The following is a 56028-nucleotide window of genomic DNA, read 5'->3' on the forward strand; positions in this document are numbered from 1 at the left end:
GGCCGGTTGACCCCCATCGAATACGAAGCAATCATGACCACGCCAGCCAGTCAGGCTGCGTGACTACAACTGTCACCTACTCGTGCAGCAGACCCTTGTTCCGCGACAAGGCGGGCAGGGTGCTGTTGCTCGAGCCGTCCTACAAGCCGAACTGGGAGATTCCCGGCGGCGCGGTTGAAGCGGACGAGTCGCCGTGGGCGGCGGCAACCCGTGAACTCGCCGAAGAGGTGGGGTGGGAACGGCCGCTGGGCCAGCTGCTCGTGGTGGACTACGTGCGGCCACAGGACTCCCGCCCTGAGGGTGTGGTGTTCGTCTTCGACGGTGGTGTGCTGGACGAAACCGATCTGGTCGGCATGGTCTTCACGGACGGCGAGATCCTCTCCGCCGGCTTCCACAGCCTGGACGAAGCTCGCAGCAAGGTGAAGCCAATGATGGCCGACCGTCTGGCGGTCGCGTTGCAGGCCGCTGAGCAGAACGCGACAGCGTTGTGCGAACAGGGACAGCGAGTCGCGTAGTCAGGCTGATCAGGCCATCAGCGAGACCGGGTTCGGTTGATCTCGCGGCGCCGGAACCGCGTTCGTACCGTCCTTTGTGGTCGTGTGCTGCTTGCCCGCTGTCCGGTACAGGCTGTCGTGGATGCCGTCGGCATAGAGCAGCCCGCTCAGGTCCCGGCGCGTCTTTGCGGTCTGGCAGTCTGCACGGAAACCTGACGCCCCGAGCAGGAGCGCGAGTTCCGCGGTGGCGGAGTTGGCGGTGTCGATGCCATGAGCCTTCGTCGCCGCGCCCCACAGCTCCGCGTCAGCGTGTCCGCCTTCCGCCAGTTGAGCGGCCATGACGGCTCCCAGAAGTGCAGTCGCCAGCTGGACGTGGGTGCGGCCAAGGGTGATCAGCGCTGAGTCACGCAGCCTGCGCAAGTCGCCGGTGGCTATTCGCTCGGTAAGCCGGGCGCTCACGGTGTCGAAGACTGCGGCCGCGCCGCCGAGCGCGGTGGCGGTGACCAGCGGTCGATAGCTGGCGAAGTGCTCGCGCAGCAGAGCCATGCCGTCTCCGTGCAGGACGTCTTCTGGCCTGATCTTCACGGAGTGGAGGTTCAGGACGCCCCAGGTCCAGCCGGCGAGCCCGGTCGGCGGAATCGGCTCTCGGAGCAGGCCTGGCTCGCCCGCGTCGACTGCGGCCGCCCGCACAGGCGAGCTGATGTTCGCCACCGTCGGCGACGACCTGCCCACGGCCCGGTTCCTCGACTTGGACCGGCTGCGGACCTATCCCGTCGCGGAGAGCGAGGTCCGCTTCGAAATCGGCCTGGCCTGGCGCAGCCGCGACTCCGTCCACCGGGACACGCTCGACGCAGTCACCGCGCTGCTCCGCCCGGACGGCGATGACCCGCCCTTCATCGGCTGACCAGTGCTCGCTAAGCCGACCGATGAGCGACTCCTCGTCGACGTGGCCGGCGACTTCATCGACCGGCACGCCGACGTCGCCTGGCCGCCAGGCCCGTCACCTTGCGCCGACTCACCCGAGCCCGTCGGCCTGAGGCGGCCACGATCCCCAACGCCAGCGCGGCCGCCGAGAGCAGCATGAGTACAACCGCGGGCACGATCTCGGTGACCTCAGCAGGGTTGCGCAATCCAGCCGCAGGCCGCTCGCCGATTCAGTGTGTGAACGGGCCGAGCGCGACGAAGATCTTCCGTGAGGGTTCGAGAGTTTCCCAGCGGCCTCGGAAGCCTCGTGGCACGAAGAATGCTTCGCCGGCCTCGAAGACGCGGCGGCCACCTTGTTCGTCGGTGAGGGCTACGCGGCCGGCGAGCATGACGCACAGTTCGTCGTAGGGGTAGGCGGGCAGGTCGAGGGTGCCGGGCTCGCCTTCCCACGCGCCGCCGAACCAGCGGTTGCCGGTTTCGCTGCCGAAGCTGCGCCATTCGGTTTCCGACCAGGTCGGGCCGGCGTGTCCCGGTGGCCATTCGGGGTGGACCGGGGTGCCGGACCCGACGGTGATCGTCCGGATGTCGTCGACGTTCATGCCTTCGCTCCCGTGGTGGCGAATCGGCGCAGGACGTTGTGGGTGATGGTTTCGGTGAACTCGTCGCGGTGGATGAGGCCGTTGACCCATTCGCAGGTCCCGGCGTTGAAGACCGTGCCGAGCCCTCGGGAGAAGACGGCCATCATGGCCGCGCCGTAACGTTCGCCCTGCATCCGCTCGGGGACGGCGGTGCCGTACAACGCGTCGGTCAGGCTGATCACCTCGTCGGCCGGGGCGCCGAGGGGAACCATGCCCTGCCAGTCGTCGGTTTCCCCGATGACGGCCGGGGCCATCGCCAGGATGGCGAGGCCGTCCGGCGCGCCGTCGGTCCCGGTGGGGTGAGGAAGTCCATTGTGGACGGTGTAGTCCACGCCGTCGACCTCGAAGCCCACGACGCAGATCGGGGCCTGGCCGAAGACGTCGCCGTAACGCAGGTCGGTTCCGTCGAACACCCAGTGGCGGGGCCGGTAGACGGTGTAGCCGCCGCTGGAGCGTGGCGTCGTGGACCCGTAGCGGGTGTAGCCGCCGCCGACCGCGGTCAGGCCCATCGTCGCCGCGCCGGGACGGCCGACGGCCGGTGCGTCCCACAACGTCGTCGCCTGCTCCGGCTCGGCTTCGGCGAGAGGGTCGGCTCGCGGGTCCTTGTAGCAGACCTGGGTCGTGTCGTCGTCGTGCAGCCGGATCTGCCAGGCGAAGTTCGCTCCGAACCGCGCGACGTTCCCTCCGCCGTCGACGAACGCGTCCACCGTGTCGCGCATCCGGGCGGTCCAGTACTCGTCGTGGCCGACGAGGATCGCGCACCGGTAGCCGTCGAGGCAACGCGGGTCCTGGTGCAGGTCGTGCTGGGTCAGGTAGTCGAACGCGTAGCCGTTGCGCTCGGCCCAGACCACGAACGGACGCTCGTACGTTGCCCAGAACGCGTCCGCGTAGTGCCGTGAGTAGCCGTGCGCGTGTGCCCACTCGTAAGCGGGATGCCTTGGGACGTAGTCGATTCCGGGCGTGTCCGGATTGGCTGCACGAGGTGCGCCGGGCGGCTGCCGCAGCATGCCGCGGGCGACGGGACGGTGGATCGACAGTTCGGGCGAAGGCACGTCGACGTAGGGGTCGTCGCCCAACCCGCGGTAGTGATTCGCGCCGCCCCAGTCGTTGTAGGCGATCATCGTGCTGGTCGTCAGCACCAGAGCGAACGGCGTGCGCGGGACTGTCCCGCTTGGACCGACGACGACGAAGTGCTCGCGTTCGTACCGCCGACCGTCCACCTCGATCCCGACGACCAGCAGGTAAAGTCCGGACTGCCACTCGGGATCGACCTCGATCCGCAGCGCAACCGGCCAGCCGCACCCTCGCCGGTAGGCGTCCTCGGGCGTCGGGTGGGCCGCGCCGGCCAGGTCCTGCCGGTGCCAGACGACCTTCGGCGACGCACCGTCCCGGAGCACGGTCAGGTCGTAGCGTGCCGCGGTGGTGTGGACGTGCACGTCGATCACTTCGCCGGGCCGGTAGCCGAACTTGTCGGTGTAGCACCAGATCTCCGGTTCACCGGTTCCGGACGGGCGTTCCACCGCGAAGCCGGGGATCGACCAGGCGTAGCGGGCACGAAGTCCGGGACCGGTGACCGACGGCCCCGGCAGCGGGGGCAGGGGAAGCTGCGTCATCGATGGTTCTCCTCCGGGGTGCCGGTGTCCGTGCCGGTGTCCGTGCTGGCTTCCTGGGCCAGGCCGCGGCCGACCGCACGCAGCCACAGCGCACGGCCGCAGCCGGCGAGCAGGCCGGCGACCAGCGGGCTGAGCACGAGGAAGTTGCCCGTCGGGCCGAGGTTGGTCAGCAGGTTCATCCGGAGGATCACCAGCACGAGTACGGCGGCGAGCAGTACCGCAGCCAGCGCGGGGGCGACGAGCCGCTGCCACGCCGTTTCCCCGGTCCGCTTCCGGTGGAAGAAGCGGATCACGGCGATCGACGTGGCCGCTTCTAGTGCCAGCACGCCGACCAGGGCGGGGGTGTTGGTCCACGCCACGATCTGGCGGTACGGGTCCAGGCCGGCCAGCGCGAACCCGGCCAGCACACCGAGCACGACCACGGTGTGGACCACTCCGGCGGTGCTCGGTGTCTGACCCCGGTTGGTGCGCGCGAACGCCGCGGGGAGCACGCCGTCGCGCCCGAGCGAGAACAGGTACCGGCTGCCGGCGTTCTGCAGCGCGAGCACACCGGCGAAGAAGCTGGTGACGATCAGGACGTGCATCACGTCGGTCATCGCGGTGCCGACGTACTCGGTGTTGAGGCCGAAGACCAGGTCGGCGGGATCACCGGCGAGCAGCGACGCGAGGCGGTCCGGACCCGCTCCCATCAAGATCACCCACGAGACGAACGTGTAGAGCACCGCGAGAGTGGCCACCGCGACATAGGTGGCCCGGGAGACCGTCCGGCGAGGGTCCCTGGCCTCCTCGCTGTAGATCGCGGTCTGCTCGAACCCCAGGTACACGACGAAGGTGATGACGAACAGCGAACCCAGCCCCGGGGTGAGCAGGTTGGCCGGATCGAAGCTCCCGAACGACAGTCCCTCGTGACCGCCGCGGAGCAGGATCGCGGCCGACAGCACGAGCAGGACGGCGACCTCCGCGGTGAGCAGCACCGCCAGAACCCTCGCGCCGATGTCCACCTTCAGGTAGGACAGCACGGCCACGAGCAGCCCGAGAGCCAGCGCGCACACCTGCCACGGCGCTGACCACCCGAGTAAGTCGCGCAACGTCGTCGAGGCGAACAGCCCGGCCACCGCGACGAACCCGACCTGCCCCAGCGCGTAGGCGACGTAGGCCACGAGTGCGGCACCCGACCCGGTCACCGGCCCCAGGCCCCGCCGGATGTAGACGTAGAACGCCCCGCTGCCGGACAGGTGCCTGCTCATCGCGGTGAACCCGACCGCGAACACGGCGAACACGATCCCGGCGATCAGGAATCCCGCCGGTGCGACGACTCCCCCGACCAAGAACGCGATCGCCGCGAACCCGGCCATCACGGTCAGCGGCGCCGCCGCGGACAGCACGAAGAACACCAAGTCCCGCACACCGACGGCGTCGGTACGCAGGGTGGTTCCGATTTCCGGTGGCTCAGTCCCCATGACGGCCTCCTCGTTCTCGATCCGACGGGCTGTCCCGCGCGTCGTTCGGCACAGCGTGCACAAACGTTTAGGCAGAGTCAATACCAGTGGTGAAACGTTTGTGCGTTATGCTGCGGGCATGGCGAAGCCGACCTTGCGGGACGTCGCCACCGTCGCGGGTGTGTCGGTGGGCACGGTGTCCTACGCGCTCAACGGCAAAGGGCGCGTGGACCCGGACACCCGCGAGCGCATCCGCCGCATCGCCGCCGAGCTGGGGTATTCGGCCGACCCGGTCGCACGCGGCCTGCGCTCCGGCCGCACCGCGACGCTCGGCATGGCGCTCGGCACGGTCGTCGGGCAGCGCCGCGACGACATCCTGTCGTTCGAGTGGTACGGCCGGGTGACCACGGCCGCGGCCCAAGCCGCGTTTGAGGCCGAGCACGGGCTGCTGCTGGTGCCGGCGGTCCATGACGCGGGTCAGCTGCGACGGATGGCGTTCGACGGGTTGATCGTGGTCGAGCCGGGCGAAGGTGATCCGCGCCTGGCCGCGATCGCCGGCCTCGGCATCCCCGCCGTCGCCCTCGGCCGGGACTCGACGGGTCGCATCGCCCACCAGGTCGCCCCGGACACCGACGCCGTGGTGGCCGGGCTCCTGGACCACCTGGCCGCCCAAGGTGCGACCCGGATCGTGGCGCTGGCGCCGGACATGCCGTGGGAGTGGGCCGAACGCTCGATCATCGCCTACCGGCGCTGGTGCGCCACCCGCGGAGTCCAACCGGACGCGGTGCGGGTGCCACCGCCGGCGCAGCTGTCCGCCTGCACGATGTCGGAGTCGGCACGGACGGCCGCGCTCGCGGTCCTCCGGGACGATCCGCCGGACGCGATCCTCGCGCTGTGCCTGGGTTTCGGTGTCGGGGTCCTGGCCGCCGCACGTGAACTGGGACTACGAGTGCCGCACGACCTGTTGCTCGCTCAGGACAGCGACGAGCCCGCCCTGCACACCACCGACCCGCCGATCACCGCGGTCGACCTGTTCCCGGAGTCCCAAGCGCGCACCGCGGTCACCACGCTGCTCGAACTGCTCCGGGGCGCTCACCCCGCAAGCGAGCTGAACACCCCGACCGAACTGCGCGCCCGCGCCAGCAGCCAACAGAGGCACGGATAGCCGAGGGCAGGCCAACACGTGCCGCGGTACCGGCTTCGTCCCGGCGGCCAGTGGTGCGTCGGTGATGTCGGGCCCTGGGGCGATTGACCGGCGGCCTGCTGCACCGGGTCGTCAAGGGTCCGGTCGGGGTTGGTGTTCTTCCTGCTGTGCTGCTGGGTGTCCCTTCCCGTGGATACGATCAGCTCAAGTCGGATCGTGCCGAACGTGATTACCACGAGCGGCCCGGGAGACCTGTTCACCTTCGGCTGCGGAGCGATGAAAGCCGTGACCGAAGGCAGCCAGGACATCTCAGCACCGCTGCGCGACTGGCTCCGCCACGCCGACCCCAGCACACGACGCGAGAGCCAGGTGACCATCGACCGCTCCGCCCCTACCGCGGAAGCCGATGTCGGATCTCCTCAAGGGTTTCGGTGATCGCTTTCTTCAGCCGGTGAGGGGAAAACCCGCCTGGTTGGTGACCTGGCGGCGGACGGCGTTGAGACTGCGGACGAACGACAACTCGTCGACGTCCAGGCCGTCGTCGGCGTCCATGTCGTCGGCGGCCTCGAGCATCAGGTCACGCACCGCGTAGTGGGTCAGCAGCAGCGCCCAGATCTCCTGCCGCACCAGCTCCGGTGTTTTCGATCGCAGCAACCGATGGTGCGGCATCTGATGGGTCTCGACCTCGTCCAGCGTGAGCTCGAACTCCCAGCGCTGCCGATACAACGCCGCCAGCTCCGCCGACGGGGCCAGCTCGTGATCCATGATCGAGGTGATCAACCTGATCGTCTCGGCTTTGCCACCCCGGTTGGTGACCATGTATTCGACCACCCACACGGCAATCCGCGCCTCGTCGGGGACACTGCGCCGCCTGCCTCGCTTGAGGTCGGACTTCATGTTCTTGGGCAGCACCCGGCGCAGACGGGCCGCGTAGTCGTGGTAGATCACCCCGGCGAACACACCGGTGCTGGTGCCGCGCAACGACTTCGGGTCGATCCTGGCCGACTCGATCGCCCCCCACGAGGTCTCCAGGAGCAACCGCTGCTGCGGGTCCATCGCGACCGCCTCCCTGGGCCTGATGCCGAAGAAGGACGGCTCGAACCCGGCTGCGTCGTGGAGAAAGCCGCCGGACTGGGTATCACTGGCACCGCGCAGCTGCTCGAGGTCCCAGCCGCGATCGGCAGGGAAGCCGCCGATCACGTCACGCCCCCCGGCTACCAGTTCCCACAGCTGGTCGGGAGTTCTGACGCCGCCTGGAAACCGGCAGCTCATGCCGACGATCGCGACCGGCTCGTGGGAGCGGTGTTCGGCGTCGCGCAGTCGCGTACGGGTCTCCCGCAGATCCACGGGCACCGGCGGGGTCCAAGCCGTTCGCGGACCCCGCGGGGATCAGCAGATCGGGTTGGCGCAGCAGCTGTGGCCAGACGAGCCGCTGCGCGTGGCCCAGCGACGACATCCGCCAGCTGTAGCCGACGTGAGCGGTCCGCCTCAGCCGCTCGACAACCGAGTGGTGCGGTCCGCTCAATGCAGGCAAGCGAGCCGCCGCGGCCAGGGTCTCCCCGCAAGTCCGGAACCTCAGGCCAGCGGACTGAATCGATACGCTCAATTGACTATGTTGAATGTATTGATTACTGCGGTCTGTGCGTGGTCCTCTGTGCGCACGACAACGCAGTCCGAAGGCGAGGTGCGATGAAGCACACGTCCCCACCCGGCAGTCCCCCACCGGTCCTTGAAGTTCGCGAGGCCGGGGTGTCCTTCCGCGGTGTCCGCGCGCTGGACTCCGTGAGCCTCCAGGTCGCGGAAGGCCAGGTCACCGGTCTCATCGGACCCAACGGGGCCGGCAAGAGCACATTGCTCAACTGCATCAGCGGCCTTCACCGGCACGAGGGCGACGTGCTGCTGCACGGCAGGTCTATCGGCGGTATCGCCGCCTTCCGCCGGGCCCGTCTGGGCGTGGCCAGGACGTTTCAGACGCCGGCCCTGCTCGACCATCTGCCACCGCTGGACAACGTGATGCTCGGCGAACCCCGCCGGAGGCCGGAACGGCAGCTCAGGGCTCGCGCGGCTGAGCTGCTCGACGTGATGGGCGACGTTGCCGACCGTCCCGTGGGTGCGTTGTCGCACGGCGATCGGCGCCGTGTTGAGCTCGCGCGGTCTCTGATGTCGCGTCCGTGCCTGCTGTTGCTGGACGAGCCGGCCGCGGGCCTCGATCACGACGAGGCCGTGGAGCTGATCGGCGCGGTGTTGCGCGTCGGTGCGGAGTTCGGGATGTCGTGTGTGCTCGTCGAGCACGACGTCGAGCTCGTGAGCACCCTGGCGCAGGCTGTCGTCGTGCTCGACACGGGACGTGTGCTCTGCGTGGGCACGCCTGCCGAGGTCACGAACGACCCCCGTGTGGTGACCGCCTATCTCGGTCAGGAGGTGGGCGTGTGAGTGGCGTGCTGTCCGTCACCGGGCTGAGGGCACGGTACGGCGGAGTGGAAGTGGTGCACGGGATCGACTTCGACGTCCACGAAGGCGAGATCGTCGCTCTTGTCGGGCCCAACGGGGCCGGGAAGACCACTGTTCTGCGCGGCATCTCGCGAACCGTGAGGACGCAGGGCACGGTGACGCTGCTCGGCGTCGGTACCCACGGCAAGGACGCGGCATCGGTGGCCCGCCTTGGCGTCGGCCACGTGCCACAGGGTCGGGGTACGTTCGCCGACCTGACTGTCCTGCAGAACCTGCGGCTCGGTCTGCTGGCGCGTGGCCGGGCGCACCGCCGTCACGGCGACGCCGACCTGACCCGGATGATCGACATGTTCCCGGTGCTGGGCGAGTTCCTGTCCCGTCCGGCGGGTGCGCTGTCCGGTGGGCAGCAGCAGATGCTGGCGATCGCGCGGGCACTGCTGGCTCGCCCTCGCGTTCTCCTGATCGACGAACCCTCCCTGGGCCTGGCGCCGGTCACGACGTCGATGCTGTTCCGCACCCTTCGCGAGCTGCGTTCCGACTGGGGCGTCTCGGTGTTGCTGGCCGAGCAGAACGCCCGGCTGTCACTGTCCATTGCGGATCGTGCCGTGGTGCTCGCGGGTGGTCTCATCGTCCACACAGGACCGTCCGCAGAAGTGGCCGAGTCCGGCGAACTGCGGCGCGCGTACCTCGGTTCGGCCGCGGAGCAGGCGGTGACCCGATGACCGAGATCCTGCAACAGCTGGTCAACGGGTTGGCCGGCGGATGTGTCTACGCCGGACTCGCGCTGGCCGTGTCGGTGGTCTTCCAGGGCACTGGGCTGCTCAACTTCGCACAGGGCGAGATGGCCGTTGTCGCCGCCTACGCGGCATGGTCGCTGGCCGCGGCGGGATGGCCGCCGGTCGCGGCGATTCCGGTGGTGGTCGCCGGTTCGGCGGCGCTCGGGGCGGTGCTGGAACGCGTGCTGGTGCGGCCGGTCGAGGGCACGTCGCCGTTGGCGCTGATCACGGTGACCGCGGCGCTGCTGCTCGGGCTCAACGGGCTCGTCGCGGTGATCTGGGGTACGGACCCGCACTCGTGGGACAGCCCGTTCGGGGCCTCGGCCGTCCGGCTCGGTGACGTGGTGCTCACCGCTCAGCAGATCGGTTCGGTGGCCGTGGTGGCGGTGGTGATGGTCGCGGTCGGCTGCTTCTTCCGGTTCACCGGCCTGGGTCTGCGGATGAAGGCGGTGGCGATCAACCCCGGTTCGGCGGTGCTGCTGGGGATCCGGCCAGGACGGATGCTGGCGGTCGGCTGGGCGTTGGCCGGGGCGGTCGGCGGGGTTGCCGGGCTGATGACGGCACCGACGGTCGGACTGAGCCCGGAGATGATGCAGGGACCGCTGTTGATGGCGTTCGCCGCGGCCGCGCTGGGCGGCTTCGCCAGCCCGTTCGGTTCGGCGCTGGGTGGCGTCGTTCTCGGTGTGCTCACCACGATGGCCGCCCGGTACGTGCCCGCATTGGGCGGCGACCTGGCGCTGGTCGTGCCGTTCGGCGTGATCTTCCTCGTGCTGCTCGTCAAACCCAGTGGGCTGTTCGGCCGGGCGGCGGTGGTGCGCTCATGAGGAAATGGTTGCTGTGGGGTGTGGTGGCGGTCGCCGGCATCGCACTCCCGTACATCCTCGACGACTACCAGACCTTCCAGATCGCGCGCGTCACGACGACCGCGCTGCCCATCGCGAGTCTCGTGCTGCTCACGGGGTGGAGCGGGCAGGTCAGTGCCGGCCAGGGTGCGCTGTTCGGGCTGGGCGCCTACACCTGCGCGATCGCGATCGTGTCGGGTGGACTGCCGTGGCCGGTGGCGGTGCTCCTGGCGATGGTGGTCGGTCTGGCGGCCGGGTTGCTGCTCGGGTTGCCCGCGCTGCGGCTGAGTGGCATGAGCCTGGGTCTGATCACGCTGTCGCTGGCGGTGCTGTTCCCCTTGCTGCTCAGCAGGTTCAAGGACCTGACCGGTGGGCCGTTCGGCATCCAGACGCCCCCGGTGCGCACACCCGCAGGCATCCAGCTGTCCAGTGCGCAGTTCCTGTACCTGGTGACCTTTGTGGCGCTCGCTGCCGTGTTCGCGCTGCTGGCGTTGCTGTGCAGGGGCCGCACCGGCAGGGCGTTGGACGCGCTGCGACTGCAACCCGCCATGGCGCGCACGACAGGTGTCGACACGCGGCGGCTCTCGGTGCTCGTCGTCGGCATGTCCGGGGCGGTGGCCGCTCTCGGCGGTGCGCTCAACGCCCTGGTGCTGCAGTCGGTCGTGCCCGACGCGTACGCGTTCACCTTCTCGCTGGCACTGCTGACCGGCGCGGTGATCGGCGGCATCCGCTCGTGGGCCGGCGCGCTCGTCGGCGCTGTGTTCGTGGTCTACGTGCCGCAACTTGTCAGCGACACCGTCGGCGACACGCTCGCCGGGCACTGGACGCAGGTCGGCTACGCGCTGGTGCTCCTGCTGACCCTCTACTTCGCCCCGCAGGGGCTCGCGGGCCTCGGTTCCCGCATCACGACCAAGATCGGAGAACGCCGTGCTCACCAGAACTTCGCTCCGTAGAACAGTCGCGGTCGCCGCGGCCGCACTGCTCACGCTCGCCGCGTGCGGCCGGACCGACCAGCCGCAGGCGCCCGCCGCACAGGGCGACCTCGTCATCGGCGCCACGTTCGCCCAGTCCGGCCCACTGGCGGCCGTGGGCGCCGTCGGCAAAGGCGCGGCGGCCTACTTCGCCAAGGTCAACGACTCTGGCGGTATCAATGGGCGCAAGGTGAAGTTCACCAGCTACGACGACGCCTACGACCCCAGCCGGATGACCGCCAACGCGCGCCGTGCCGTGGAACAGGACAAGGCGCAGATCTTCCTGAGCTTCGGCGGGCCATCGCTGTCCGTGCGCCCGTACCTCAACCAGAACAAGGTGCTGCACGTCGCGTTCGCGGGTAACACACCGTTCTCCGACGTGGCGCAGTTCCCCTACACCCACGCGTGGTGGCCCGACATCGCCTGGGAAAGCGCAATCACCACGAAGTACGTCCTGGACAAGGTGCCGAACCCGAAGGTCGGCGTGCTCAGCCTCAACAACGACATCGCCGACAGCCAGGCTGCGGGCATCAAGAGCGGCGGCGGCGACCCCGCACTGGTGCTGAAGGTGCCGCCGAACCAGCAGGACAACTCCAGCCAGGTCGCCCAGCTTCAGGCGGCCGGCGTGAACGTGCTGATGCTGTCCCTCGGCGCCAACCAGATCGTGCCGACGCTGAAGTACATGCAGCAGATCGGCTACCACCCGGAGGTGTTCCTGTACTCCACGCCCGCCGCGCGCACGACCACCATCGAGCCGCTCACTCCTGCGGCCGCCACGGGCCTGCACACCACGCTGTGGCTGGTCGATCCCGCCGACCCCCGGTGGGCCGGCCAGCCCGACGTCGCCGCCTACAAGGCGGACATCGCCAAGTACGGTGGCGGCGCCGACCCGAACGACGCACTGGTGCTCAACGGCTACGCCGCTGCCGCCGCGCTGGTCGAGGTGGTAAAGACGGCCAAGGCCCAGGATCCCGACGGCTACAACGCCTCGTGGAACGCCGTCAAGGACCTCAAGGTCCCGGGCCTGCTGGAGGGCAGCACGCTGTCGGCCGGGCCGGGTGGCAGGCTGGTCTACCAGTACCAGGTGATGCGGTTCGACGGGACGAGCTGGCGCGACGCGGAACCGCTGCGCGACTCGTCGAAACTCGGCATCGCGAAATGACGCAGGAGGGAGTCGGACACACCATGGCAGACAAGGGCGGGCGGCCTCGAGGTCCGGACTGGGCGGGCATCGTCGTGGACGACAGGTCCAAAGTGGAACGCGTGGCCGACGCGCTCGCCGCCAAGATCGAGTCCGATTCCATGGCCCCTGGCTCCTTCCTCGGTACCAAGACACAGTTGCGGCAGCAGCTGAGCGTGAGTCCGGCCACCCTGGACATGGCGCTGCGCGTGCTGGTCGACCGCGGCCTGGTCACCGTCCGCCCCGGCGTGAAGGGCGGTGTCCGGGTCGCCGAACCGGACACGTCGGCCCTTCACCTCGGCCGCGCCCGGTGGCGGCTGACCGGTTCGGAGGTGGACGCGGAGCGGGCGGGCCAGGGCCTGGCGATCTACTTCGCCCTCCAGCCGCTGATCGTCGCCACGGCCGCGCACGCGCTCACCGACGTGGACCACACGAAACTGACCGACATCCGCGATCAGCTGCACGCGTCGGTGGGTGACCCGCAGGCCTACTTCACGGTCCACAGGACCGTGCACGACGCCCTGCTGGAGGCCACACACGACGAGGTGCTCATCTCGACCGTGCAGACGGCCACCGCCGTCGCGGACGCCGGAACCGGTGGTCCCGAACCGCCCCAGGGGGAGGACGTCGCGGCCTACACCGCCGAGCGGGTGGCCGTGCACGTCGACATCGTGGAGGCGGTGCTGCGTGGGGATGTCCGGGCGGCGTGGCTGCGGCTGCGCGACCACGGTGTCACTCAGCACGACATCGCCGCGGACTCGGCATTGCTGCCCCAGGGATTCCTCGACCTGCAGCGCTTCTGGCGCGAGGTCACCGGCTGATTCGAACGGAGCTTCCATGGCAGGCGGCGCATCGCGGCGCGAAGTGGCGGAGGACGTGTACGCCTACGTCCAGCACGACGGCAGCTGGTGGATCAACACGACCGGCTTCGTCGTCGGACCCGACGACGTCCTCGCGATCGACTCGTGCGCGACCGCGGTGCGCGCCCAGCGGCTGCGGCAGACGATCGCCGAGGTCACGACCGCGCCGGTGCGGCGACTCGTGAACACCCACCACCACGGCGACCACACCTTCGGCAACGCCGCGTTCCCCGGCGCCACGGTCTTCGCCCACCACAACTGCCGCGAAGCCGTGCTCGCCGACCAGGCCCGCCACGTCGCGCCGCACGTCTGGAACCCCGCACCGGACTGGGGAGAACTGCCGCTGCGGCCGCCGGACGTGACCTTCACCGACCGGCTCACCCTGCACGTCGCCGGCAAACACGTCGAAATCGTCCACATTGGACCACGGGCGCACACCACCGGCGACGTGGTGTGCTGGCTGCCGGGACAAGGTGTGCTGTTCGCGGGCGACCTGGCGTTCCACGGTGGCACACCGATGGTCCTGCAGGGTTCGCTGACCGGTTCGCTGGACGCGCTGCGGCAACTGCGGGCCTTCGGCGCCAGCACCGTGGTGCCGGGGCACGGCGAGCCGTGCGGGCCGGAGATCTTCGACCACCACGAGCGGTACTACCGGTTCGTGCTGGCCGCCGCCCGCGATGGCCTCGACCGCGGGCTGAGTCCGTTGCAGACGGCGGCGAACCTCGACCTGGGCGAGTTCGCCGACCTGCTCGACCCGGAACGGATCGTGCTGAACCTGCACCGCGCCTACGCCGACCTCACCGGGCACGGGGAAGTCGATCCGAAAGCGGCGTTCGCCGACGCGATCGCCTACAACGGCGGTCGTCCGCTGCATTGCACAGCCTGATCGAAAGGGCACGAGATGCGGTTCGTCACCTACAACAGCGCCGGTGCGGAGCGAGTGGGACTGGTGATCGACGACGAGGTGCACGCGTTGCCCGCGGGTCCGCGGCTGCTCGATCTGCTCGGTGACGACGGCGAGGCACTGTTCGACGCCGGCGAGCAGGCGAAGGTCGACCCGGCGGAGGTCGTGCCGCTCGCGGGCGTGCGGCTGCTGCCACCGGTGCCACAGCCGCCGAGCGTGCGCGACTTCATCGCCTTCGAGCAGCACGTGGACGGTGTGGGCAGGCTCGCCGGCAAGACGGGGATACCTCCCGTCTGGTACGAGCAGCCGCTGTTCTACTTCTCCAACCCGCACTCGATCATCGGCCCGCACGACGACGTCCCGATCCCACCCGGCTGCACCGACTTCGACTTCGAACTGGAGGTGGCCGCGGTCATCGGCCGAGCCGGGCGAGACCTCACACCGGACCAGGCCGAACGGCACATCGCGGGCTACACGATCCTCAACGACTGGTCGGCACGGGACCTCCAGTGGCACGAGATGACCTTCGGCTTGGGACCGGCGAAGGGCAAGGACTGCGCCAGCACCCTCGGCCCCGTGCTGGTCACCCCCGACGAACTGGCGCCCTACCGGTCCGGAACCTCCTACGACATCGGGATGCGCGTCAGCGTCAACGGGACACTGCTCGGCGAGGACCGGTTGCACAACATGCACTGGAGCTTCGGCGAGATGATCGCGCACGCCAGCCGCGGCACCTGGGTGCGTCCCGGCGACATCATCGGTTCCGGCACGTGCGGCAACGGCTGCCTGGCCGAGTTCCGCGGCCGCGGCAAGCCGTTGCCGTCGCTCCAACCGGGCGATGTCGTGGAGATGACCGTCGACCAACTGGGCGCCACGCATAGCCTCGTCGTCGGCAGGTGACCGCAGCTCCCGGCCAGGACATGCTCGGGCAGCGCAGAAGCACGCGGCGGGAGCAGGTGGCACGTCCGGATTCTGCGCCTGAGCAGCTTCAACAGCACAGGCCTGTGGGGTGTCAAAACACGGCCCGATAGGCCTGACCTGCGCATCAAGCAGCTGCATGTTCGTACTCGCTGATCAAGCCACCGAGCACTCGCCGACGACGTACGGACTGCAGCCCGGCTCTACGATCGCGAGAACGGAATCGAACGACGCCGTGGACCGGTCGGCCCTGTCACGAACTATGGCCGCATCAGGCAAACATTTTGCCCGTTTCACGACCGCGCGTAGGCGCTCTTCCTGAGAGCCCTGTGGGTGCCGAAAATTACGTCCAGGCAGGTCAAGGAGCATGACGATGCTTGTGGTGCCGCACCAGCGAGTGACCGTCATGTGCCGCGCTCGTTGTAGTGCCGCTCGTACTCCGCAGCGCTTGCCGCAGATGGGCCTGACTCCAGATCAGCGTACGATCCAACAGGTCGCCGCGAAATTTCCTGACCCAGTTCATAGAATTCGGCGGCGAAAGATTGAATCGCATCGACTGGCCCTCTATACTAGGTCCGAGCTATCCAATAGCGCATGAACACCCGAACTGCGCAAGCGTGCTACATACGGGAACTCAAGTCCCCCCTCGGACACTGGCTTTATCCCTACCAACTGGCCGGATGCTCGCATCGAGCATCCGGCCAGTTGCGTTGTAGACGATTTCTACATTGAGCGCCTCGTACAGTCTTTGCAGCTCGTCGGGGTCAGCTTGCCTGATTATCTTCTTCACGTCGCCGAGCGAATCAATCATGGCGTGGATCTCGGCGGCACTTCTCCCTACGCGTTTCGGCACCCAGCTCAGCTCGGCTTGAGCCTGTACCGCCCGGAAAGTCATCGCTGCAGCTCAAGCTGCATATCCGTACTCGTTGATCACCCCGCCGAGGATCCGCGTGCGGACGGGGGCGACAGCCAGAGAAGTCAAGATTGTGCACCGTTCCGGTGTGTTCGTGAACGTCTGGCGGTAGCTGGTCGCGGGCCTGATGAGGCCGGTGCTCGTTGTAGTGCTTTTGGTAGGCCGCAAGTACATGACGCGCGTGACCTTCTCCGACGATGAGAACGTGGTCGAGAATCGTCCGAGCACGGTGTCGACGTGGGAGAAGTCCGCCGCGATGATCCCCTCGGCCTGCGCAGTCAGAAACTCGCGCCACGTCGGGCCGCATCGCCGCGGCGCCGGATCGATGCCCGCGCGGTTCAAGATCTCCCAGACCGTCGAGGCGCCCAGGCGATGGCCAAGCCGAACCAGCTCGCCATGGATACGCCGATATCCCCACCGAGGATTCTCTCTAGCAAGTCGGAGCCCGAGCGCCTTGATCGCTGCTGCGGTTGAGGGACGCCCGGTTCGCCTGCGCGCGGTGTGATCCCACTTGTGGGCGATGAACCGGCGGTGCCAGCCGAGCAACGTGCCAGGGGTAACCGGGAAAGCCTCCTGCCAGCGGGAGCGATGTACCAGTCTCGACAGTGCGGCGAACCAGAACCGGTCCGCGGGCTCGTAACGAACCGGTCGGGCCAACTGCCGACGAAGCACAACGTTCTCCTGCCGGAGAACAAGAAGCTCCGCGTCCTTGGCCGCTTCACTGCGAAGTAGCACCGCCGGAACAGACAGCAACTTGCAAACCACCTAGTACCACAGCGAAACGATCACCCGAACATGCTCGCAGCCGGTACTAGCTCACCTCTCAGAGAAGCGATGAGTTTCCGGGCGGCACAGGCTGGCTATCGGCGGTGTTCGGCGTGCACGACCCCGGGCCGGTGCTGGACTTCGTCCCGATCATCTTGATGGGCGTGTTGTTCGGCCTGGCCATGGACTACCAGCTGTTCCTCGTGTCGGGAATGCGGCGAAGCGTACGTGCACGGCGTTCCGGCCCGTGCGGCGATCACCGTCGGCCTGCGGCACGTTCGTGGTGCGCATGCTGCTGGTGCCGGCGCTGATGCACCTGGCAGGGCGCGCGGCCTGGTGGCTGCCCCGCCGACTGGACCGGGTACTGCCCAACGTGGACGTGGAAGGCGCCGCCCTGGAGCACAGCCACCCGCTGCCGGGCGCCGACCCGAACGTGACGCCCGATCGTGAAACCGTGTCGGGACAACGCCTCACCAGGAGTCCACACAGGACTTAGAGGTCCTAACGCAATGACTGGTGGCGTTGAAGGCGTCGCCAGCAGATGATCGAGCAGGCGAGACTGAGGAAGGCTTCGGGGATGTCGTCGCGGATCTCCCAGCGGATGCGCAGGCGGCGGAACCAGTGCAGCAACGCCAGGGTCTGCTCGACAACCCATCGGTGCACGCCAAGTCCGGAGCCGTGTTCGACGCCGCGTCGGGCGATGAGCGGCCGGATGCCCTTGGCGCGGGCCTGTTTGCGGTACTTGTCGTGGTCGTAGGCGCGGTCGGCGTAGACCCGGTCAGGTCTGCGCCGAGGGCGGCCACGCCGGCCGCGTACCGACGGTACGGCGTCGAGCAGTGGGATCAGCTGGGTGACGTCATGACGGTTGGCACCGGTCAGCCTCACGGCCAAGGGCACGCCGCCGCCGTCGGTGATCAGGTGGTGCTTGGAGCCCGTCCGGGCGCGGTCGACCGGGCTCGGACCGGTTTTGGGCCGCCCTTCACCGCCCTGATCGACGAGGAATCCACCGCCGCCCTCGACCAGTCCAACGCCCCTGCCGACTGCAGCTTCGCCAGCAGCAGTTCGTGCAACCGCGGCCACACACCAGCCTCGGTCCAGTCCCGCAGCCGTCGCCAGCACGTCATGCCCGAGCCATAGCCCAGCTCCTGCGGCAAGAACTCCCACTGAATGCCCGTGTAGAGCACAAAGAGGATGCCGCACAACGCCTTGCGGTCATCGAGCCGCTTACGTCCCGGGTACCGGAAGCGCCGCTCGACCTTCGGCAGCAGCGGTTCGATCAACTCCCACAGCTCGTCTTCGACCTCCCAAGGCCGACGCCGGGCCACACCAACCTCCCGCCGGACACGAACCAACCCGACAAGGTCGAAGTATAGGCAAGATCATTCTGTTAGGAGCTCTTAGACCGGCGCGCCGCTCGTCGAGCCGCCTGCTCAGCTCGGTGAGCCCGGCACCGAGCCTGCCCGAGCCACCCAGGCACTCGAGACATGGCCCCTCCCTCAGAACTGAGTGTCGGGAATCTGCACTTCCATCCCGGCCATGTCGGCTGTCACAGGGATTTGGCAGGTGAGGCGGCTGTTGGAGGTGCGTGACGCCGGTACCCCCTCGAGGATCATCTCCTCGTTTTCGTCAGCTGGCGGGAGGAGGGGCAGGTACTTCTCGTCGATGTAGGCGTGACAGGTTCCACAGGAAGCGCAGCCGCCGCAGTCGCCGATGATGCCGGGCACGAGATGGTCGAGTGCCGCTTGCTTGAGGCTTTGGCCGACGACGGCCTCCACGCGGTGCGGTGTTCCGTCTGCCTCGATGAACCTGATCTCTGGCACGTCAGGCACGCCTTTCTGCGGTGGATTGGTGTCGCTTCACCAGTTCGGACAGCGGGAGGTCTTCGGAGGCGGCTTCATCCCCGGTCATGGCGGCCCGCGCCGTGACGAGTTGGCGGGCGACCGTGAAGTCCCGCGGCCGGTTGACCGCGTGCAGGCCGGTGATGATGCCGTTGCGCAGGTACACCACGCTGAAGGAGTTCGATGACGGGTCGCCGCGGACGACCTCGGTGTCGCCGGTCTGTGGCAAGCCGGCCATCTGGATCTTGTGGTCGTACTGATCGGACCAGAACCACGGCGCCGCAAAGCGCTCGGTCGGCTTTCCGCACAAGGTCCGGGCCGCGATTCTGGCTTGGTCAGTGGCGTTCTGAACGGATTCGAGGCGCACGCTGCGGCCGAGGAAACCGTGCCACTGTCGCGTGCAGTCGCCCGCGGCGACGATGTCGGGGTCCTCGGTCCGGGCCACGGCGTCGACCAGGACACCGTCGTCGACGGCCAGTCCCGCGGTGGCGGCGAGGGTGTCGTTCGGAGCGATCCCCACGCCAGTCAGGATCAGGTCGGCTCTGACCACGGTGTCGTCGCTGAGCTCTGCGAGGAGGGCTCCGTCGCGCTGGGCGACGCTGCGGACGGACACGCCTGTGCGCAGATCGACACCGTGATTGCGGTGCTCGCGTTCGACGAAGGCGGAGACGGCCGGTGGGCACGTCCGGGCCAGGACTCGCGGCTGGGCCTCCACAAGCGTCACCGCGATTCCCATATCGGTCGCGGCGGCGGCCGTCTCCAGGCCGATGAATCCGCCACCGACGATCAGCAGGGTGCCACCGGACTGCAGTTCCTGTCGCAGCGCGATCGCGTCGTCGAGGTGATGCAGAGTCCTGCCCGCGACGTGGCCGGAACCGAATCGGAGAGGACGCGGACTGCCACCGGTGGTGAGAGCCAGCTTGTCGTAGCGCAACATGCGCCCGTCCGCCAAGGCGACGGATCGTGTTCGGCGGTCGATCGCGACCGCCGCGGTGTCGAGTTCGACCTCGATGCCGGCGTTGGTGTAGGCGTCCAGGGCGCGGGTCCGCAGTGCCTCCTGCTCGACCTTGCCGCGCAGGAACGCTTTGGAGAGGGGCGGACGCTGGTAGGGCAGGTGGCGTTCGGCCCCGACGAGCAGGATCCGGTCGCTGAAACCGTTCTGCCGCAGTGCCACGGCCAGTTCCGAGCCGGCCTGTCCCGCACCGACGATGACGACGGTCTTCACCGGTGCACCCGTCGGATGGTGACCGGCAACGCCGTCAGCTGCCGCATCATGGTGTGGGCCGCCCATTCGTGATCGTCCCCGACCAGTGCGATATCGACATCGGGCGCGGTCAGCGCGGTCACGGCGATCTCGGTGAGCATCCGGGCCACGTTCCTGCCTGGGCACAGATGGGCACCGCCGCCGAAGGTCGCGCCGTGCTGGATCTGCCGGGTCAGCCGGTAGCTGTCGGGGTCGTCGAAGACCTCGGGATCGCGATTCGCCGAGGCCCACATCATGACGACCGGCGTGCCGGCGGGGACGGAGACGCCGTTGTACTCGACGTCCTGCAGCGTCAGTCGCTGACTGAGAATCAGCGGGGACTCCAGACGTGTGCCCTCGTAGAAGGCACTGGTGACCAACGCCGGGTCGGCACGGATCTGCTCCAGGGCCGTCCCGTCGCTCAGCATGCGGAAGACCACGTTCTCGATCGCCACACCGATCGTGTGGAAGCCGTCGAAGAAGTTCGAGGCCACCAACGAGCCGATGTCCTCCGGCTTGCCCTCCACGTCGATCGTGGTGAGTTCGGCCGCCATGTTGTCGAGAAGCGCGTTGCCTCCGTCCGACCACGCCTTCCGAACGGCTTCTCCGACCACGTCCATGTACGTCGCCGCTGCGGAGAACAGGCGCTGCGACTGCTCGGGCGTGCGGGTGAGCAGGAACGTCAGGCTCATCTCCTCCATGAGGTGCTGGACGTGTGCCGCCTGGTCCCTGCTCAGGCCGAGTTGCTCGGCCCAGAAGCGGGTGACGAACCGTCCCGCGAACTCCCGGGAGAAGTCGGTCTGGTCGCGCCCGGCGCATTCCTCGACGAGTTCCTGTGCGAGGCGTGCGGCGGCGGGAGCGAAACGGAGGATGTTCCGGGGCATCAGTGGCCGGACCAGGAGATTGCGATACGGCTGATGCAGCGGAGGGTTGGTGGTGAACACCTGGTTCCGCAGGAACCTGCCGTACCCTTCGGTCTGTTCGGGATCCGGTTTGGTCACAGGCCCGGAGCCGAGATCCGCTTCGGTGGCCATCCACAGGACGATGTCCGCGGGCACGTTGCCCAACGCCGGATTCGCCGCAAGCGTTCTGGCGTCTTTGTTGCGGAGCACGACGAGACTGTTCATCGGGCCCCGGAGAAAGTCGGTTCCTTCTCGGCCCCGCAACTCCCGTGCCGCTTCCACGAAGTCGCGTGAGAAATCGTCGAATGTGATGAAGTCCTCAATGGCGGGAAGGTCTGCCACCGAAGTCAGCTGTGTGGTTGACATGGGTTGACTACCACCTTTCGGTGATGAGCTGTGGACAGGGTCGGGTCAGTCGCCCAGGACTCGTCGCAGGTATGCGTTGCCGAAACGCCGATCCGGATCGAGGCGGTCACGCACTGCGGTGAACTCGCCGAAGCGTGGATACGCTGTCGCCAAATAGTCGGCGTCACGTGTGTGCAGCTTGCCCCAGTGCGGGCGACCGCCGTGCGCGGTGAAGATGCGCTCCGCCGCGGCGAAGTACTCGCGGAAGGGCATGCCCCGGTAGGTGTGGACGGCGATGTATCCGCTCTCACGGCCCGACGCCGTGGAGAGGGTGATGTCATCCGCGGGTGCCGTACGCACTTCCACAGGAAAGCTGATCCGCAGATTTGAACGGTCGACCACGGCCTTCAACTCGCGCAGGGCGTCGATCAGTGCCTCGCGTGGGAGGGCGTACTCCATCTCGATCATCTTCACGCGGCGGGGAGACGTGAAGACCTTGTACGGGATGTTCGTGTAGCTGCGGGCGGAAAGAGCACGGCTCGACACCCTCGCCATGGCCGGGACGGCGGCGGGCACGGCTTGCCCCAGCCAGTTGACTGCCTGGAAAACGCCGTTGGAGAGAAACTCGTCCTCGAACCAGCCTCTGAACCGGCCCATCGGGGCAAGCGGACCTGCGCTGCGGTTGTTGCGCATGGTGTTGCAGTTGTCGGTGTGCGGGAACCAGTAGAACTCGAAGTGCTCGTTGGCCGCGTGGAGTTCGTCGAAAGTCGCGGTGACCCTGTCGAACGTCATCGGTTCGTCGTGCGCGGTGAGAAGGAACAGCGGTTCCACGGCGAGCGTAATGGCACTGACGACCCCGAGCGCGCCCAGCCCGATGCGTGCGGCGGCGAACACGTCCGGGTTCTGCTTCTCGGAGCACGTGAGCAACGAGCCGTCCGCCGTCACCAGTTCAAGGCCGCGGATCTGGGCCGCGATCGAGGCCGAGCTGCGGCCTGTGCCGTGAGTGCCCGTACTGGTCGCGCCGGCGACGGTCTGCTCCATGATGTCGCCCATGTTGGTGAGTGACATGCCTTCCCGGGCCAGGGCGACGTTCAGGTCCCTGAGCCGTGTGCCCGCTTCCACGGTCACGGTTCCGGCCTCCCGGTCGACAGCGCGAACGCCAGTAAGACGGTCAGGCCGTATCAACACGCTCTCGGTCGCGGCAGCGGCGGTGAACGAGTGGCCGCTGCCGACGGGCTTCACCGGCAGGCCGTCCTCGGCCGCCTCACGCACAACGGCGCGGAGCTCATCGACCGAAGCGGGTGCGACCTCCCTCACCGGATGGGCGGTGACGTTCCCGGCCCAGTTCCGCCACACATTCCTGTTCGCGCGGTCCTTGCCCGCGTGCGCGCCGTAGCGGGTCGTTGCCAAGTCCTACTCCCTCCTCGGTGGGCTGGGCGGTGGTGCCCTTCGCGTAGCTAGCGGACGGACCGGACCTGGTAGGTGAGCACCGCTCCGATCGCGGCACCGACACCGACGGTGGCGAACAGGACGGGATAGCCCAGTCCCGAGGTGATGATCACGCTCGCGATCAGCGGGGCCAGCGCCGGCGGGACGAGCGCTCCGATGTTCATGATCCCGAGGTCCTTGGCGCGGCTTTCGGCATCGGGCAGTACCTGGGTGATCAGGGCTTGGTCGACTGCCATATAGGCGCCGAATCCACCGCCCATCAGCGCGGACGCCACGATGTCCATGGACAGGCTGGGAAACGCCGCGAGCAGGAACCCTGCCAGCGCCTGGAGCAGTGCGGCCAGGGCCACGAAGATCCGGCGCCGGCCCAGGCGGTCGGACAGCACGCCCGCTATCGCGGTGGCCACCAGGCCGGCGACGAGGTAGACGACGGTGATCAGCAGCAGGCTGGTCTCGGGGTCGGAGACCTGAAGGCCGTCGATGAGGAAGTACAGCGCGTAGCAGGTGCCCAGCGAGTTGGCGAGGTTGACCAGCAAGCGTGCGCCGAAAGCCCAGGCGAATTCGCGATTCTTCAACGACCGGCCGAGAGACGTGACCATTGTCCGCAGTCCCAGCACGTGTTGTGCTTGGTGTGCCACTTCTCGGTAGAAGAACACGAAGGGCAGGGCACACACGATCAGCAAGACCGCGATGAGCAGATAGGCCCGTGCGGCGGAGAGGCTGAAGGCTGCGACCATCGCGATGCCGACCACGACGCCGAGAGCCTGCGGGCCGTAGATGGCGCTGGAGATGAGGCCACGCTGGCGTTCGGGGACGCGGTCGGCGATCACGGCGGTCAGTCCGGCCGTGGCGGCGCTGAGCCCGAGCATGGTTGCCGACCAGGCGACGGTCACGCCGAGCACGGTGGTCTGCTCGCCGGTGATCACCACTCCCGCGGCGAACACCAGCGCACCACCGCCCAGCCACGCCCGTCGCCGTCCGAAGCGGTTGCGGGAACGGTCGCACAGCGCGCCGCACACCGGAAGGGCGATCAGGACGACCAAGCCGGACGCGGCGTTGACGAGGGCGAAGTCGGTGACCTTGTGCTCGGGGTCGATGAGCTGCAGCTGCTGCGGCAACAACAGTTGCAGGGGAACGAGGTTGGCCATCCAGTAGCCGAACCAGACCAGGCTGAACGCGGCCGTCCAGCGGCGGGAGACCGGCGCAGCGGGACCGTGGGAGGAGATCGCGACGGCGGAAGACGTGAACTCGGTGGACATGTGGCCTCTTCGGGGTGGGTTCGGTCAGAGGAAGGCGTGCCCTTCGCCGCGGTAGGTGGGAACCTGGTCGACGATCTGATGGCCCGACACCAGGTGCAGGACGTTGACGCGTTCGCACAGTTCGCCGGCTTTGGCGTGGCGCAACCACACCTGGTCGCCGAGCCGCATCCCGTGTGCCGCCTGGCCCAGCACCGGCGTCTGGACCTCCCCCGCTCCTTCGAGTCCGGTCAGCCGAAGGCCGCGTGGCCAGGTCGGGGTGGGCATCCGATCAGGGCCGATCGGGCCGGAGGCGACCCAGCCGCCACCGAGCAGAGTGGCGATCTTCGACGTGGGACGCCGCACGACGGGCAGGACGAAGAAGGCTGCCGGGCGGGGCTTGAAGCGGCGGTAGAAGTCGAACAGTCCCGGCCCGTAGAGGCCGGACCCGGCGCCGATCTCGGTGATGACGTGCTCGGCGGCGGTTTGTTCGATGGAGCCGGTGCCGCCGCCGTTGACGAACTCCAGCGGCGTGATGGCCTCGATGGCCGTGATCGCGGCGGCACGACGCTCGGCGAGTTCCCTCGCGGAGAGGCGCTGCATCGCCCGCAGCGCCGCGCGCTTGAGCGGGGAGCCGGGCTGGTTGTCGCCCATGCCGGCGATCTGACCTTCGTAGGACATGAGGCCGACCAACCGGAATCCTGGTCGCTGCGTGATCGTTCGCGCAAGCCTCGCTGCTTGGTGCGGTGTGTGTGTGTCGGGGAGCGGTAGGGACCCAGGTGGATGCGGCCGCCGAGCAGTTCCAGCGACGCGTCGAGGTCGATGCAGACGCGCAGATCGGGTCGGCGCGGTCCCACGGCGTCGTCGACGAAGTCCAGGTGGTCGATCGAGTCGATCATGAGGGTGATGCGGGCTGCGGCGCGTTCGTCCGCCGCGAGCTGACGGAGAGCGTCGCGGTCGGCGGTGGGATAGCCGATGACCACGTCCTCGTGGTCCTGGGCCAGGAACAGGGCTTCGGGCAACGTGAAGGCCAGAATGCCGTGATATCCGGGCCGTCGGGCGGCACGCTGGATGAGGTCGCGGCTGCGTACCGACTTGCTGGCCAGCCTGATGGTGGCGAGCCCGGCCGCCCGGCGCGCCAGGTCGGCGGCGTTGAGGTCGAACGCGTCGAGATCCACCACGGCGAACGGTGGATCCAGGTGCTCGGTGGCGCTGGCGAGCTGTGCCATCCGGACTTCACTCGACCCGGTGGTGATCAGAGATGTCATCGGCGGGGCGCTCATGGACTGATCCTTCGTGGTCATTCGGCACGTCCGGCCATTGTGGACAGTCCGACGCTTCCGTTGCGGATGAGCCTTTCCCGTTGCCGTCTTCCGCGCGCCTCGACGAGCGGCATGAGCCAGCGGATGAGCAGCGGAAGAGTGCCGGCGAGTCGCTGAACACGTCCCGCGAGCACGGGGAAAACCACTTCCACGGGCTTGGTGGCGATCGCGTCGACGACGACCTTGGCCACGGCCTGCGGTGTGGCCGCCTTCTCGGCGAAGGCGATCGCCGACGTCGGGTCGGCCAGTTCCTGGTCCAGCATCTTCGTGCGCGTGGACGGCGGATGGATGATCGTGAAGTCCAGCGGGCCGTGCCGTTCCTCGAGCGCCACCGCGTGGTGGAAAGCCCGGACGGCGTGTTTGGTGCCGCCGTAGGTGGCATATCCGGGCAGCGCCAGGAACGAGCTCATGCTGCAGATCGTGATGATGTGACCGCGGCCGCGCGCCGTCATCCGCGGCAGTGCCGCGCAGACGCCGGTCATGGTGCCGAGCAGGTTGACCTCGACGATGTCGCGGTGCTGCTTCAGGCTGAGATCGCGGGTGTTTCCGGTGTGGATGATCCCGGCGTTGTTGATCAGCACGTCCACCGGCCCGAACCTGGCCTCGGCGGCGTCGAACGCGGCACCCCAGCCGTCCGGGTCACGGATGTCGAGCGGAACGGCCGCCGCCCTGTCACCCAGGCGGCGGGCCGTGGCGTGCACGGCGTCGGCGTCGACGTCGGTGAGCAGCACGCGGTGCCCGCGCACGATCGCGGTTTCCGCGATCGCCGCTCCGATGCCGGTCGCGGCGCCGGTCACGAGCACGACGAGGTCGTTCTCGGGCTTCTTGCTCATGGGCTCAGACCCTCTTCCGGTCGTCGGGCCAGCGGGTTCACAGCGCAAAGACCTCGACTCGGCCCTGCCCCAACTTGGCGGCCTCGACGGGGTCGTCGGTCGGGACGGTGGCCGCGAACAACGTCCTGCCGTTCTCCCCCGCCACCAGACAGCTCAAGGTGTGCTGGCTGGTGACCACGCGGTCGACGACCTGGCCGCCCCGCGCCACCCGGACGCACTCGCCGCGCAACGCGTTCGCCACCCAGATGGTCTCGCCGTCGACGTGCCACGCGAGGCCGTCCGGGGCGATCGGCGAGGAGGAGCGTTTCGCGATGGCCGGGTGGTCGAGCAGCGCCGAGATCCTCCTGGTGATCCGGCCGAGCAGACCGGGGTCGTTGACCAGGCGCCACAGCAGCGGCGAGACCAGCGAGCCCCAGGGACGCCCGACGCCGAGCCTTCCGTCGGACTGCACAGGGAAGTCGGTGATGCGCAGGCCGAGCGTCTCGGCGGCGACCAGAGTCGTGCCGTCCGCGGTCAGCAGGAAGCCGTTGGGGAAGAGCAGCGGTTGCGAGAGCCCGAGCAGCTTCCCGTCCGGGGCGAAACACGCGATCGGTGCCGTGGGAGGGCCGGGCGGCGCGTAGAGCATCGAGTTCGGATGCTCGCGGTCGAACGTGTAGTAGTCGAAGCCGAAGTTCCCCACGTAGGCACGTCCGGCCGAGTCGACCAGCATGTCGTTCACCGGGCCTTCGGCGATGTGCCGCAGGTCCGCGTGCTCGACCAGTTCGCCGTCAGGCTCCCGGCGGTAGACGCAGCCACCGTTCATCGACACGACGAGCAGACGGCCGTCCGGCAGCCAGCCGAGCCCACCGGCGCCGCCGGGCACCTCGATGACCGTCTCCGGCTCTCCTCGCGTGTCCCAGCGGTGCACGGTGCCGTGCGCGAGGTCGGAGAACCACAGTGCCTCCTCGTGCCAGCGCAGGGACTCCGGCACACCGAATCCGGTCAAGACGATCTTCGCCGTCCGCTTCACACCGGCTCCTCCCTGGGTTGACGTGCGACGTTGTCCGTGATCCAAAGTTGGTCACTTGTATTGGACGCTTGACTTGTACGAGCGACCGTCTCATCCTGGGTGGACAGAAGTCAACGCCCGGCAGGAGATTTCGTGACCCAGCCTCGAACCCTCGGCACCGCCTCGGCTGCGGGCATCGCCGTGGACAACCCCGCCACGGGAGAAGTGATCGGCCAGGTCGCCGACAGCACTGCGGAACAGGTCGAGGCGGCGGTCGCGCGGGCCCGGCGAGCGCAGCCGGGCTGGGCACAGCTGACCCCCCGCGACCGCGCGAAGCTGTTCACCCGCGCCCGCCACTGGCTGCTGGACCACTGTCAGGAGGTCGTGGACTCGATCGTGGCGGAGAACGGCAAACCGGCAGAGGACGCGATCGTCGAGGTCGTCTACTGCGTCAGCGCCTTCGCCTACTGGGCCAAGCAGGGACCGCGCCTGCTCGCCACGACGAAGGTGCGGTCGCTGTCCCCGTTCGTCCTGGGCCGCGGCATGTTCACCCGCCGGGTGCCACGCGGGGTCGTCGGCGTCATCGGGCCGTGGAACAACCCGCTGATCAACTCGTTCGGCGACGCCATTCCCGCGCTGGCCGCCGGCAACGCGGTCGTGCTGAAGCCCTCCGAGTACACGCCACTGACTGCGCTCCTCATGGTCAGGATGGTCCGCGAGTGCGGCTGGCCGGAGGACGTCTTCCAGGTCGTCACCGGCGCCGGCACCACCGGCCAGGCCCTGGTGGACACCGCCGACTTCGTCATGTTCACCGGCTCCACGAAGACCGGTCGCGCGGTCGCGGCACGGGCGGGTGAGCGGCTGATCCCGTGCTCACTGGAGCTCGGCGGCAAGGACGCCCTGATCGTCCTGGCGGATGCCGACATCGAACGGGCCGTCAACGTCGCACTGCACGGTGCCCTCGTCAACGGCGGTCAGATGTGCACCTCAGTCGAGCGCGTCTACGTCGAGGAGGCCGTGTACGACGACTTCGTGTCACGGCTCGAGAAGCGGTTCGGCGAACTGACGCAGACGCGACCGGCCGGTCTGGGCAGCACCGACGTGGGCGCCATGACCTTCCCGCCGCAACTGTCCACAGTGGCCGAACACGTCGAGGACGCGACCGACCGCGGCGCCCGGGTTCTGGCCGGAGGAAACCCCGGCCCGTGGCCTGGCCGGTTCTTCGAACCGACGCTGCTGGTCGACGTCGACCACACGATGACGTGCATGCGCGAGGAGACCTTCGGCCCCACGCTGCCCGTGATGAAGGTGGCGGACGCGGCTGAGGCGGTGCGGCTGACCAATGACAGCCAGTACGGCCTGCAGGCCGCCATCGTCAGTTCGAACACCGCGCGGGCGCGCCGGCTCGCCGAACAGCTCGAGGTCGGCTGCGTCACGATCAACGACGTCCAGACCAACTACATGGCGCTGGGCCTGCCCATGGGCGGCTGGAAGGAATCAGGACTCGGCAGCCGGCACGGCGCCGAAGGAATCCTCAAGTACACCAAGCCCCAGGCCATCTTCGTGAACCGGTTCCCGATGCGCCGCGACCTGAACATGCTCCCGTTCGATCCGTCGTCCTACCGCTTCCTCCTGCGTCTGGTGAACGCGTTGTACGGCAAGCGATGGCCCTTCGGAAAGAACTAGGCACCACTCCCCCGCAAGACACACGAGAGGCAGGCGTTCATGCCCGCGACCCCGACCACCGTCCAGCACGACTCGGTCGGCGCGATGCCAGAAGGCGTCGAGCTGCCGCTACCACCGCAGAACCTGAGCATCGACGAAGAACGCCAGATCCGCAAACAGGAACTCGCCGCGGCCTTCCGCCTGTTCGCCCGCTTCGGCTTCTCCGAGGGCGTCGCCGGACACATCACCGCCCGCGACCCCGAGAACCCCTCAGCCTTCTGGGTCAACCCGTTCGGCATGTCCTTCAGCCAGATCCGGGTCTCCGACCTCATCCTCGTCGACCACGACGGCACGTTGCTGGAGGGCAGGCGCCCGGTCAACAACGCCGCCTTCTGCATCCACTCGGAGGTCCACCGCGCCCGTCCCGACGTCGTCGCGGCCGCGCACACCCATTCCCTGCACGGCAAGGCGTTCTCCAGCCTGGGCATTCCCCTGGACCCCATCACCCAGGACGCCTGCGCGTTCTACGAGGACCACGGCCTCTACACCGACTACCGCGGCGTGGTCAACGACACCGAGGAGGGGCGCCGGATCGGCGTCGCGCTCGCCGACGGCAAGGCCGTCGTACTGCGCAACCACGGACTGCTCACCGTCGGAGCCTCCGTAGCCGAGGCCGCCTGGTACTTCATCACCATGGAGCGTTCCTGCCAGGCCCAGCTGCTGGCCATGGCCGCCGGGAAGCCCACGCTCATCGACCCCGACACGGCGCGGATGGTGCGCGACCAGATCTCCGGCCCGCTGGCGGGCTGGTTCCAGTTCCGCCCGCTGTGGGACCAGATCACGCGCCAGGAGCCCGACCTGTTCGACTGATTCAGTCCTTTGTGGATGCCTGTGCGGTGCTGAGGGACACGAGGTGCTCGCCGACGAGAGCGAGCACCTCGCGGCTCTGTTCGCTGTCGTGGTCGGTCAGCCACGTCATCGCGAGCCCGTCCAGCACGGAGTTCAGGTAACGGGCGAGCACCGGAACGGGAACCGTCCACTGTGCACCGGTCTTCTCGGCGGACTCCCTCAGCAGTTCCTCGTGCACCTCGAGGTAGTGCCGGTACTGCTGACGCGCCAGCTTCTCCATCCCCGCCTGCCGCAGGGCGTAGTGGGCGAGCTCGTACCCGACCAGATGCATGCCGGGATCCGACTCCACCCCCTCCCAGTAGGCGCGCAGACTCTCGACGACCATCGAACTCAGGTCGGCCTCGTCGGCGAACGCCCGCCGCGCGGCGGCACCGATGCGGTCGGTGATGCGGGTGATCACCTCGTCCAGCAGATGCTCACGCGAGTCGAAGCAGTAGTGGAAGACCCCCAGCGTCATGCCCGCCTCGCCGACGACCGCACGCGTCGTGGTCTTGACGACCCCGTCACGCATCATCACCCGGATCGCCGCCTCGATCAGCTCTTCTCGCCGATCCTTCAACGTCATGCGAGCCATGTGGCCGCCCCACCTCCCGATCACCCAGCTCCTGGATCACCAAGTTAGCACGGTGTCTTGGACGGTTGACCAGAACCGAGACCCCGGTCGCACATGTGGCGGAAGGCGCGAACAGCCGGATGCAGGCGTGCGGCTCAGCCGAACCAGGAGCCGTGAGCTGATGAACGAGCTGATCGACGATCCACCGCTCCCCCGACCTGTGCGCGTTCCGCTCGGGGTCGGCACCCTGCGATCCCACCGCCCATGCACAGGATTCGAATACCGACCACCATCAACAAGCCGATAGCCGTACGGCGGCCGACCACCCAGGAAACGACCCTGCAACCGCGTCTGAGACCGCATCGCCGCCAGCACCCGCTGCCGTGCCCTCGCCACCTCACGCCGCGCCTGCGCACCCAGCAACACGATCAACGCCTCATGCACAGGACTACCGAGCTCGACCGGACCACCCGCCTCCGGCAGCCACACCGCAACATCGAGCGCATTCAGCTTTGAGACGACCTCACGGAACTGATAACCGTGGAACGCTCGCTCGTACTCGCCCACCAAGGTCGAACACCTGTCCACCACTCGACCTTGTTCACCGGGCGGCCAGCGTGAAGGCGAGCAGCGCGGTCGAGGTGAAGTCGATCGCGACCTCGGCGCTCGCCCACGCGCCGGCGTGGTCCAGGAACCGCGACCCGTTCCCGTCGAACTCGGCGTAGGGGTTGCCGCCGTCCGCCGGGCAGGCGCGCAGCGTGGGGAACGTGTTCAGCTGTTCGAAGTGCTTCGCCGCGTTGGGACCGTTGACCACGGCTCCGACCGGGACCTCACCGGTCAGGTTCGCCACCTGGTGCGAAGCGCAGCGCAACGACGTCGTACCGGCGCCGATGACGAACGAGACACCCCACGGGTTGGCGCCCAGCACCCAGTTGCGTTGCTGGGTAAGGAACTCGTCGTAGGTGGTGTCCCCGGTGAGCTTCTTGTTGTGCAAGGCACTGATCATCAGGCCGAACGTGTGCGGCACGGAATCGAACTCCACATAGGACACTCCGGCCCGGAACAGGTCCCGGTCAGCGATCGCCGCCGCGTCACGCAGCGGCCTGCGGATGTCCTCGATGAGCTGCTGACGTTGCGGACCGTCGACCAACCCGGCCAGGTCGGCGTGGGCCATCGTGCTCACGTCCGAGAGGCCCGCTGAGCCGCGGCTGTCGGACTCCACGTAGCGCGACGCCCACTGCTGCGCCTCGGCGGTCCAGTCCGGTGCACGCGAGTCGCCCAGTGCGCGGGCGGCGAGCGCGAGCTCCGTCGCGCCGAGCTCCAGGTCGTCCAGCCACGAGCTCTCCGGGTAGTACTGCGGCGGGTAGGCCGTGACGAGTGCGCCGGGGCTGTGGTCCGCGCGGTCGTAGATCTCCGACGCGACGCGCAGGTGTTCGAGCGCCCTTGCTCGATCCTGTTGCGCGTTCACCTGTGCGGACAAGGCGAAGGCGGCGGTGACGCGGCCGGCCAGGTTCGGGCTGATCGGTTCGCCCGGTTTGTTTGCAGGGAACACCGGCCGGTGCTTGATGTGGTGGTCGGGCGTGCCGGGCGGCACGTCCAGCTCGTCGTCGGCTTCCGGCAGCCGCCAGACGTCGTGGTCGGTGCGCACGTCGTCGTTGCCGACACCGATGCCGACCTGCGCGTGCAGGACGTCGCCGGTCCACATCTTCGCCAGCCAGTCGACGCCGTGACGCGCTTCCGCGGCCAGTTCCGGGGTGCCGGTCCCGTCGCGTTGCGCCAGCAGGAGCTGGACGGTGGCGTAGGAGGTGGTGTGGGTGAACTTCAGGAAGTCACCGGCGTCGAACCAGCCGCCCTCGACGTCGATCGGCCCGCCCGTGCGGGTCAGCGCCGGGTCGAGCAGCTTGTAGGCCTCCATGTCGATGCGAGGTGGGTCGTAGACCTGGGCGGCCCGGTCGGCGAGGTGAGAGGCTTTCCGCCGCAACAGGCTGCCGTCGACGTTCGCGCCATCACGCTGCGATCGGAAGAACCGCACGTTGGCGGCCGCCAGCCCGCCGAACAGGTCGCGGGCGTCGGCCACGCGGAACTCGGGCGAGGTGCCGGTGACGGTGCCGCTGACCTCGATCCGGTACCGGCCCGGTGCGGTGAGCCCGGACAGGTCCAGCACGCTCACGGCGCGGTACTTGCGGTTCCACGAGCGCATGGCCGCACCGGCCTTGCCGCTCATCGCCGTCCGCCCCGACTCGTCGACCACGCGGAACTGCGCACCGGTGGTGGACCTCTGCGCCATGAGGTAGGCGTGTTTCGTCTCCTCCGCCGCATAGCCGACCTGGTCGACCCGGATCACGACCGATCCGGTGTCGCTGCTCGCCGCGGGTGCGCACGCGCCGACACCGAGAAGTAACACCAACGCGATCTTGGGAAGTCTCATGGCCAGAGGGTGGGGCCTCGGTCATGAGGAAATCATGAGGAAGGCAGCCGGAGCTCGGCCCGCACACCGCCGCGCTCCCCGTCGGCCAGCACTGCCGAGCCGCCGTGCAGCCCAGCTACCCAGCGCACGATCGCGAGCCCGATCCCGTTCCCCGTCCCGGAGCGGGACCGGCCGAGCCCAGGTCCACCGTCCACAACGGACACCACGCCGTCGCGCACCGACACCACGACCTCGCCGCCGCCGTGACGCAGCGCGTTGTCGACGAGGTTACGGACGGCCTGGGCCAGCAGTTCCGGATCACCGTGCACGACAACGGGTTCGGCCATGACCGTGACGCCGCCGGCCTGAAGCTCGTCGACGACCTGCTCCACCAGTTGATCGAGCCGCAACGGGGTGCGCTCGATCTCCTGCGTGCCGCCCCTGACCCGTGCGCGGGTGAGCAGGCCCGTGACGAGATGGCCCAGTCGGTCGACGAGCCGCCGCACCTCGGCCGGGTCGCGGGAGTCCGCCACCAACCGCAGGGTCGCGAGCGGCGTGCGCAGCTCGTGGGCAGCCTCAGCCAGGAACTGCTCCTGTTCCGCGAGGGTGCGCACCGCCGGCCGCATGCTGAGCTTCGACAACAGGTGTCCGGCCGCCGCGGCGACGAGGACCAGCGCCGAGCAGCCGATCCACAGCCACCGCACGAGCACCGCGTGCCCCTCGCCGGGAGGCCCCGCGCTGACGAGCACCACCGCCCCGATCCGGCTCTCGTCCCACACCGGCGCGGCGGCGACCCGGTCGCCAGGACCGCCGGCCAGCACAACGTCCTCAGTGGACACAACTCGGTCCGTCGTCGCCGGGTCCGCCACCGGTTTGCGGCCCCGTTCGTAGCGAACTTCCCAGCCGCGTTCGACGCGCGCCACGACCTGGACACCCGCGGCCTCCCGCGTCAGGTAGTCCTCCTCCAGCGGTTCGAGGTGCAGCGCGCCGTTCTGGAAGTAGACCGCCCTGGACAGCCCGGTCGCCTGCCGGTTGATCTCGGCGTCGGCCGCGTCCTCGCGCGAGCGCTGGTCGATCACCCCGGCCAGGATCGCGAGCACCGCGAGGCAGACCGCGGTGGTGAGCGTGAACAACGCGGTCAGCTGCCAGCGCAACCGCCGCAGCCGCCTCACCCGGCCGGCCCGAGGACGAACCCGACGCCGCGCGCGGTGCCGATCAGCGGTGGTTCGCCGAGCTTGCGGCGCAACTGGGCCACGACCACGTCGACCACGTTGGACATCGGCTCGGCCATCTCGTCCCAGCAGTGCTCGATGAACTCCGACCGCGACACGACGTGCCCGGCCCTGGTCAGCAGCAACTCCAGCACGGCGAACTCCTTGCTGGTCAAGGACAGCAGCACACCGTCGCGGCGCACGCGCCGCCGCGGCAGGTCCATCTCCACCCCGAGCACCCGCAGCACGGTCTCCCGCGGCGGTTCCGCCCGCCGGCACAACGCCCCGACCCGCACCACCAACTCCTCCATCGCGAACGGCTTGCCGAGGTAGTCGTCCGCCCCGTCCGCGAACCCGGCGATCCGCTCCGGCACCGCGTCCAGCGCGGTCAGCACAAGCACCGGCGTCCGCACCTGCCGCGACCGCCACCCGCGCAACAGGCCGAGCCCGTCACCGTCCGGCAGACCCCGGTCCAGCACCACGCAGTCATAGCTGTAGACCGACTGTTTGAGATCCGCCTCCGCCACATCGGTCGCCCAATCCACGGCGAACCCGCCGGCACGCAGCCCGGCGACCACCGCCTGCCCCAGCTCGTGATCGTCCTCGACGAGCAGCACCAGCACGAGCCGCGACAGTACACATCGGAACGGGACCGCGCTGAAGCTCCAAGCCACGACGATGTCGCCTGAGGACGGATTTCGCGCAGACGTGCAGCTTTGCTCCAGCTCAGGTGCTGCACGATCTCGCAACCTAGCTCAAGGCCCACCAACAACGCCGTATACGAGTTGGGTGCCGTGGTACCTCGCGGTCACCCATCTTCGTTCTACTGCGCTGGGCGGCGGCGAACGCGTCTGGGTCGGTGACCGCAGACCTTGCATACCCAGACGCCGCCCTCGGGCGCCGGTGCCGTTACGTCCTGGCAGACGCCGCACCATTCGTAGATTCGACTGCTCATGTTGCCGTGTGGGGTGCCAAAACACGGCCGAACTTGTCTGACCTGCGCTTAATCAAGGCCGCTACGGGTTCGTGCTCATTGATCAGCTGCGCCAGCTCAACGGTGTCGCGGCCGACCCCTTGGAGCCGGGTGAGATAGGCAGCTTTGACGCCCGCAAACGCCGCGGTCCGGTTGTTGTCGCCGTCATCCAGACCGGCCACGACCATCCTCAGCATTTGTAATACGGTCTCAAGAGGATCTTCGTAGACGCTGCCGAGACTCAGGCCGGCACACCGCAACATCGGCCCGATCGACGCCTACCCAACCGACATTCATAATTCGCATCGGAAAACCCGCGTCGACCTGACGCGAGCGGATCAGCTTCCATCAAAAGATTTACGCGAATTACCTGGATTGGCCCTCTAATTTGGCGGCGACTATCCATAGCCGCATGAACACGCGAATGTCGCACACTTGCCACGGGTATGGGCTCATGCCCCCTTCGGACATCGAAGTTGATCAAGCGGGTGAGGACTAAACCATCCCCACCGCTTCTCCGTTCAGGCATCTGCTGCCGAGGACGCGGACGCGCGATTCGAGCACAGGATCTCGTCATCCGGTGTAAAAACAATCAAATGGGCAACGACCGCTTGCAGGATCAATAGTGTGACATGACCCTGATTGCTTTTCCTCAATACGGGTGGCGCGTAAGTCTTTCAAACCAAGTTGGTTCATTTCCTCAACGCGAAAGCCGATGTGTCTAGATCGGCCGCAAAGTCCCCACACGCCGGGCAATCTACCGCTCGTGCCAGGCCGATGCCATACCAACGCAACACGCTCATCTGGTCTACGCCGGTAGCAAGCGGGGCCAACGTCGCGTACTCGGTGTTGGCTTCGCGCCGATTGAGCCACAGATAAAGCGGCGCGACCAGATCCTCGTTGAGGGACGCTAGCGTGCTCGCTGTGTCCCCGAGCACCTCCTGCAATGCCAGCTTCGCGACAAGCAGCGCGACAGGTGCGATATCGGCGGCCAGACCTGGTTCCACCGCCACGATTCGGTCGCTGTATGCGATCGCGCTAGCCACGGTCTCGCTGCTGATCTCCTGGTCCGTCGCCATCATCGGCAATGCACTGACGAAGCATTGATAACACGGACTAAGCCCTGGAACGTACCGTAGTACCTGGCCGCCGTACGCGCGCCGGAACACTCCTGCGTACAGCGCGGGAAGTCCGGCGAGGACGCACAGCCTGTTGACGAGAAGCCGGCTGGCCCGGTTGTCCGTCGCGCACACGACCAGGTCCACGTCGAACGTCTCGATTGCCGCCGCGAGTTCGTCAATCGTGTCGCCGTCGATCTTCAGTGTCATTGCCGCGATCTCCGCAGCCGGGTTGCGATCCAGCACCAGGTCGCGGGCGGCGTTGGTTTTCAGCCTCCCGACGTCGGACAGCCCGCACTCGTGCCGAGAGACGTTCCCGATCTCCAACCGGTCGTGGTCGACGAGCAGGAATCTGCCGACACCACAACGGGCGAGCTCACGCAGGATCACGCTACCGCCGGATCCCAGTCCCAGCACGGCAACCGATCGGTCGCGCAGGACATCGGTCTCAAACACGCCCCGCACACGATCGAAGATGTCAGCTCGCTCGGGCAGCACGGTGAGATCTACGGGATCCGGGGCGTAGCAACGGATTTCCCCATCGACGACCACGCACACCAGACCGTCGCCGGGAACGACGTCCTCGAAGCGGTTCGCATGGACGACCTGCACGTCGTCACCGGGGTCCGCGGTCACCCGCGCGAGGTCGCCCCCGTCCACTACCTCGACCCGTCCGGAACGCATGGTTCCCGCCAGCATCCGCTGCGCGGCGAGGGGCTCGATGACGACGTGGGTGGGAGGATCAGCGGGCATTCAGCACCGCCGAGAAGGAGCGCAGGTCCTCGGGCGTGAACTCGGCCGTGTCGCCGGTGTTCGCTTCGTGGGCGGAGGCGACCTCGAACTTCCCGGTTTTCGGGTTCATCACCAGTTTCTTGCCTGGATTGCCCGTTCCGCTCGACTCACGCGCCAGGTAGTCGCGGATCGCTTTGTGGTCACTGGTACTCATCTACGACTCCTACGTCACATCAGGAAGTTCTCGATGGGCCGACCGTCATCGAGGTGGCACTCGTATGCGGTGATCCACAACATCGCCTTGCGCAGTACCTTGATCACCGAGTAGGCAGCGCTCCAGTCCTCAGGACGCACGATGCACACTTTGACCCAGCCGGCGCGGTCGGTTTCGTATGTGTGCATGGCGTGGCTGGTTCCGTAGGCCTCGATCCGCTTGTCGAACCCCATCAACGGGGTCGGGTACGAGACGTACGTGCTGGGTGCCTCGTCCGGATAGCCGCGCGGAAGGTGGAGCCTGATCTCATACGTGCGATTGGTGTTGCTCTGCCACCATCCCGACACATAGGTGCTTCCGGTGCGGTCGTGGAAGCTAAACCCGGGAAGGTTGGCACGCAACGCATACTCTTCCTGCGCCAGCCTCAGCTGCTGATGTGGTCTCCACACTGTGGTGCTCACCGCCTCCGGCCGAACTCGTCGAGTCGTTGGAACACTTGGGAAACCTGATGCTGTAGCAAGGGCGTCGCACCTTCCTGCAGCGCGTCCGCGGGGCCGGAGGCGCCGGACTGCCGCACCACGTGCCGGACGACCACAGCCGCCTTGCCGTTCCACCCGAGATCGAGCTGGTGCTCCTCGCCCAGGTTCACGGAGAGCAGCGTGAGCCGCAGCGCATCGCCACGTTCGATGGGTTCGAGCTCACAGGTCACCCCACGGGGCGCTCCAGCGAGCGCGGGCTCGACGTGCTCTGTGATGTATCTCTGGAGGTCACCGATCACATAGGAGTCGCCTTCCTGCGGCTTGCGGCTCCTCCCCCAGGAAAAGATCGTCCGTTTCGGCTCACCCGGTGCGTCCTCGTCGTTCCTGGATCCTGTCTCCACCGATCGCGCGAGCCTGTGCTCTGTGCGCTTCTCGCCTGTTCCCTGCGGTGAGTCGAATCGCCCAAAAACCTTCGCACAGGGCTCGATCACCGCCAGCGCGGCGCGCACCGGGCTGATGCCGGGCAGCACGATGAACTCAGTCGGTGCGCGTTTGCCCTGGCTCGCCTCGACATAGACATAGGGTTTGACGGTGACCTGTGCCGGACGGCTACTCGACTCGAAGTAGCACAGCACGTCACAGAAACGGGTGCGTTGGGTCCGGCTGGCGAACCGCATCGTCCGGTGCAGGTCACCGCCGCTGAGCTCGTGCAGCCCGAGCCGGTGGTGAGAGTGCCAGAGCCCGACGGCCTGGACCCCGAACGTTTCGATCAGCGCCTTCTCCATCGCCTGGTGCGCGGCGACATCCTGCTCGAACTGCGTCGCCCTGCGGATCGCGCCTGGACCAGGCCCGGTCGCCAGCAGAATCGTCGGATTGCCGCCGTCCGTCCACAGCCCGAAGAGGCTGCCCCCGGTCTCGATATCGGTGTGCGCTCCGGTCTCGTTGGCCACGCAGGCCAGCTCGGACTCATATATCCGCACAAAGGACTTGTTCACTGAAGTGCCTCCACGATGTCGGCCAGACCGCATTCGGAGGACCAGTCGGTCGCGTCGATGTGCACATCGGTGTCGCCAGACCGGATCACCGTCGGCGGCAGCACCGGATATGACGAGTCGATGACGAAGATGATGTCCTGGTCCCCTCGCACGTGCAGCCCGATATTGCCTTCCCCCAGCTTCTCCGCGGTGACCTCGTAACCGAGGCCGGCCAGCTGGCGTGCCTCCCGCTCGACACGCTCGAACTGCTCGTCGGCCGGTTCGTGCTCCGCGGGCGGCAGGTGAGCGCCGATCATCTGACCCGCGCTGGTGCGGGCCAGCAGGTCCGGCTTGACGGCGGCGGACATGTCCCAATACGTGTCGAGGACTGCCAAAACGAACCAGCTGACCGTCGCCGCCACCACCTCGACCGGTTCCCGGTCGTTCACGGCAGCGAGGTTGATCAGGTGCCAGCTCGGTAGATCCGTGTCCCGGCGTGCGAAGCCCGACCCCTTGCCGTACTTGGCAATCATGAACGGAAAACCGGACTCGCCGCCGGTCGTGCCGAAGATCGAGGACAGGTAGGCGTGTGCAGTCAACGATCTGTCGCTCTGTTCGAAGTAGATGATGACCACAGGCCTGCGCTCGAACTCGGACCTGGCAACGAGCCGCGCGCCGACCTCGCCGTCGATGAACCGTTGGACTCCACCGTCACGGGCGAATACGCCGGACGGCATCGTGGCGTACCTGGCGAAGCCTTCGACGCCGTGGAGGAGCTCGCTGATCAGCTCGACCAGACCTGGCATCGGATGGGGCGGCGGCGACACGATAATCGTGGGCAGTCCCGACTGAGGTAGCAAGCTCCGGAGCCTGCCGGGCACGCCGAGCGGGTACCCGGCCGCCACCTGGCTCTCCAGTTCGGCCTCGTGCAACCGGATCGCAGCCTGAACGCGGCGTTCCTCGGTAATCTCGTTCAGGTGCGCCCGCACATGTTCGACCCGGATCGCGTTACGTGTCTCGACCCAGGACGTGACGAGGTTGGGCACGGCCCCGAGGAGCCCGCCAAGAAACGGGGTCAGCAACTCCAGCACAAACGAAGCATCGAAAGCTACAGATCAACTGTTAACGCGCAAACGGGTGATGGGTCAAATTCCACTTAGTGCGGAATCCACTGCGACAGGTGCAGAAGGGCAAGCTGTCCCTGCGGGTTCATCGCCATTAGTTCGTTCCCTAGCAGGCACCTCGCCTGTGTGAGGCGGGCCAGCCCTCGAGACACCCGCATGCCTTGGTACAGATTCCCCAGACAGCACGCCCTTGGACGCTGCCCAAGAGGCCTGCCCGCACGACCGCTCGTGACATGCCTCATGTCCGAACCGACCTGATGAGTCTACTCAGGGCCAGAAAGGATTACGTGAGTGAATAGTGTGCGACTTCGTCCTCGGACACGGAGAAGTGGCAGATTTGCCACGATTGCGTGGCAGGTGCTCAAGTACGCTTGAGCACCTGTTTTGCGTTTCCACGCCACAGGCAGGTGGCGTCCGATGACCGTTTCCTACATCCGCCCGATCGTCCCGGACACCGCCCCAGGAAAAGCGGCGGATTCCTCCGTCCGTGCGACTGGTCAGCCTCTCCGCTTATTACCGCCCCACATCGCGACCGCCCCGGCAGACGAACGTCCTGTACCGGATGGCCGCCATCGACCACCGCGGCCGCGTCGCAGACTGCCACGTCACAGCCGCGCTGGACTGGAACGCGGGCACCCGACTGAACATCCGCGAACACCGCGGCCTGCTGGTCGTGACTGCTGATCCGCACGGCCTCTTCAAGCTCACCAAAGAGGGCTATCTCCGTCTCCCCGCTGACGCCCGCCGGGTAGTAGGCGTCAGTTCCGGAGATCGGGTCTTGCTCACAGCTCACGTCACCCGCCAGTCGGTGACGGTGTTCCCACCAGTCGCCCTGGACGAGTTGTTACTCCCCGTTATGCCAGGTGGTGAGGACGCGTGACCGGCGCACCGAACCAGGCTGACTGGATGCCGCGCGTCTGGTTCTCGACCGGATGGGCGTGACCGCCGAGGATCTGCTCAACGCGATAAGGCCGCCGGCACCCACGCTCGCCGAGTACATCCCGTGGACGTGGAACGTGCACCGCAGGTCGCGGCCGGAAACCAGCCCTTGCAGTTCCTGCGCCGCTTTGACCCGCTGATCCATCTCCTCGTCCGGCACGTTCGGGGCGGCGGAGATCGCCGCACGCATGTAGTCCACCGACTGCAAGAACACCGGAAGGGCGTGAGGGTGCCACATCGTTAGGGTCTTCGCCGCCGCAACGTTCTTCACGAGCGTGCGAAGCCGCGCAGGCACACGCGAGCCGTGCTGCTGCCACCAACCTCTCACTTGCGTCTCGGGCAGGAGATTCAGCAGGTGATCGCGCTCCTGAGCGGGCGTGCGGCATACGCCTAGCAGGAGCGCGAGCTCTGTTTCGGTGCATCCGATCTTGCCGTTCACGAAGTCCGACAGCTTCCCCTCCTGCCAGCCAACGAGTTCAGCAACCCTCTGAGCGGTCATTCCGGAAGCGCTGATCGCCGCCCGCACGACTTCGCCGAACTCGCGACCGCGAGCCGTGGAGAATCTCTGCGGCATGGTGAATTCCTTGCTGTAGCTGGGATTTGTTGTGCCAGGCACAACCCAGCCAACTGCGCCAGCGCAGCTCAGACCAGCTCATCAATCACGCGGCGACCCAGCATGAATCCCGCAACTACCGTAGCTCACCTGCGGAAATATCCCGGATTTGCAGGCATAGCCCGATCCGGTGATCGCGCCGCACAGGTTCACATCAGAGTTTCCGCGTGGGCGGTGAGCGCCGTGGCGAGGTCTGGGTGATCACCCATGTCGATCCGGCGGAAGAGCCTGGAGGTGACGTACAGCTGGGCAAGCCGGCCGGACTCGGACTCCAGCACGTCACCGAAGACAGAACGGACCCGGTCGACCATCTCGGGCACGAGAAGGCTGTAGCAAAGCAAAGTCGCGGCATCCGTGCCCGCAGGACCACGCCCCCACCACTCCCAGTCCAGCAGCCCGAAATCGGGCTTCATGAGATTGGCCCAATGTAGGTCGCCGTGCACGGTTTCCCACTGGGAGACAACATGGTCAGCGGAGTCATCGAACCGCTGCCGTATTCGGCTGCTCACCAATTGCTCGTCAGCGTTCACGCGATCCGTCGGCGTCGAGGCGACGACATCGATCGTGCGACGAAGTTCTGCCCACCAGGCATCGGGCAGGTCGATCGGCTCGCGGAGCGCGTCGGTGCGGGAACACAGCGAGCCTGGCAGCAAGGTCAGCACCTCGGCACGCTGGTGCCGGCTCTCCTCCCACTCGTAGACCTCCAACACGCGTGGCTTTGCCAGGCCGGTGAACACGTTCGCGTCGAGGTTCCCGGTCCAGAAGTCGCCGCCAATCCACTGCTTGTTCTCCGAGACGACCCGCAACCAGAACTGCTCTCCGCTGCGACCGGCGAGCGCGCCGATCGAGCGGCCCATCCAGCCCAGCCGAGGCTCCCCGACGAGCTCAAGCCCGAAGTGCGACGCGGCTCGCTGAAGGTTCTCGCGCATCCACTCACGGAACTGCGCGTCGGCGTCGCTGAGGTTCCCGGGCACCGCTACTCCTCGGTGACGTGACGTAGGTAGGCCTCGGGCGTCGCCATGTACCTGCGCCAGTGGTCGACCAGCGCCAGGTCCTCCCACTTCGACCGATGGAAGCCGTGCTCCCCCACTTCGATGATGTCGGCGTCCGGTGTGGACGCCAGGATCGGCGAATGAGTCGCGCAGATGATCTGCGCACCAGACTTGCCGAGCTCGTACATCAGATGCATCAAACGAAGGCAGGACTGGAACGACAGCGCCGCCTCAGGCTCGTCCATGAGGTAGAAGCCGGGCTCGCGGAACATCGCGGCTAACACGGTGAGGAAACCCTCTCCGTGGCTCATCTCGCTCGTATCCTCGTCCCAATACCCGCGCATCCCACTGACCGCGTTCATGAAGCCGAACGCCGTCTCCGCACGCAGGAAGTAGCCCTTGCGCTTCGTCCGCGGCCCGATCCGATGCCGGGCGCCGGCCGCAGTGGTCTCGAACAGGACCATCTCGCCGAGCACGGACTTCGGTCTGTCGTTGACGTACTTCCGCCCAGCCCGCCCACCCTGCGCATCCAGCCCCCACGCCTCAGCGAATGCCTCGACCAGGGTCGACTTCCCAGAGCCGTTCTCGCCGACGAGGAAGGTCACCGGCCGCTCGAATGTCATCCCTTCGTCCGCCATCTGGGCAACGCACGGCACGTCGAGCGGCCATGTCCGCCGTGAGCCACGAGGAAGCAGCTCTTCAGGGATGTACGCACGGCGGGCGAGCATGAGCGGAAGTTCCTTCGGTCAGTGGTAATCCGGAGCGCAGGCCCCCGTAGGCGTGCAGTTGCCGGCCGGTCGACACGCCGGGCTGCAGCTCGGCCCGCACTGCGGATCACACATCTTGGGCACGCACGGATTCAGAGATCGCTGAGCGAACTCCGTCGCGAGCATTGATGCAGTCTCCGTCATCCTCGGTCCCGTCAGGATGTCGACGAGTGACTCCTCCCGCACGTTGCCCACCGGCAACCACCGGGAGAACACGCACGGCCACACCGACCCGTCCGGTGCGATCGCGACCCTACCGTCACCGCACTGACCGCACAGTTCACCCAGGCCAGGACCCCTGTCCCGCACACCGCGGCCGATCTGTCGCAGACGATCGATCCGAACTTCACCGCCGACCCCGACAGCTCGCAGCTGAGCCACCGCCTCCTCCACACGCTGCCCTTCATCGACCTCGATCACGCCGACCCGCACCGGGATCGAGCGCCGGACGGCCTCGACGATGTTCGACTTCGTGCGCTCGTAGCTACCCCGGCCGCGCGTGACCCGCTCATGCTGCTCGGCGTCATCGGAGTAATAGCTCGTGGCGAGCTGAACACCGGACCGCGAGAAGACCTGCCACAACGCCGGGGCGACGTGCACCAGATTCGTGAACACCTCCACCACCAGTCCTCGATCGAGGGCATGGTGGATGAGCGCCGGCAACGAGCGGTGCAGCGTCGGCTCGCCTCCGATGAACTGCACCATCCGTGTTCCGAGGTCAGCGAGCTGGCCAATCGACTTACGCCAGTCCTCCGCAGTCATCACGCCATGCGAGCCTGCCGGGCCAGAGTCGGCGTAGCACTGAACACATTGCAGCTGACATTTCCCCGTCACTTCAAGCCATGCGAACGTCACCCGCGCTTGCAGGTCGAGTTGAGCCCCCACGCGTTTCCCCTCGTTTCTCACGCTCCGCCGTACTACCTCCGTAGTTCTTGGAGGCCCTCCAAGCCAGAGGAGCGGAAGGGATTCGCCTGATCGACCGAGCTGGGCCCAACCGGCAGTTCACGGACCAGACGCACGGCGGCGAGCCGCCCGCGCGGCGAGAGCCGGAATCGCGGCGATCTTCGCCGGATCCAGCTCCGACCACAGGATCCCCGCCGGTCGTCGAGGCGGTCCGCACTCAATGGCCTGAGTCGGAGTGACGATCACGTCCACGGAGAAGTCGTGGCTGGTCTCCGGAAGATCACCATCAACGACCTGAAGGTCGTGGACTGTCGTGACGATCGTCGTCGCTTCGCTGATCAGCCCCGCCTCCTGCAGCAATGCCACCTCGATGTCCGCGTACCCGCGCCCTTGCCCAGCCGGACACCTCGACGGTTCACCGCCACCGTTCCGCACAAGAGCAGGCCGATCTTGGGCATCAGGTCCGTATCCACGGTCCTCGCGAACAACGCCGCCTTCTTCGGCACCGCCGCTTCCTCCGGCGAAACAGGAAGCTTCGCCGGGTCGAGTTCGTAGAACGGCTTCGCGGCCGCGCCCCGTGGAACCGCCACGTAAAGCAGCTTGCCCTGCTGAAGAGCCAGCACCCTGACCGGAGCCTGCGGCTTGTCAGGTACGGTCTTCACCACGCGCGCCTGTCTCCAGGCTGGAAGCTCTGCAAGCCGCCGGGCAGCCAGCTCGGCGCCCTCGAAGTTCGGGATCGAGCCGTGCACGTCCGGTTGAGCGGTGCGGTGCTCGGTGAGCAGGCCCCAGACGCGGCGGCGAACCTCGTTCTTCGCGCGGCGGGAGGCTACGACTTCGGCAACTGGACTTCGCGTCCCGCGGCACTGGACGACGTCGTGAACACGATCAACCGGAGTGGCCAGGCCGACCCGAACCCACCCCGCCCGATCCGGTTGGGACCCCTTCTTCGCCGGTGTCCTGCGCGTGCCGGCGCGAGCGTTCACCCGGAGAAGTCAACGGGTGTGCAGTTGACGCAAACCGTTGATGATCAGCTCCAGCCCGAAGGCGAACTCGTCCTCCAGCGGCACCGGCAACGAGTCCGCGACCGCAAGGGTGGCCGGATACTCCGTGGACGACAGATTGTGGAAGTATTCCGACACCTGCTTCTGCTCGGCCCCGTTCCCCGATCCGGCGAGCTGGATGGCGAAGCCTAGGACGTAGCGCGCGAGCGTCGCGTACGCGCGCGCCGCGAGACCAGGAGACAGCCCGCCGTCGAGCAGGACGGCCAGGCAGCGTTCCCGCAGCATCATCGCGTTGGGCCCGATCGGCGTCTGCTCGATCAGCAGAGGTGCGACTTTGCGGTGTTTGCCCAGTGCGTCGAACATCGCCTGGGCGACGGTCTGGCAGGCCTGGTCCCAGCTCATCTCCGCGAGTGCCGCGGAATCCAGCTCGACCTCGCCGAAAACTCGATCGACCACATGACCGATCAGCACGGCCCGGTTGGTGAAGTGGCGGTACAGCGTGGCCGTGCCGGACTCGAGCCGCTGCGCGAGGGTCCGCATGGACAGGGCCTCGGCGCCGTCCTCATCGACGAGCTGCAACGCCGCTGCGAGGATCCTGTCGAGCGGAACGGCAGGACGGCCAGGTGAGCGCCGAGCGGGCACAGCGCCCTCAGCGGCAGGCAGAGAAGAACTGGTCACACCCATCAGTATCGCCTCCGGTTGACAGCCCCCACAATAACGGCAACACTGTAGCCATTATGCAGAGCAACCGGAACCCCGCCTCCGCCACCCAGGTCGTCTCGGTGGACGGCCTGCGCGTTCACTACAAACGCACAGGTCAGGGACCAACGGTGGTGCTGCTCCACGGCAGCGGGTCGTCACTGGAGGGCTTCGAGCAGGTGGCGGCGTCGTTGTCGTCGTCCTACGACGTGATCCGCCCGGACCTGCCAGGCTTCGGACGGACCGGGCCGCGTCCGGACCGCGACTACCGCGTCCGGACGTACGCGACGACGATCGCCCGCTTCATGACCGCGTTGCAGGTGCCGCACTTCGCGGTGGCCGGCAACTCGCTGGGCGGCAACATCGCGTGGAACCTGGCGTTGGACGTGCCCGAGCGGGTCGACGGCTTGGTGCTCGTCAACGCCACCGGCTATCCGGAGAAGTCGCTGCCCGCCGGGTTGCGGCTGGCGCGCAACCCGTTGCTGCGCCCCGTGTTGCGGCGGTGGCTGCCGCGCAGCGCGACCGAACGCGGGCTGCGGGAAGCAGTCGGCCCGAAGTCCGCGATCGTGGACGACGCCATGGTGGATCGGGTGCACGCGTTGACGAGCCGCCCTGGGAACCGGTCGGCGTTCGTCGACTTCGCCAACACCGACCAGCCGGACCGCAGCGGCGAGATCATGCGGATCACCGTCCCGACGCTGGTGCTGCGCAGCGCCGAGGTCGGCGGGCAGCACTTCGCTCGCGACATCCCGGGCGCTCAGGAGCGCGTGCACCCCGATGGCGGCCATCTGCTGCCGGAGGAGTACCCGCACTGGGTGGCCGCGGCGATCGCCGAGTTCCTGTCCAGCAAGGAGGAGCGGCGATGAGGTACTTCGTCGCGTCCGATGAGGACCATCGGCTCGACGAGGCGACGCGGCGCACGCTGCGCGGCAGTTACGTCGAGCTGTCCGACGGTGTGACGCACTACGAGCTGACCGGTCCCGACGACGGCGCGCTCGTCGTGCTGGTCGGCGGCATTACGATCCCGCTGTTCTACTGGGACAGGACCGCCGAGCAGTTGCACGCCCGAGGACTGCGCACCCTGGCCTACAGTGCCTACGGCCGCGGCGGTTCCGACCGGGTGCGGGGCACCTATGACGAGGCGTTGTTCGTCCGGCAGCTGGCCGAACTGACTGCCGCGCTGAACCTCACTCCCCCGTGGCACGTCGTCGGCACCTCCATGGGTGCTCTCGTCGCGATGGCCTACACGAACCGGTATCCGGAAGCCGTGGCCACGCTCACCGTCGTCGGACCGGCCGGGCTGGGCCAACGTCCCCTGCCGCAACGGTTGCTGCGCAACGACTTCGTGAGCGGGTTCATCGCCAGGCGCTTCGGCCGCAGGCTGCTGGAGGGACACCTCGGGCACAACGTCCGCGACCCAGCCCTCTCCGCCGAACTGGTCGCGATGGTGCGTGACACCTACCGGTGCGAAGGTTCGCTCTACTCGTTCTTCCAGACCCTGCAGGACTTCCCGCTGTACGAGCGGCAGGAGCTCTTCTCCAGGACGGGCGAGCTGGACATCCCGGTTCTGCTGGTGTGGGGCGACGACGACCAGGTCACCCCGATCACCCATCTCGACACCGTCACCAGGCTGCTGCGGCCACGACAGACCCACGTCATCACCCAATGCGGCCACATGGCCCCCTTCGAACGGCCTCACGACGTCAGCGATCTGCTCGCCTCGTTCGCCGTTCCCCACCCAGATCGGCTCTGACCATGAACGACCCCAACACCTCCCCATTCATCGATGTCCTGATCGCCGGTGCCGGCCCGACCGGCACCACGCTGGCGATCGACCTGATGCGGCGCGGCGTGAACGTCCGCATCATCGACAAGGCCCCGCACTCGTTCGAGGGCTCACGCGCCAAGGGCATCCAGCCGCGGACACTCGAGGTGTTCGACGACCTCGGCACGATCGACGAGGTCCTCGCGGGCAGCAGCGACTACCCGCGTCTGGGCATCCACCTGGGACCGGTCGCCGCACCGTGGCGCATGTTCCGCAACCGCGACCGCACGGCCGACGTTCCCTACCCGAACACCCGGCTGATTCCCCAGTACCGCACCGACAGCGTGCTGCACGATCGGCTCGAGCAGCTGGGCGGCCGGGTCGAGTACGGTCGCGAGCTCGTCGAGTTCGTCCAGGACAGCACGTCGGTCACCACGACGGTGACAGGGGACGGCGGCACCGAAAAGATCACGGCACGCTATCTCGTCGGAGCCGAAGGCGGTTCGAGCGCCGTGCGCAGCCAGCTCGGCCTGAGCTTCCTCGGCACGACCGACGAACAGGACCGGATGCTGATCGTCGACGCGGTCACCACCGGTCTGTCCCGCGATCGCTGGCACATCTGGCCCGGCGTGAAGGGCCGGTTCGCGGGCGCCTGCCCGCTGCCGCACAGCGACCTGTTTCAGTGGATGGTTCGCCTGGCCCCGGACGAGGACCCGCCAGAGGGGGCGGAGACGATCACCAGGCGGATCCAGGCGCAGACCCACAACCGGAACATCCAAGTGCACGACATCCGCTGGCGGTCGGTGTTCCGGCCCAACATCCGCCTGGCGGAGGCCTACCGCCGCGGACGGGTCTTCCTCGCCGGCGATGCCGCGCACGTGCACACCCCCGCCGGCGCACAGGGCCTCAACACCGGAATCCAGGACTCCTACAACCTCGGTTGGAAACTCGGTCAGGTCCTCGCAGGGGCTGACGCGCAGCTGTTGGAGAGCTACGAAGCCGAACGCCTGCCGATCGCCGCGGGCGTGCTCGGCCTGTCCACACAGAAGTACGAAGGCATCGCGAAGCTCGACCCGTCGAGCCTGCGCCGTGGCAAGGACGAACAGCAGTTGTCCCTGACCTACTACGGCGGCCCGCTCGCGCCAACCAACTGCGACCGCACCACGACGCTGCAGGTCGGTGATCGCGCGCCGGACGCCGAACTACTCGACACGAACGGCGCATCGGTGCACCTGTTCGACGCCTTCCGGGGTCCGCACTTCACCGTCATCGCCTACGGCCGGGATGCCACCGTCGCCAGCGAGGAACTCGACTGGCCAACCGCCGGGGCGCCGCTGCGGCGTGTCGTCGTCGATGCCGACGCCGGGGAAGACTTCCGCCACATCTACGGGATCAAGGGGGACACCCTGCTGCTCATCCGGCCCGACGGCTACATCGGGCACATCGCCACCCGGAACTTCCTCGCCTCGATCCAGACCGCCGCCCGCGCGATGGCGCCGGTGGTCCAGCAGGAGACCGCACGATGACCCGCATCCTGCTGCGCGGCGCGCAGGTGATCACCATGGCGCCGCACCGGCCCGACGCCGAACGCTCTGACGTCCTCATCGACCGCGACCGCATCGCCGGGATCGGCAAAGACCTCGCCGACACCGGCGCGGAGATCGTCGACGTCACGGACCGGATCATCATTCCCGGCCTGGTCAACGCCCACCTGCACACCTGGCAGACCGCGCTGCGCGGCGTGGGCGTCGACTGGACGCTCGCGGACTACCTCGGCCGTATGCACGGCGCCGTGGCCAAGCACTATCGCCCGGAAGACATGCGCGTCGGCACGCTCGCCGGTGCCCTGAGCCAACTCGACCGCGGCACCACGACTCTGGGCGACTGGTGCCACAACACGCCCACGCCGGAACACACAGACGCGGCAATCGACGGTCTGCTGTCGTCCGGCATCCGCGGGGTCTTCCTGCACGGCACCCCGTACTCCTCCGCCGACGCGGCCCACCCCGTGAGCGAGATCGACCGGCTGCTCGACGGCGCAGCCGGCACCCACGCGCTGCTCACCTTCGGCCTGGCCGTCCGCGGCCCGCAACTGTCCACTCCGGACGTCGCGGTAACCGACTTCCGCTCAGCCGCCGAGCGCGGAATCGTCGTGTCGATGCACCAGAGCGGCGGAGCACCAGGGCCGGGGTGGGAGGCGGTGCGCGCTGCCGGGTTGCTGAGCCCCTCTGCCAACATCGTGCACGGCGCCGGTCTCACCGACGAGTGGATCAAGATCCTGGTCGACGCGGGAGCGAGCGTCACGTGCACGCCCGAGAACGAACTCGGCCAGGGCCACGGCTCCCCCGTCACCGGACACCTGCTCCAGCTGGGCGCCGCGCCGTCACTGGGTACCGACACCGACGCGGTCACCCCGGCTGACGTCCTCTCCGCCGCCCGGATCGCGTTGGCCCATCAGCGCGGCCGCGACCACGACCACCACCGGCAGTCCACCGGCGCGTTCTCCCTCACCGCGACGATCACCGCCAAGCAGGCGCTGTCCTGGGCGACGGTCGAAGGCGCACGAGCACTGGGCCTCGACGATCGCGTCGGCAGGCTCGAGGCCGGCATGCAAGCCGACCTCGTCGTCATCGACGGCTCCGCGCCGAGGCTGTGGCCGGTCACCGATCCGGTCGCGACGGCGCTGTACGCGGGCGCTGGTGACATCGAGGCGGTCATGATCGCCGGGCAGTGGCGCAAACGGCAGCACGCCCTCGTCGACGTCGACCTCGACGCCCTGCGAGGACAACTCCAGCAGTCGGCGGACCACCTCCTGCCCAACCTCGCGAACTGACCGCTCTCGTGCGCCTGCGCCAATTCGAGTACTTCGTCGCCATCTGCGAAGCCGGTTCCTTCAACAGGGCGACGAACTGCACGTCGCGCAGCCGTCGCTGTCACAACAGATTCAGGCACTGGAGAAGGAACTCGGGGCCGAACTGCTCGAACGCGGCCGTCAGGGCATCTCCCTCACCGCGGCGGGCCGGATCTTCCTGCCAGGCACGTGCGGTGCTCGCCTCGGTGGAATCGGCCCGCAAGTCGGTGGCGGACCTGGTCGACGGCATCGGCCGTGAGCTGCACGTGCTGACCGTCCGGTCGGTGGCCTCCAGTCGCTGGTCGGGCCTGTTCGCGGATCTTGCGAGCCCCCAGGTGCTCGGCGGGACCTGAGGCCCCCGCCGCTGTCGGCGAACGATGTGGTGACCGTGTGTCGTGAAGTGTCCGGATTCCCCGGCCTGGCGTCATGCCTCCTCGGCGCCGCGGTCTGATGGGGAACCGTACTGGCGGCGCAGGCGGGCCTTGAGGATCTTGCCGGTGGCGTTGCGGGGCAGAGCGTCGACGAGGACGATCGACTTGGGGAGCTTGTACTTGGCGAGCCGGCCAGACAGGGAGTCGATGATGTCGTCGGGCGACACGTCGGCGCCCGCGCGGGGCACGACCAGCGCTCTGCCCACTTCGCCCCACCGTTGGTCGGGTATGCCGATCACCGCGCATTCGGCGACCGCGGGATGCTGGTAGAGGAGTTGCTCGACCTCGGCCGGATACACGTTCTCCCCGCCCGAGATGTACATGTCCTTGATTCGGTCGACGATCGTGACGTACCCCTCCTCGTCGACAGTGGCCGCGTCTCCGGAACGGAACCAGCGTCCGTCAACGAAGGCGTCCCTGGTCGCTTCGGGCCACTGCCAGTAACCCTTCATCACGTTGAGGCCCGCGATGATCACCTCGCCGACCTCGCCCGGTGCGACATCGGTGAGGTCGGGCCGCACCACGCGTACGTCGGTGAAGAAGCAGGGTGTGCCGGCCGAGCCGGCCTTGCGGATGCTGTCCGGCGCGCGCAGGCCCAGCGCGGCGGGAGCGGTCTCGGTCAGGCCGTACGCCTGGAGGAAGGTCAGGCCACGGTCCTGGTACGTGTGGATGAGGGCCTTGGGTACGGGTGCAGCCGCGCACATCAGGATCCGGATCGACGACAGGTCGGCCGTCGCCCACCGCGACGACCGGGCCATGGCCTGGTACATCGCGGGCACGCCGAACATCCTCGTCACCCGGTGCTCGGCGATGACGTCGAGCACCCGTTCCGGGTCGAAACCGCGCATCAGCACCGATGTCCCTCCTTTGAGGAAGCCGGGCAGGAAGACGGTGTTGAGGGCGGCGGTGTGGAACATCGGTGCCACCACCAGAGCGACGTCGTCGGAGGCGATGTCCACGTCCAGCAGGATGTTGAAGCAGTTCCAGGCGATGTTGGCGTGGGTGAGCATGACGCCTTTGGGACGGCCGCTGGTGCCAGAGGTGTACTGGATCATGCACACCTCATCGAGGCCGACCGCCTCGTCCAGGGGGTTGTCCGGCGCGCTCGCGAGCAGCTCCTCGTACGCCTTCCCCACCTCGACGTAGTGCTTCACCTCGACGTCGTCCCTGAACGCGTCGACGATGTCGGTGAGTTCGGCCCCGAACACCAGCACCGGCGCTCCCGAGTCGCCCAGGATGAAGGCCAGTTCGGGTGCCGCGAGGCGGGTGTTGAGCGGGACGAAGACGGCGCCCAGGGCGTTCGTGGCGAACAGGGTTTCCGCCAGGGCCGGGTGGTTCGCGCCGAGGTAGGCCACCCGGTCGCCGCGTGCGACCCCCAGGGCACGCAGGGCGTGAGCGAGCCGCGTCACGCGCGCGGCCAGCTCTCCGTAGGACAGGGATCCGCCGTCGTGCACGACGGCGGTGGCCTCCGGTGCCATGCGGGCACGCCGCGCGGGCCACGAGCCGAGCCCTTGATCGCGCATGGATGCGTCTCTCTTCGCTCAGAGCTCTCAGAGCCAGTCGGGCCATGTGTAGTCGGCTGATTCGTCGTGGCCCCGGCGGGGCGGCAACGGGGCGAGCCGCCCCCTGGAGAAGACCAGCGGTGCGGCGCCGGTCTTCTCCACCCCGAGTTCCCGGACGCGGCCGAGGACGAAGTGGTGGTCGCCGTGGGTCGACACGTCGGCGATGTCGCAGTCGATCCAGGCGACGACGCCCGCCAGGACGGGGCTGCCCGAGGCCGCGCCGCGCCACGGGTGGCGGTGGAAGACGTCGGGCGCCTTGGCGCTGACGTCCCGGCAGAGGCCCTCCTGGTCGACGGCGAGCACGTTCACGCAGAAGGCGCCGCCGGCCCTGATCCTGCGCCAGGTCGTGGAGAAGCAGCCGGCGAAGAACGCGACGAGCGGAGGGTCCAGCGACACCGAGGTGAACGAGCCGATCACCATGCCGACCGGGGTGCCGTCGGGTTCCTTCGCGGTGACCACCGTGACACCTGTCGGGTAGTGGCCGAGCACGTGCCGGAACCGGCCGGGGTCGTCCGCCGGGTCACCGCCGGGCGCCGTCGCCGCGGGCGTCGACCGGTTCACGCCGGGGTCCCCAGGCCGAGCAGAGAACGGGCGTACCCCGTAGCCCACGAGCCGTGCTGCGCGTTCATGTGTGTCTTGTACGTGGCGGCGTCGCGCAGGTACCGCTGCATGCGCTCGCCGTTCGCCAGCGCGCTCGAGCCACTGGCCGAGGCCAGCATCTCGACGGCCTGGCAGGCGAGTTGGCCGGACTGCCTGGCTGTGAGGGAGAGGGCCTGGTCGTCCAGTTCGGAGAAGGGCTCGCCCCCTGCCAGGCCCCTGGCGGCGTACGCGATGTAGTCGTCGGCGATCGACAGGATGATCCGCTGCGCGCTGTCGGCCAGGGCCGTGGCCAGGCCGAGGTTGCGCTGGTGTTCCGGATCGTGGCTGCGTGGCTTGAAGGGCGGCATCGGGCTGTTCTTGGTGGTGATGATCCGCTGGTACTCGTCGATCGCGGCCCAGGCGGTGCCCGCCACGATCGAACACAGCTGGATGTTGAAGAACGACATCAGCCGGCCCGCGTACATCGGGTTGCCGTGCAGTTCCATACCCGGCCCGTCGGTGACGTCGTTCGCCAGGTGGGTCCTGGACACGTACTCGTGCGGTACGAGAACGTCCTCGGCCACGACGCTGTTGGAGCCGCTGCCGCGGAAGCCCAGGATCTCTCCCCAGTTGTCGAGCATCCGCCAGCCGGAGGGCACGAGCACCATGCCCGGCGTGGGCCTGCCGCCCTCTTCGTCGATGATGAGCACGCCACCCAGGAAGTGCGTGGAGACGTTGACTCCGGAGGAGTAGTCCCAGCGGCCGTTGACCAGGTACCCGTCGGGGGTCCTCGTCGCGGTGGCGCTCGGGGCGACCGGCAGCGGGGCCCGGAAGTCACCGTCCGGCCCGAACACCTCGCGCTGGGTGCTCTCGGGGAAGCGGCCGGCCACCACCAGGCTGTGGGAGGCGGCCAGACACAGGTTCCAGCCGCTGGACGGGCAGCCGCGGGCCACCTCGGTGACCATCCGGGAGTAGGTCCGCAGGTCGAACTCGTAGCCGCCGAAGCGGCGTGGCTGGAGGGACCGGTAGAAACCCGCCTCCAGGAACGCCTTGTGCGTGTCATCGGAGATACCGGTCCGCTGTTCGGTCTCGTCCTGATGATCACGAAGCCAGGCCCGCATGCCGACGGCCCGGCGCACCAGTTCCTCCGGTGTCAGGTCCGGCTCCGGCTGCGGAATCTCGATGATTTTCTCGGCTGCCTCGGTTGTCTCGAACAATTCGCACCCCATCCGCTGCTGTGCTGGTTCGGCCTGAAAGGAGTGTTGGCAGCGCGGCGAAGGACCGTCCAATGCCGGTAACTGCGGGCCTGATGAGTGCCGTGCATCACAGCAGGTAGGAGCGGGGTGACTGGAATGCCGCACATTTCTGCCCGGTGACGTGCGGGGAAGCGCGCTGTAACCTGGCCCGGACCACGACGCCGTGGACCTCGCCTTTCTGGAGGGCTGAGTGGAACTGCGGAGCCTGCGCCATTTCTCGGCGCTCGCCGCGACCTTGAATTACCGGGTCGCCGCCGAGCGTCTGCACCTCACCCAGCCCGCGCTGACGCGATCGATCGCCGCCCTCGAGCGTGAGCTGGGCGTCCAGCTGTTCGACCGCGACAAAAGGCATGTGGCGCTCACCTCCGACGGCGCGGAACTGCTCGAACGGGCGGTCGAGGTGCTGGCCGATGCCGACCGGCTCGCCGCCACCGCGGACGCCATCAGGGCGAGGCAACGGGACGAGGTGCGGATCGCGCTCTACGGGGTGGCTCTCGCGGAGCTGACGCATCCGGTCATCGAGGCGTTCTGCGAGCGGTATCCCAGCGTCATGATCCGGGTGCACGAAGCGGACTTCCACCAGGGGCTCGCCCCGCTGCTGGCCGGCGAGTGCGACGTGGCGCTGTTGTGTCTGAGCGTCGACATGCCGGGCCTGACCCGCGTACCGATCTTCACCGAGCCCGTTTCCCTCGCGCTGTGGAAGGGGCATCCGCTGGCCTCGGCCGCCGCGGTGGACATGACCGAGGTCTACGACCAGCCCTGGGTCACCCCCCACCCGGACGACGACTTGTGGGTGGGGGGACGCCACGGGGACCACGACGCCCCGACAGTCGGCTCCCACGCCCGCTCGGCCCTGGACATGGCCTCGAAGATCGCCTACCAGCACATGGTGGGACTGATGCCGCTGTCGGGCACCCGGATGTTCCCGCAGCACCCAGGAGTGGAGGCCGTCGCTCCGAAAGAGCCCCTCGACGCGGTGGCCGCGGTCGCCTATCCGAGGACGGGCCACTCGCCGGCCGCCCCGGCGTTCGCCGAGGTCGCACGCCGGGTGGCCCGACGCGCGACCGCCGTGCCGTACGCCGAGATCTCCCGGTAGGAGAGGTCAGCCGCCGTACGGCGGCTCGCCCGCCCAGGCCCCGTGCAGGACGGCGCGCAGATCGTCGGCGGAGACCGGGCGGGGATTCGCGTACGGCGCCCCGAGAGCGACATCGACCGCACGGTCCACGTCGGCGGCGCTCAGGCCCAGGTCGGCGAGCGATCGCGGGATGCCCAGCCGCTCGCCCAGCTCGTGCAACTCCCGTACCGGATCGGGGACGTCGAGCGCCCGGCGCATCGCCGCCAGTGCCTCGGGAACCGCCGGCGCGTTGAAGGCCAGCACATGGGGCAGGACGACGGCGTGTGTCTCGGCGTGCGGCAGGTCGAAGGTGCCGCCGAGCACATGGCAGAGCTTGTGGTGCAGCCCCATGGTGGTGGCGCCGAGACAGGTACCGCACAGCCACGCCCCGTACAGCGCGCGGCTGCGCGCGTCATGCCCCGAGGGGTCGGCGACGATCTCGGGAAGGGCCGCGGCCAGCGCCCGCACACCCTCCTCCGCCATGAGGGAGACGATCGGCGTGGAGTCCGGGGCGTACAGAGCCTCGACGGCGTGCGCGATCGCGTTCATGCCGCTCGTCGCGGACCCCACGGGCGGCATGGTGAGCGTGAGCAGCGGGTCGTACACGACGCTGCGCGGCAACACCTTCGGGTCGCGCCCGGTGCGTTTGACCGCGCCCTCGGTCAGGCCCCAGACGGGTGTCATCTCCGATCCGGCGTACGTCGTCGGGACGGCGACGATGGGCAGGCCGGTCCTGAGCGCGACGGCCTTGGCCAGGCCGGTCACGGAACCGCCGCCGACCGCCACGCAGCCGTCGGCCTGGGCTTCGAGAGCCGCTTCGACGGCCAGGTCGGCGACCTCAACCGGGACGTGCGTCACCGCCCCCGCTTGCAGCCCGGCGCAGGCGTCGCCGAGAGACGCGGCCACGGCACGGGCCGTCTCCAGGCCATGGTCGTCGCACAGCACGAGGACGCGGCGCAGGGCGAGAAGCGCGACCTCGTCGGCCACCGCGTCCGGAACGGCACCCGGCCGGAAGAGGACGCGCATCGGCTGGGCCTGATAGGTGAAGTCCAGGGCGCGCTCCCTCACGCGATCACCGGTTGCAGCACGATGTCGAATTGCGCCCGGCGGAAGGGGTTGGCCAGGCCCAACTCCGCGGCCTCCTCGGGGGCGTCCACCTCGACGAACTCCTCGACCAGGCTCTCCCTCACGGCGAAGACCGCGTCCGACT

The 56028-nt window shown here is 68.0% G+C and carries 57 protein-coding genes and 3 pseudogenes (1 of these 60 only partly in view); 23 read left to right on the top strand and 37 right to left on the bottom strand.

Features of this window, described 5'->3' with window-relative positions:
* Positions 1-59 precede the first annotated feature (59 nt).
* A complete protein-coding gene (locus tag JOD27_RS36820) occupies positions 60-515 on the top strand; it encodes an NUDIX domain-containing protein (protein ID WP_204766977.1) in 456 nt (151 codons plus the stop codon).
* 9 nt (positions 516-524) lie between these two features.
* Here JOD27_RS36820 and JOD27_RS36825 read toward each other — a convergent pair whose 3' ends face one another.
* Positions 525-1040 carry an acyl-CoA dehydrogenase family protein gene (locus JOD27_RS36825; protein WP_204766978.1) on the bottom strand — a complete coding sequence of 172 codons (516 nt, stop codon included), beginning with the start codon at positions 1038-1040 and terminating at the stop codon, positions 525-527.
* Positions 1041-1194: 154 nt separating this feature from the next.
* Here JOD27_RS36825 and JOD27_RS36830 point away from each other — a divergent pair, with 154 nt between their 5' ends.
* Positions 1195-1398 carry a hypothetical protein gene (locus JOD27_RS36830; RefSeq protein ID WP_204766979.1) on the top strand — a complete coding sequence of 68 codons (204 nt, stop codon included), beginning with the start codon at positions 1195-1197 and terminating at the stop codon, positions 1396-1398.
* A 250-nt stretch (positions 1399-1648) separates the two neighbouring features.
* On the opposite strand, the gene JOD27_RS36835 is transcribed toward JOD27_RS36830, so the two are convergent.
* The 3 genes from JOD27_RS36835 to JOD27_RS36845 are packed head-to-tail and all read right to left on the bottom strand — an operon-like array spanning position 1649 to position 5129.
* Positions 1649-2017 carry a cupin domain-containing protein gene (locus tag JOD27_RS36835; RefSeq protein ID WP_204766980.1) on the bottom strand — a complete coding sequence of 123 codons (369 nt, stop codon included), beginning with the start codon at positions 2015-2017 and terminating at the stop codon, positions 1649-1651.
* Entirely contained in the window at positions 2014-3669 is a 1656-nt protein-coding gene (locus JOD27_RS36840) for a N,N-dimethylformamidase beta subunit family domain-containing protein (RefSeq protein ID WP_204766981.1), read from the bottom strand. The genes JOD27_RS36835 and JOD27_RS36840 overlap by 4 nt, the downstream gene beginning before the upstream one ends.
* On the bottom strand, positions 3666-5129 hold the full coding sequence (locus JOD27_RS36845; protein WP_204766982.1) for an APC family permease: 1464 nt from the start codon (positions 5127-5129) through the stop codon (positions 3666-3668). Before JOD27_RS36845 ends, JOD27_RS36840 begins: the two co-directional genes overlap by 4 nt.
* 118 nt (positions 5130-5247) lie before the next feature.
* Here JOD27_RS36845 and JOD27_RS36850 point away from each other — a divergent pair, with 118 nt between their 5' ends.
* Together JOD27_RS36850 and JOD27_RS46270 are read left to right on the top strand one after the other, a co-directional pair.
* On the top strand, positions 5248-6273 hold the full coding sequence (locus JOD27_RS36850) for a LacI family DNA-binding transcriptional regulator (protein WP_204766983.1): 1026 nt from the start codon (positions 5248-5250) through the stop codon (positions 6271-6273).
* Positions 6274-6405: 132 nt separating this feature from the next.
* Complete coding sequence (locus JOD27_RS46270; protein ID WP_204766984.1) at positions 6406-6687, top strand: carbonic anhydrase; 282 nt, start codon at positions 6406-6408, stop codon at positions 6685-6687.
* 9 nt (positions 6688-6696) lie between these two features.
* Here the strand turns inward: JOD27_RS46270 and JOD27_RS46955 are convergent, their stop codons facing one another.
* Positions 6697-7605, bottom strand: a complete 909-nt coding sequence (locus JOD27_RS46955) for a beta-ketoacyl synthase N-terminal-like domain-containing protein (protein WP_204766985.1) — start codon at positions 7603-7605, stop codon at positions 6697-6699.
* 336 nt (positions 7606-7941) lie between these two features.
* Here JOD27_RS46955 and JOD27_RS36865 point away from each other — a divergent pair, with 336 nt between their 5' ends.
* The 8 genes from JOD27_RS36865 to JOD27_RS36900 are packed head-to-tail and all read left to right on the top strand — an operon-like array spanning position 7942 to position 15136.
* A complete protein-coding gene (locus tag JOD27_RS36865; RefSeq protein WP_204766986.1) occupies positions 7942-8685 on the top strand; it encodes an ABC transporter ATP-binding protein in 744 nt (247 codons plus the stop codon).
* Positions 8682-9425 (top strand): ABC transporter ATP-binding protein, encoded by a 744-nt coding sequence (locus JOD27_RS36870; protein WP_307830552.1) that lies wholly within the window; start codon positions 8682-8684, stop codon positions 9423-9425. Before JOD27_RS36865 ends, JOD27_RS36870 begins: the two co-directional genes overlap by 4 nt.
* Positions 9422-10303, top strand: coding sequence for a branched-chain amino acid ABC transporter permease (locus JOD27_RS36875; protein WP_204766987.1), 882 nt, complete (start codon positions 9422-9424; stop codon positions 10301-10303). Before JOD27_RS36870 ends, JOD27_RS36875 begins: the two co-directional genes overlap by 4 nt.
* The gene (locus JOD27_RS36880) at positions 10300-11274 is read left to right on the top strand and encodes a branched-chain amino acid ABC transporter permease (protein WP_204766988.1); all 975 of its coding nucleotides are present in this window, start codon (positions 10300-10302) and stop codon (positions 11272-11274) included. Before JOD27_RS36875 ends, JOD27_RS36880 begins: the two co-directional genes overlap by 4 nt.
* Positions 11249-12454 carry an ABC transporter substrate-binding protein gene (locus tag JOD27_RS36885; protein WP_204766989.1) on the top strand — a complete coding sequence of 402 codons (1206 nt, stop codon included), beginning with the start codon at positions 11249-11251 and terminating at the stop codon, positions 12452-12454. The genes JOD27_RS36880 and JOD27_RS36885 overlap by 26 nt, the downstream gene beginning before the upstream one ends.
* 23 nt (positions 12455-12477) lie before the next feature.
* The gene (locus tag JOD27_RS36890; protein ID WP_204766990.1) at positions 12478-13293 is read left to right on the top strand and encodes a FadR/GntR family transcriptional regulator; all 816 of its coding nucleotides are present in this window, start codon (positions 12478-12480) and stop codon (positions 13291-13293) included.
* Between the two features lie 16 nt (positions 13294-13309).
* The gene (locus tag JOD27_RS36895) at positions 13310-14218 is read left to right on the top strand and encodes an MBL fold metallo-hydrolase (protein ID WP_204766991.1); all 909 of its coding nucleotides are present in this window, start codon (positions 13310-13312) and stop codon (positions 14216-14218) included.
* A 15-nt stretch (positions 14219-14233) separates the two neighbouring features.
* Positions 14234-15136 carry a fumarylacetoacetate hydrolase family protein gene (locus JOD27_RS36900; RefSeq protein WP_204766992.1) on the top strand — a complete coding sequence of 301 codons (903 nt, stop codon included), beginning with the start codon at positions 14234-14236 and terminating at the stop codon, positions 15134-15136.
* Between the two features lie 652 nt (positions 15137-15788).
* Here the strand turns inward: JOD27_RS36900 and JOD27_RS36905 are convergent.
* Both JOD27_RS36905 and JOD27_RS47305 read right to left on the bottom strand, forming a co-directional pair.
* Positions 15789-16049 carry a hypothetical protein gene (locus JOD27_RS36905; protein WP_204766993.1) on the bottom strand — a complete coding sequence of 87 codons (261 nt, stop codon included), beginning with the start codon at positions 16047-16049 and terminating at the stop codon, positions 15789-15791.
* Positions 15958-16374 (bottom strand): integrase core domain-containing protein, encoded by a 417-nt coding sequence (locus JOD27_RS47305; RefSeq protein WP_372441786.1) that lies wholly within the window; start codon positions 16372-16374, stop codon positions 15958-15960. Before JOD27_RS47305 ends, JOD27_RS36905 begins: the two co-directional genes overlap by 92 nt.
* A 547-nt stretch (positions 16375-16921) precedes the next feature.
* On the opposite strand from JOD27_RS47305, the pseudogene JOD27_RS45500 reads away from it, so the two are divergent.
* Positions 16922-17328 (top strand): annotated as a pseudogene (locus tag JOD27_RS45500) (hypothetical protein); the annotation flags it as partial.
* A 5-nt stretch (positions 17329-17333) separates the two neighbouring features.
* On the opposite strand, the gene JOD27_RS36920 reads toward JOD27_RS45500, so the two are convergent.
* The 9 genes and pseudogenes from JOD27_RS36920 to JOD27_RS36960 all read right to left on the bottom strand — a co-directional run bounded on the left by JOD27_RS36920 (position 17334) and on the right by JOD27_RS36960 (position 27008).
* A protein-coding gene (locus JOD27_RS36920; RefSeq protein WP_204766995.1) for an IS5 family transposase occupies positions 17334-18157 on the bottom strand; the annotation gives its coding sequence in 2 pieces (ribosomal slippage) (positions 17334-17803 and positions 17803-18157; 825 coding nt in all).
* 171 nt (positions 18158-18328) lie between these two features.
* Positions 18329-18652, bottom strand: a complete 324-nt coding sequence (locus JOD27_RS36925) for a 2Fe-2S iron-sulfur cluster-binding protein (protein ID WP_204766996.1) — start codon at positions 18650-18652, stop codon at positions 18329-18331.
* A 1-nt stretch (position 18653) separates the two neighbouring features.
* Entirely contained in the window at positions 18654-19895 is a 1242-nt protein-coding gene (locus JOD27_RS36930) for an NAD(P)/FAD-dependent oxidoreductase (protein ID WP_204766997.1), read from the bottom strand.
* On the bottom strand, positions 19892-21025 hold the full coding sequence (locus JOD27_RS46960) for a cytochrome P450 (RefSeq protein WP_204766998.1): 1134 nt from the start codon (positions 21023-21025) through the stop codon (positions 19892-19894). The genes JOD27_RS36930 and JOD27_RS46960 overlap by 4 nt, the downstream gene beginning before the upstream one ends.
* A gap of 201 nt (positions 21026-21226) precedes the next feature.
* On the bottom strand, positions 21227-22570 hold the full coding sequence (locus JOD27_RS36940) for a D-arabinono-1,4-lactone oxidase (RefSeq protein WP_239570699.1): 1344 nt from the start codon (positions 22568-22570) through the stop codon (positions 21227-21229).
* 47 nt (positions 22571-22617) lie between these two features.
* A complete protein-coding gene (locus tag JOD27_RS36945) occupies positions 22618-23868 on the bottom strand; it encodes an MFS transporter (RefSeq protein ID WP_204766999.1) in 1251 nt (416 codons plus the stop codon).
* A gap of 24 nt (positions 23869-23892) precedes the next feature.
* Positions 23893-25073 (bottom strand): annotated as a pseudogene (locus tag JOD27_RS36950) (amino acid deaminase/aldolase).
* Positions 25074-25144: 71 nt separating this feature from the next.
* Positions 25145-25999 carry an SDR family NAD(P)-dependent oxidoreductase gene (locus JOD27_RS36955; protein WP_204767000.1) on the bottom strand — a complete coding sequence of 285 codons (855 nt, stop codon included), beginning with the start codon at positions 25997-25999 and terminating at the stop codon, positions 25145-25147.
* A 37-nt stretch (positions 26000-26036) separates the two neighbouring features.
* Positions 26037-27008: an SMP-30/gluconolactonase/LRE family protein gene (locus JOD27_RS36960; RefSeq protein WP_204767001.1), complete on the bottom strand. Its 972-nt coding sequence runs from the start codon at positions 27006-27008 to the stop codon at positions 26037-26039.
* A gap of 132 nt (positions 27009-27140) precedes the next feature.
* Here JOD27_RS36960 and JOD27_RS36965 point away from each other — a divergent pair, with 132 nt between their 5' ends.
* Positions 27141-28673 (top strand): succinic semialdehyde dehydrogenase, encoded by a 1533-nt coding sequence (locus JOD27_RS36965; protein ID WP_204767002.1) that lies wholly within the window; start codon positions 27141-27143, stop codon positions 28671-28673.
* Positions 28674-28712: 39 nt separating this feature from the next.
* Entirely contained in the window at positions 28713-29522 is an 810-nt protein-coding gene (locus JOD27_RS36970; protein WP_239570701.1) for a class II aldolase/adducin family protein, read from the top strand.
* A gap of 1 nt (position 29523) precedes the next feature.
* On the opposite strand, the gene JOD27_RS36975 is transcribed toward JOD27_RS36970, so the two are convergent.
* From JOD27_RS36975 to JOD27_RS37020, 10 genes are all read right to left on the bottom strand, one after another.
* The gene (locus JOD27_RS36975; protein ID WP_239570704.1) at positions 29524-30135 is read right to left on the bottom strand and encodes a TetR/AcrR family transcriptional regulator; all 612 of its coding nucleotides are present in this window, start codon (positions 30133-30135) and stop codon (positions 29524-29526) included.
* 580 nt (positions 30136-30715) lie between these two features.
* Positions 30716-32542, bottom strand: a complete 1827-nt coding sequence (locus tag JOD27_RS36980) for a glycoside hydrolase family 9 protein (RefSeq protein WP_204767003.1) — start codon at positions 32540-32542, stop codon at positions 30716-30718.
* A 32-nt stretch (positions 32543-32574) separates the two neighbouring features.
* Positions 32575-33693 (bottom strand): sensor histidine kinase, encoded by a 1119-nt coding sequence (locus JOD27_RS36985; RefSeq protein ID WP_204767004.1) that lies wholly within the window; start codon positions 33691-33693, stop codon positions 32575-32577.
* Positions 33690-34355: a response regulator transcription factor gene (locus JOD27_RS36990; RefSeq protein ID WP_204767005.1), complete on the bottom strand. Its 666-nt coding sequence runs from the start codon at positions 34353-34355 to the stop codon at positions 33690-33692. The genes JOD27_RS36985 and JOD27_RS36990 overlap by 4 nt, the downstream gene beginning before the upstream one ends.
* A gap of 328 nt (positions 34356-34683) precedes the next feature.
* Positions 34684-34902, bottom strand: coding sequence for a hypothetical protein (locus JOD27_RS36995; RefSeq protein WP_204767006.1), 219 nt, complete (start codon positions 34900-34902; stop codon positions 34684-34686).
* A 495-nt stretch (positions 34903-35397) separates the two neighbouring features.
* Positions 35398-36576 (bottom strand): ThiF family adenylyltransferase, encoded by a 1179-nt coding sequence (locus JOD27_RS37000; protein ID WP_204767007.1) that lies wholly within the window; start codon positions 36574-36576, stop codon positions 35398-35400.
* Positions 36566-36769 (bottom strand): hypothetical protein, encoded by a 204-nt coding sequence (locus tag JOD27_RS37005; protein WP_204767008.1) that lies wholly within the window; start codon positions 36767-36769, stop codon positions 36566-36568. The genes JOD27_RS37000 and JOD27_RS37005 overlap by 11 nt, the downstream gene beginning before the upstream one ends.
* A 14-nt stretch (positions 36770-36783) precedes the next feature.
* Positions 36784-37230, bottom strand: coding sequence for a type II CBASS E2 protein (locus tag JOD27_RS37010; RefSeq protein ID WP_204767009.1), 447 nt, complete (start codon positions 37228-37230; stop codon positions 36784-36786).
* Positions 37227-38198 carry a hypothetical protein gene (locus JOD27_RS37015; RefSeq protein ID WP_204767010.1) on the bottom strand — a complete coding sequence of 324 codons (972 nt, stop codon included), beginning with the start codon at positions 38196-38198 and terminating at the stop codon, positions 37227-37229. The genes JOD27_RS37010 and JOD27_RS37015 overlap by 4 nt, the downstream gene beginning before the upstream one ends.
* Positions 38199-38239: 41 nt before the next feature.
* Positions 38240-39313, bottom strand: a complete 1074-nt coding sequence (locus JOD27_RS37020; protein ID WP_204767011.1) for a hypothetical protein — start codon at positions 39311-39313, stop codon at positions 38240-38242.
* A gap of 595 nt (positions 39314-39908) precedes the next feature.
* On the opposite strand from JOD27_RS37020, the gene JOD27_RS37025 reads away from it, so the two are divergent.
* Entirely contained in the window at positions 39909-40226 is a 318-nt protein-coding gene (locus JOD27_RS37025) for an AbrB/MazE/SpoVT family DNA-binding domain-containing protein (protein WP_204767012.1), read from the top strand.
* Here JOD27_RS37025 and JOD27_RS37030 read toward each other — a convergent pair.
* From JOD27_RS37030 to JOD27_RS37055, 6 genes and pseudogenes are all read right to left on the bottom strand, one after another.
* The gene (locus tag JOD27_RS37030) at positions 40191-40859 is read right to left on the bottom strand and encodes a Scr1 family TA system antitoxin-like transcriptional regulator (RefSeq protein WP_204767013.1); all 669 of its coding nucleotides are present in this window, start codon (positions 40857-40859) and stop codon (positions 40191-40193) included. The two genes, JOD27_RS37025 and JOD27_RS37030, sit on opposite strands and share 36 nt — an antisense overlap.
* A 188-nt stretch (positions 40860-41047) precedes the next feature.
* Positions 41048-41755 carry a phosphotransferase family protein gene (locus JOD27_RS37035; RefSeq protein ID WP_239570706.1) on the bottom strand — a complete coding sequence of 236 codons (708 nt, stop codon included), beginning with the start codon at positions 41753-41755 and terminating at the stop codon, positions 41048-41050.
* Positions 41756-41874: 119 nt separating this feature from the next.
* Positions 41875-42513, bottom strand: a complete 639-nt coding sequence (locus JOD27_RS37040; protein ID WP_239570708.1) for an AAA family ATPase — start codon at positions 42511-42513, stop codon at positions 41875-41877.
* A gap of 123 nt (positions 42514-42636) precedes the next feature.
* Positions 42637-43542 carry a radical SAM/SPASM domain-containing protein gene (locus JOD27_RS37045; protein WP_307830553.1) on the bottom strand — a complete coding sequence of 302 codons (906 nt, stop codon included), beginning with the start codon at positions 43540-43542 and terminating at the stop codon, positions 42637-42639.
* 117 nt (positions 43543-43659) lie between these two features.
* Positions 43660-44543, bottom strand: a pseudogene (locus JOD27_RS46970) (5-formyltetrahydrofolate cyclo-ligase).
* 9 nt (positions 44544-44552) lie between these two features.
* Entirely contained in the window at positions 44553-45239 is a 687-nt protein-coding gene (locus tag JOD27_RS37055) for a TetR/AcrR family transcriptional regulator (protein WP_204767016.1), read from the bottom strand.
* Positions 45240-45298: 59 nt separating this feature from the next.
* On the opposite strand from JOD27_RS37055, the gene JOD27_RS37060 reads away from it, so the two are divergent.
* The 6 genes from JOD27_RS37060 to JOD27_RS37085 all read left to right on the top strand — a co-directional run bounded on the left by JOD27_RS37060 (position 45299) and on the right by JOD27_RS37085 (position 50229).
* Positions 45299-46126 (top strand): alpha/beta fold hydrolase, encoded by an 828-nt coding sequence (locus JOD27_RS37060; protein ID WP_204767017.1) that lies wholly within the window; start codon positions 45299-45301, stop codon positions 46124-46126.
* Positions 46123-47013 (top strand): alpha/beta fold hydrolase, encoded by an 891-nt coding sequence (locus JOD27_RS37065; protein WP_204767018.1) that lies wholly within the window; start codon positions 46123-46125, stop codon positions 47011-47013. The genes JOD27_RS37060 and JOD27_RS37065 overlap by 4 nt, the downstream gene beginning before the upstream one ends.
* Before the next feature lie 2 nt (positions 47014-47015).
* Positions 47016-48551: an FAD-dependent oxidoreductase gene (locus tag JOD27_RS37070; protein ID WP_204767019.1), complete on the top strand. Its 1536-nt coding sequence runs from the start codon at positions 47016-47018 to the stop codon at positions 48549-48551.
* Positions 48548-49858 carry an amidohydrolase family protein gene (locus JOD27_RS37075; RefSeq protein WP_204767020.1) on the top strand — a complete coding sequence of 437 codons (1311 nt, stop codon included), beginning with the start codon at positions 48548-48550 and terminating at the stop codon, positions 49856-49858. Before JOD27_RS37070 ends, JOD27_RS37075 begins: the two co-directional genes overlap by 4 nt.
* 76 nt (positions 49859-49934) lie before the next feature.
* Positions 49935-50135: a LysR family transcriptional regulator gene (locus JOD27_RS37080; RefSeq protein WP_204767109.1), complete on the top strand. Its 201-nt coding sequence runs from the start codon at positions 49935-49937 to the stop codon at positions 50133-50135.
* Positions 50071-50229: a hypothetical protein gene (locus tag JOD27_RS37085; RefSeq protein ID WP_204767021.1), complete on the top strand. Its 159-nt coding sequence runs from the start codon at positions 50071-50073 to the stop codon at positions 50227-50229. The genes JOD27_RS37080 and JOD27_RS37085 overlap by 65 nt, the downstream gene beginning before the upstream one ends.
* Positions 50230-50300: 71 nt before the next feature.
* Here JOD27_RS37085 and JOD27_RS37090 read toward each other — a convergent pair whose 3' ends face one another.
* Genes JOD27_RS37090 through JOD27_RS37100 form a run of 3 tightly spaced genes read right to left on the bottom strand, consistent with a single transcriptional unit; the run spans position 50301 to position 53665 of the window.
* Positions 50301-51830 (bottom strand): acyl-CoA synthetase, encoded by a 1530-nt coding sequence (locus tag JOD27_RS37090; protein ID WP_204767022.1) that lies wholly within the window; start codon positions 51828-51830, stop codon positions 50301-50303.
* A gap of 27 nt (positions 51831-51857) precedes the next feature.
* On the bottom strand, positions 51858-52430 hold the full coding sequence (locus tag JOD27_RS37095) for a flavin reductase family protein (protein WP_204767023.1): 573 nt from the start codon (positions 52428-52430) through the stop codon (positions 51858-51860).
* The gene (locus JOD27_RS37100; RefSeq protein WP_204767024.1) at positions 52427-53665 is read right to left on the bottom strand and encodes an acyl-CoA dehydrogenase family protein; all 1239 of its coding nucleotides are present in this window, start codon (positions 53663-53665) and stop codon (positions 52427-52429) included. Before JOD27_RS37100 ends, JOD27_RS37095 begins: the two co-directional genes overlap by 4 nt.
* 229 nt (positions 53666-53894) lie before the next feature.
* On the opposite strand from JOD27_RS37100, the gene JOD27_RS37105 reads away from it, so the two are divergent.
* Positions 53895-54800, top strand: a complete 906-nt coding sequence (locus tag JOD27_RS37105; protein ID WP_204767025.1) for a LysR family transcriptional regulator — start codon at positions 53895-53897, stop codon at positions 54798-54800.
* 6 nt (positions 54801-54806) lie between these two features.
* Here JOD27_RS37105 and JOD27_RS37110 read toward each other — a convergent pair whose 3' ends face one another.
* A complete protein-coding gene (locus JOD27_RS37110; RefSeq protein WP_307830556.1) occupies positions 54807-55886 on the bottom strand; it encodes a maleylacetate reductase in 1080 nt (359 codons plus the stop codon).
* Positions 55883-56028, bottom strand: the end of a protein-coding gene (locus JOD27_RS37115) for an intradiol ring-cleavage dioxygenase (protein ID WP_204767026.1). The gene runs 724 nt beyond the window's last position; the window shows 146 of its 870 coding nt (coding positions 725-870); its start codon lies beyond the right edge, outside the window — the gene reads right to left on this strand; it ends in the stop codon at positions 55883-55885. Before JOD27_RS37115 ends, JOD27_RS37110 begins: the two co-directional genes overlap by 4 nt.

This window comes from Lentzea nigeriaca (assembly GCF_016907955.1).
GTDB lineage: Bacteria > Actinomycetota > Actinomycetes > Mycobacteriales > Pseudonocardiaceae > Lentzea > Lentzea nigeriaca.

What these genes read in the sequence shown, in the direction of transcription:
- JOD27_RS36825 (WP_204766978.1), bottom strand. Translation starts at nt 1,040, where the DNA reads ATGGCTCTGCTGCGCGAGCACTTCGCCAGCTATCGACCGCTGGTCACC.
- JOD27_RS36830 (WP_204766979.1), top strand. Translation starts at nt 1,195, where the DNA reads ATGTTCGCCACCGTCGGCGACGACCTGCCCACGGCCCGGTTCCTCGAC.
- JOD27_RS36835 (WP_204766980.1), bottom strand. Translation starts at nt 2,017, where the DNA reads ATGAACGTCGACGACATCCGGACGATCACCGTCGGGTCCGGCACCCCG.
- JOD27_RS36840 (WP_204766981.1), bottom strand. Translation starts at nt 3,669, where the DNA reads ATGACGCAGCTTCCCCTGCCCCCGCTGCCGGGGCCGTCGGTCACCGGT.
- JOD27_RS36845 (WP_204766982.1), bottom strand. Translation starts at nt 5,129, where the DNA reads ATGGGGACTGAGCCACCGGAAATCGGAACCACCCTGCGTACCGACGCC.
- JOD27_RS36850 (WP_204766983.1), top strand. Translation starts at nt 5,248, where the DNA reads ATGGCGAAGCCGACCTTGCGGGACGTCGCCACCGTCGCGGGTGTGTCG.
- JOD27_RS36865 (WP_204766986.1), top strand. Translation starts at nt 7,942, where the DNA reads ATGAAGCACACGTCCCCACCCGGCAGTCCCCCACCGGTCCTTGAAGTT.
- JOD27_RS36875 (WP_204766987.1), top strand. Translation starts at nt 9,422, where the DNA reads ATGACCGAGATCCTGCAACAGCTGGTCAACGGGTTGGCCGGCGGATGT.
- JOD27_RS36880 (WP_204766988.1), top strand. Translation starts at nt 10,300, where the DNA reads ATGAGGAAATGGTTGCTGTGGGGTGTGGTGGCGGTCGCCGGCATCGCA.
- JOD27_RS36890 (WP_204766990.1), top strand. Translation starts at nt 12,478, where the DNA reads ATGGCAGACAAGGGCGGGCGGCCTCGAGGTCCGGACTGGGCGGGCATC.
- JOD27_RS36895 (WP_204766991.1), top strand. Translation starts at nt 13,310, where the DNA reads ATGGCAGGCGGCGCATCGCGGCGCGAAGTGGCGGAGGACGTGTACGCC.
- JOD27_RS36900 (WP_204766992.1), top strand. Translation starts at nt 14,234, where the DNA reads ATGCGGTTCGTCACCTACAACAGCGCCGGTGCGGAGCGAGTGGGACTG.
- JOD27_RS36905 (WP_204766993.1), bottom strand. Translation starts at nt 16,049, where the DNA reads ATGACTTTCCGGGCGGTACAGGCTCAAGCCGAGCTGAGCTGGGTGCCG.
- JOD27_RS47305 (WP_372441786.1), bottom strand. Translation starts at nt 16,374, where the DNA reads ATGCGGCCCGACGTGGCGCGAGTTTCTGACTGCGCAGGCCGAGGGGAT.
- JOD27_RS36945 (WP_204766999.1), bottom strand. Translation starts at nt 23,868, where the DNA reads ATGTCCACCGAGTTCACGTCTTCCGCCGTCGCGATCTCCTCCCACGGT.
- JOD27_RS36955 (WP_204767000.1), bottom strand. Translation starts at nt 25,999, where the DNA reads ATGAGCAAGAAGCCCGAGAACGACCTCGTCGTGCTCGTGACCGGCGCC.
- JOD27_RS36970 (WP_239570701.1), top strand. Translation starts at nt 28,713, where the DNA reads ATGCCCGCGACCCCGACCACCGTCCAGCACGACTCGGTCGGCGCGATG.
- JOD27_RS36975 (WP_239570704.1), bottom strand. Translation starts at nt 30,135, where the DNA reads ATGGCTCGCATGACGTTGAAGGATCGGCGAGAAGAGCTGATCGAGGCG.
- JOD27_RS36980 (WP_204767003.1), bottom strand. Translation starts at nt 32,542, where the DNA reads ATGAGACTTCCCAAGATCGCGTTGGTGTTACTTCTCGGTGTCGGCGCG.
- JOD27_RS36995 (WP_204767006.1), bottom strand. Translation starts at nt 34,902, where the DNA reads ATGCTGAGGATGGTCGTGGCCGGTCTGGATGACGGCGACAACAACCGG.
- JOD27_RS37000 (WP_204767007.1), bottom strand. Translation starts at nt 36,576, where the DNA reads ATGCCCGCTGATCCTCCCACCCACGTCGTCATCGAGCCCCTCGCCGCG.
- JOD27_RS37005 (WP_204767008.1), bottom strand. Translation starts at nt 36,769, where the DNA reads ATGAGTACCAGTGACCACAAAGCGATCCGCGACTACCTGGCGCGTGAG.
- JOD27_RS37025 (WP_204767012.1), top strand. Translation starts at nt 39,909, where the DNA reads ATGGCCGCCATCGACCACCGCGGCCGCGTCGCAGACTGCCACGTCACA.
- JOD27_RS37030 (WP_204767013.1), bottom strand. Translation starts at nt 40,859, where the DNA reads ATGCCGCAGAGATTCTCCACGGCTCGCGGTCGCGAGTTCGGCGAAGTC.
- JOD27_RS37035 (WP_239570706.1), bottom strand. Translation starts at nt 41,755, where the DNA reads ATGGGCCGCTCGATCGGCGCGCTCGCCGGTCGCAGCGGAGAGCAGTTC.
- JOD27_RS37040 (WP_239570708.1), bottom strand. Translation starts at nt 42,513, where the DNA reads ATGACATTCGAGCGGCCGGTGACCTTCCTCGTCGGCGAGAACGGCTCT.
- JOD27_RS37060 (WP_204767017.1), top strand. Translation starts at nt 45,299, where the DNA reads ATGCAGAGCAACCGGAACCCCGCCTCCGCCACCCAGGTCGTCTCGGTG.
- JOD27_RS37065 (WP_204767018.1), top strand. Translation starts at nt 46,123, where the DNA reads ATGAGGTACTTCGTCGCGTCCGATGAGGACCATCGGCTCGACGAGGCG.
- JOD27_RS37070 (WP_204767019.1), top strand. Translation starts at nt 47,016, where the DNA reads ATGAACGACCCCAACACCTCCCCATTCATCGATGTCCTGATCGCCGGT.
- JOD27_RS37075 (WP_204767020.1), top strand. Translation starts at nt 48,548, where the DNA reads ATGACCCGCATCCTGCTGCGCGGCGCGCAGGTGATCACCATGGCGCCG.
- JOD27_RS37090 (WP_204767022.1), bottom strand. Translation starts at nt 51,830, where the DNA reads ATGCGCGATCAAGGGCTCGGCTCGTGGCCCGCGCGGCGTGCCCGCATG.